Annotated in this window: 54 protein-coding genes (2 of these 54 running past the window's edge); 7 read left to right on the top strand and 47 right to left on the bottom strand. The window is 71.4% G+C overall.

Features of this window, described 5'->3' with window-relative positions:
• From AC2AXK_RS10500 to AC2AXK_RS10490, 3 genes are all read right to left on the bottom strand, one after another.
• Positions 1-68, bottom strand: the beginning of a protein-coding gene (locus AC2AXK_RS10500; protein WP_484345311.1) for a regulatory protein RecX. It extends 529 nt beyond the left edge of the window; the window shows 68 of its 597 coding nt (coding positions 1-68); the start codon lies at positions 66-68; its stop codon lies off the left edge, out of view.
• Positions 69-70: 2 nt separating this feature from the next.
• The gene (gene recA, locus AC2AXK_RS10495) at positions 71-1,183 is read right to left on the bottom strand and encodes a recombinase RecA (protein ID WP_484345310.1); all 1,113 of its coding nucleotides are present in this window, start codon (positions 1,181-1,183) and stop codon (positions 71-73) included.
• Positions 1,184-1,457: 274 nt separating this feature from the next.
• Positions 1,458-1,688 carry a DUF3046 domain-containing protein gene (locus tag AC2AXK_RS10490; protein WP_484345309.1) on the bottom strand — a complete coding sequence of 77 codons (231 nt, stop codon included), beginning with the start codon at positions 1,686-1,688 and terminating at the stop codon, positions 1,458-1,460.
• A gap of 53 nt (positions 1,689-1,741) precedes the next feature.
• Here AC2AXK_RS10490 and AC2AXK_RS10485 point away from each other — a divergent pair, with 53 nt between their 5' ends.
• Both AC2AXK_RS10485 and AC2AXK_RS10480 read left to right on the top strand, forming a co-directional pair.
• Entirely contained in the window at positions 1,742-6,694 is a 4,953-nt protein-coding gene (locus AC2AXK_RS10485; protein ID WP_484345308.1) for an ATP-dependent helicase, read from the top strand.
• Positions 6,687-7,502 carry a DNA-formamidopyrimidine glycosylase family protein gene (locus tag AC2AXK_RS10480; protein ID WP_484345307.1) on the top strand — a complete coding sequence of 272 codons (816 nt, stop codon included), beginning with the start codon at positions 6,687-6,689 and terminating at the stop codon, positions 7,500-7,502. Before AC2AXK_RS10485 ends, AC2AXK_RS10480 begins: the two co-directional genes overlap by 8 nt.
• A 49-nt stretch (positions 7,503-7,551) precedes the next feature.
• On the opposite strand, the gene AC2AXK_RS10475 is transcribed toward AC2AXK_RS10480, so the two are convergent.
• The 8 genes from AC2AXK_RS10475 to AC2AXK_RS10440 form a co-directional block, all read right to left on the bottom strand.
• Positions 7,552-7,884: a helix-turn-helix domain-containing protein gene (locus AC2AXK_RS10475; protein WP_484345306.1), complete on the bottom strand. Its 333-nt coding sequence runs from the start codon at positions 7,882-7,884 to the stop codon at positions 7,552-7,554.
• A 244-nt stretch (positions 7,885-8,128) separates the two neighbouring features.
• On the bottom strand, positions 8,129-8,608 hold the full coding sequence (locus tag AC2AXK_RS10470) for a CinA family protein (RefSeq protein ID WP_484345305.1): 480 nt from the start codon (positions 8,606-8,608) through the stop codon (positions 8,129-8,131).
• Positions 8,605-9,213, bottom strand: a complete 609-nt coding sequence (pgsA, locus tag AC2AXK_RS10465) for a CDP-diacylglycerol--glycerol-3-phosphate 3-phosphatidyltransferase (protein WP_484345304.1) — start codon at positions 9,211-9,213, stop codon at positions 8,605-8,607. Before pgsA ends, AC2AXK_RS10470 begins: the two co-directional genes overlap by 4 nt.
• Positions 9,214-9,271: 58 nt before the next feature.
• A complete protein-coding gene (locus AC2AXK_RS10460) occupies positions 9,272-11,851 on the bottom strand; it encodes a DNA translocase FtsK (RefSeq protein WP_484345415.1) in 2,580 nt (859 codons plus the stop codon).
• 395 nt (positions 11,852-12,246) lie between these two features.
• Positions 12,247-13,317 (bottom strand): hypothetical protein, encoded by a 1,071-nt coding sequence (locus tag AC2AXK_RS10455; RefSeq protein ID WP_484345303.1) that lies wholly within the window; start codon positions 13,315-13,317, stop codon positions 12,247-12,249.
• Positions 13,318-13,505: 188 nt separating this feature from the next.
• Complete coding sequence (gene dapA, locus AC2AXK_RS10450; protein WP_484345302.1) at positions 13,506-14,432, bottom strand: 4-hydroxy-tetrahydrodipicolinate synthase; 927 nt, start codon at positions 14,430-14,432, stop codon at positions 13,506-13,508.
• 85 nt (positions 14,433-14,517) lie between these two features.
• The gene (locus AC2AXK_RS10445) at positions 14,518-15,066 is read right to left on the bottom strand and encodes a dihydrofolate reductase (protein WP_484345301.1); all 549 of its coding nucleotides are present in this window, start codon (positions 15,064-15,066) and stop codon (positions 14,518-14,520) included.
• Positions 15,063-15,884, bottom strand: a complete 822-nt coding sequence (locus AC2AXK_RS10440; RefSeq protein WP_484345300.1) for a thymidylate synthase — start codon at positions 15,882-15,884, stop codon at positions 15,063-15,065. The genes AC2AXK_RS10445 and AC2AXK_RS10440 overlap by 4 nt, the downstream gene beginning before the upstream one ends.
• Before the next feature lie 89 nt (positions 15,885-15,973).
• On the opposite strand from AC2AXK_RS10440, the gene AC2AXK_RS10435 reads away from it, so the two are divergent.
• Positions 15,974-17,437 (top strand): NAD-dependent succinate-semialdehyde dehydrogenase, encoded by a 1,464-nt coding sequence (locus AC2AXK_RS10435; protein ID WP_484345299.1) that lies wholly within the window; start codon positions 15,974-15,976, stop codon positions 17,435-17,437.
• A gap of 63 nt (positions 17,438-17,500) precedes the next feature.
• Positions 17,501-18,010, top strand: coding sequence for an N-acetyltransferase family protein (locus AC2AXK_RS10430; protein ID WP_484345298.1), 510 nt, complete (start codon positions 17,501-17,503; stop codon positions 18,008-18,010).
• Here AC2AXK_RS10430 and AC2AXK_RS10425 read toward each other — a convergent pair.
• Both AC2AXK_RS10425 and dapB read right to left on the bottom strand, forming a co-directional pair.
• On the bottom strand, positions 18,007-18,483 hold the full coding sequence (locus AC2AXK_RS10425; protein ID WP_484345297.1) for a hypothetical protein: 477 nt from the start codon (positions 18,481-18,483) through the stop codon (positions 18,007-18,009). The two genes, AC2AXK_RS10430 and AC2AXK_RS10425, sit on opposite strands and share 4 nt — an antisense overlap.
• Complete coding sequence (gene dapB, locus AC2AXK_RS10420; protein ID WP_484345414.1) at positions 18,480-19,232, bottom strand: 4-hydroxy-tetrahydrodipicolinate reductase; 753 nt, start codon at positions 19,230-19,232, stop codon at positions 18,480-18,482. The genes AC2AXK_RS10425 and dapB overlap by 4 nt, the downstream gene beginning before the upstream one ends.
• A 210-nt stretch (positions 19,233-19,442) precedes the next feature.
• On the opposite strand from dapB, the gene AC2AXK_RS10415 reads away from it, so the two are divergent.
• Complete coding sequence (locus AC2AXK_RS10415; protein WP_484345296.1) at positions 19,443-20,354, top strand: hypothetical protein; 912 nt, start codon at positions 19,443-19,445, stop codon at positions 20,352-20,354.
• Here the strand turns inward: AC2AXK_RS10415 and AC2AXK_RS10410 are convergent.
• The 13 genes from AC2AXK_RS10410 to AC2AXK_RS10350 form a co-directional block, all read right to left on the bottom strand.
• Positions 20,351-20,950, bottom strand: coding sequence for a DUF4126 domain-containing protein (locus tag AC2AXK_RS10410; protein ID WP_484345295.1), 600 nt, complete (start codon positions 20,948-20,950; stop codon positions 20,351-20,353). The genes AC2AXK_RS10415 and AC2AXK_RS10410 overlap by 4 nt on opposite strands.
• Positions 20,951-20,957: 7 nt before the next feature.
• On the bottom strand, positions 20,958-22,283 hold the full coding sequence (locus AC2AXK_RS10405; RefSeq protein WP_484345294.1) for a M16 family metallopeptidase: 1,326 nt from the start codon (positions 22,281-22,283) through the stop codon (positions 20,958-20,960).
• 1 nt (position 22,284) lies between these two features.
• Positions 22,285-24,516 (bottom strand): polyribonucleotide nucleotidyltransferase, encoded by a 2,232-nt coding sequence (locus AC2AXK_RS10400; RefSeq protein WP_484345293.1) that lies wholly within the window; start codon positions 24,514-24,516, stop codon positions 22,285-22,287.
• Positions 24,517-24,732: 216 nt separating this feature from the next.
• Positions 24,733-25,002 (bottom strand): 30S ribosomal protein S15, encoded by a 270-nt coding sequence (gene rpsO / locus AC2AXK_RS10395; RefSeq protein ID WP_484345292.1) that lies wholly within the window; start codon positions 25,000-25,002, stop codon positions 24,733-24,735.
• A 90-nt stretch (positions 25,003-25,092) separates the two neighbouring features.
• Complete coding sequence (locus AC2AXK_RS10390; protein WP_484345291.1) at positions 25,093-26,634, bottom strand: DUF6297 family protein; 1,542 nt, start codon at positions 26,632-26,634, stop codon at positions 25,093-25,095.
• Positions 26,631-27,323 (bottom strand): ABC transporter ATP-binding protein, encoded by a 693-nt coding sequence (locus tag AC2AXK_RS10385; protein ID WP_484345290.1) that lies wholly within the window; start codon positions 27,321-27,323, stop codon positions 26,631-26,633. Before AC2AXK_RS10385 ends, AC2AXK_RS10390 begins: the two co-directional genes overlap by 4 nt.
• The gene (locus AC2AXK_RS10380; RefSeq protein ID WP_484345289.1) at positions 27,320-28,312 is read right to left on the bottom strand and encodes a bifunctional riboflavin kinase/FAD synthetase; all 993 of its coding nucleotides are present in this window, start codon (positions 28,310-28,312) and stop codon (positions 27,320-27,322) included. Before AC2AXK_RS10380 ends, AC2AXK_RS10385 begins: the two co-directional genes overlap by 4 nt.
• A 138-nt stretch (positions 28,313-28,450) precedes the next feature.
• Positions 28,451-29,416 (bottom strand): tRNA pseudouridine(55) synthase TruB, encoded by a 966-nt coding sequence (truB, locus tag AC2AXK_RS10375; RefSeq protein WP_484345288.1) that lies wholly within the window; start codon positions 29,414-29,416, stop codon positions 28,451-28,453.
• Positions 29,413-29,898, bottom strand: a complete 486-nt coding sequence (gene rbfA, locus AC2AXK_RS10370; RefSeq protein WP_484345287.1) for a 30S ribosome-binding factor RbfA — start codon at positions 29,896-29,898, stop codon at positions 29,413-29,415. Before rbfA ends, truB begins: the two co-directional genes overlap by 4 nt.
• A 113-nt stretch (positions 29,899-30,011) precedes the next feature.
• Positions 30,012-32,900: a translation initiation factor IF-2 gene (gene infB, locus AC2AXK_RS10365; RefSeq protein WP_484345286.1), complete on the bottom strand. Its 2,889-nt coding sequence runs from the start codon at positions 32,898-32,900 to the stop codon at positions 30,012-30,014.
• 56 nt (positions 32,901-32,956) lie between these two features.
• A complete protein-coding gene (locus AC2AXK_RS10360) occupies positions 32,957-33,514 on the bottom strand; it encodes a YlxR family protein (RefSeq protein WP_484345285.1) in 558 nt (185 codons plus the stop codon).
• Entirely contained in the window at positions 33,414-34,472 is a 1,059-nt protein-coding gene (gene nusA, locus AC2AXK_RS10355) for a transcription termination factor NusA (protein ID WP_484345284.1), read from the bottom strand. The genes AC2AXK_RS10360 and nusA overlap by 101 nt, the downstream gene beginning before the upstream one ends.
• A 1-nt stretch (position 34,473) precedes the next feature.
• Positions 34,474-34,995, bottom strand: a complete 522-nt coding sequence (locus AC2AXK_RS10350; protein WP_484345283.1) for a ribosome maturation factor RimP — start codon at positions 34,993-34,995, stop codon at positions 34,474-34,476.
• Between the two features lie 216 nt (positions 34,996-35,211).
• Here AC2AXK_RS10350 and AC2AXK_RS10345 point away from each other — a divergent pair, with 216 nt between their 5' ends.
• Entirely contained in the window at positions 35,212-36,345 is a 1,134-nt protein-coding gene (locus AC2AXK_RS10345; protein ID WP_484345282.1) for a DUF4439 domain-containing protein, read from the top strand.
• A gap of 10 nt (positions 36,346-36,355) precedes the next feature.
• Here AC2AXK_RS10345 and AC2AXK_RS10340 read toward each other — a convergent pair whose 3' ends face one another.
• From AC2AXK_RS10340 to rpsB, 12 genes are all read right to left on the bottom strand, one after another.
• Positions 36,356-38,131: a proline--tRNA ligase gene (locus AC2AXK_RS10340; RefSeq protein WP_484345281.1), complete on the bottom strand. Its 1,776-nt coding sequence runs from the start codon at positions 38,129-38,131 to the stop codon at positions 36,356-36,358.
• A gap of 52 nt (positions 38,132-38,183) precedes the next feature.
• Entirely contained in the window at positions 38,184-39,110 is a 927-nt protein-coding gene (locus AC2AXK_RS10335; RefSeq protein ID WP_484345280.1) for a GNAT family N-acetyltransferase, read from the bottom strand.
• 38 nt (positions 39,111-39,148) lie between these two features.
• The gene (gene ispG / locus AC2AXK_RS10330) at positions 39,149-40,309 is read right to left on the bottom strand and encodes a flavodoxin-dependent (E)-4-hydroxy-3-methylbut-2-enyl-diphosphate synthase (protein WP_484345279.1); all 1,161 of its coding nucleotides are present in this window, start codon (positions 40,307-40,309) and stop codon (positions 39,149-39,151) included.
• A gap of 73 nt (positions 40,310-40,382) precedes the next feature.
• Positions 40,383-41,699, bottom strand: coding sequence for a M50 family metallopeptidase (locus AC2AXK_RS10325; protein ID WP_484345278.1), 1,317 nt, complete (start codon positions 41,697-41,699; stop codon positions 40,383-40,385).
• A gap of 139 nt (positions 41,700-41,838) precedes the next feature.
• Positions 41,839-43,056 carry a 1-deoxy-D-xylulose-5-phosphate reductoisomerase gene (gene dxr, locus AC2AXK_RS10320; protein WP_484345277.1) on the bottom strand — a complete coding sequence of 406 codons (1,218 nt, stop codon included), beginning with the start codon at positions 43,054-43,056 and terminating at the stop codon, positions 41,839-41,841.
• Positions 43,046-43,597, bottom strand: a complete 552-nt coding sequence (locus AC2AXK_RS10315; protein ID WP_484345276.1) for a DivIVA domain-containing protein — start codon at positions 43,595-43,597, stop codon at positions 43,046-43,048. The genes dxr and AC2AXK_RS10315 overlap by 11 nt, the downstream gene beginning before the upstream one ends.
• Positions 43,594-44,718 carry a dual-specificity RNA methyltransferase RlmN gene (gene rlmN / locus AC2AXK_RS10310; protein WP_484345275.1) on the bottom strand — a complete coding sequence of 375 codons (1,125 nt, stop codon included), beginning with the start codon at positions 44,716-44,718 and terminating at the stop codon, positions 43,594-43,596. Before rlmN ends, AC2AXK_RS10315 begins: the two co-directional genes overlap by 4 nt.
• 34 nt (positions 44,719-44,752) lie before the next feature.
• Positions 44,753-45,607 (bottom strand): phosphatidate cytidylyltransferase, encoded by an 855-nt coding sequence (locus tag AC2AXK_RS10305; protein ID WP_484345274.1) that lies wholly within the window; start codon positions 45,605-45,607, stop codon positions 44,753-44,755.
• Complete coding sequence (frr, locus tag AC2AXK_RS10300; protein ID WP_484345273.1) at positions 45,607-46,164, bottom strand: ribosome recycling factor; 558 nt, start codon at positions 46,162-46,164, stop codon at positions 45,607-45,609. The genes AC2AXK_RS10305 and frr overlap by 1 nt, the downstream gene beginning before the upstream one ends.
• Positions 46,165-46,251: 87 nt before the next feature.
• Positions 46,252-46,998, bottom strand: coding sequence for a UMP kinase (gene pyrH, locus AC2AXK_RS10295; protein WP_484345413.1), 747 nt, complete (start codon positions 46,996-46,998; stop codon positions 46,252-46,254).
• A gap of 105 nt (positions 46,999-47,103) precedes the next feature.
• On the bottom strand, positions 47,104-47,943 hold the full coding sequence (gene tsf / locus AC2AXK_RS10290) for a translation elongation factor Ts (RefSeq protein ID WP_484345272.1): 840 nt from the start codon (positions 47,941-47,943) through the stop codon (positions 47,104-47,106).
• Between the two features lie 82 nt (positions 47,944-48,025).
• Positions 48,026-48,997, bottom strand: coding sequence for a 30S ribosomal protein S2 (rpsB, locus tag AC2AXK_RS10285; protein WP_484345271.1), 972 nt, complete (start codon positions 48,995-48,997; stop codon positions 48,026-48,028).
• Positions 48,998-49,351: 354 nt separating this feature from the next.
• On the opposite strand from rpsB, the gene AC2AXK_RS10280 reads away from it, so the two are divergent.
• Positions 49,352-49,984, top strand: a complete 633-nt coding sequence (locus tag AC2AXK_RS10280; protein WP_484345270.1) for a M23 family metallopeptidase — start codon at positions 49,352-49,354, stop codon at positions 49,982-49,984.
• Between the two features lie 7 nt (positions 49,985-49,991).
• Here the strand turns inward: AC2AXK_RS10280 and whiG are convergent, their stop codons facing one another.
• The 9 genes from whiG to rplS form a co-directional block, all read right to left on the bottom strand.
• Positions 49,992-50,900, bottom strand: a complete 909-nt coding sequence (gene whiG / locus AC2AXK_RS10275) for an RNA polymerase sigma factor WhiG (RefSeq protein ID WP_484345269.1) — start codon at positions 50,898-50,900, stop codon at positions 49,992-49,994.
• Positions 50,901-50,917: 17 nt separating this feature from the next.
• Positions 50,918-51,850: a tyrosine recombinase XerC gene (locus AC2AXK_RS10270; RefSeq protein ID WP_484345268.1), complete on the bottom strand. Its 933-nt coding sequence runs from the start codon at positions 51,848-51,850 to the stop codon at positions 50,918-50,920.
• A 171-nt stretch (positions 51,851-52,021) separates the two neighbouring features.
• The gene (gene dprA, locus AC2AXK_RS10265) at positions 52,022-53,233 is read right to left on the bottom strand and encodes a DNA-processing protein DprA (RefSeq protein ID WP_484345267.1); all 1,212 of its coding nucleotides are present in this window, start codon (positions 53,231-53,233) and stop codon (positions 52,022-52,024) included.
• Entirely contained in the window at positions 53,230-54,768 is a 1,539-nt protein-coding gene (locus AC2AXK_RS10260; protein ID WP_484345266.1) for a YifB family Mg chelatase-like AAA ATPase, read from the bottom strand. Before AC2AXK_RS10260 ends, dprA begins: the two co-directional genes overlap by 4 nt.
• The gene (locus AC2AXK_RS10255; protein WP_484345265.1) at positions 54,768-55,130 is read right to left on the bottom strand and encodes a YraN family protein; all 363 of its coding nucleotides are present in this window, start codon (positions 55,128-55,130) and stop codon (positions 54,768-54,770) included. The genes AC2AXK_RS10260 and AC2AXK_RS10255 overlap by 1 nt, the downstream gene beginning before the upstream one ends.
• 169 nt (positions 55,131-55,299) lie before the next feature.
• Positions 55,300-55,599 carry a DUF2469 domain-containing protein gene (locus tag AC2AXK_RS10250; RefSeq protein ID WP_484345264.1) on the bottom strand — a complete coding sequence of 100 codons (300 nt, stop codon included), beginning with the start codon at positions 55,597-55,599 and terminating at the stop codon, positions 55,300-55,302.
• Positions 55,600-55,606: 7 nt separating this feature from the next.
• A complete protein-coding gene (locus tag AC2AXK_RS10245) occupies positions 55,607-56,347 on the bottom strand; it encodes a ribonuclease HII (protein ID WP_484345263.1) in 741 nt (246 codons plus the stop codon).
• Positions 56,344-57,051: a signal peptidase I gene (gene lepB, locus AC2AXK_RS10240; protein ID WP_484345262.1), complete on the bottom strand. Its 708-nt coding sequence runs from the start codon at positions 57,049-57,051 to the stop codon at positions 56,344-56,346. The genes AC2AXK_RS10245 and lepB overlap by 4 nt, the downstream gene beginning before the upstream one ends.
• Positions 57,052-57,193: 142 nt before the next feature.
• On the bottom strand, positions 57,194-57,259 hold the 3' end of the coding sequence (rplS, locus tag AC2AXK_RS10235; protein WP_484345261.1) for a 50S ribosomal protein L19. It continues 294 nt past the right edge of the window; the window shows 66 of its 360 coding nt (coding positions 295-360); its start codon lies beyond the right edge, outside the window; the stop codon is at positions 57,194-57,196.

Below are 57,259 nucleotides of genomic sequence, written 5' to 3'. Positions count from 1 at the left end.
GGAGTGAGCGGGGCGAGGAGCGGGCCGTCGTCGCGTGGCCGGTCTCGTCGGGCCTCCGACGGGACCACGCTCAGAAGTCGGCCTTCTTCGCCTTGCCTGCCGCAGACGAGACCTTTGCTGTCTCGGCCTTGCCGGCGGCCGGCTTCGCAGGAGCGGTGGGCGGCGTGTCGGCCGGGGCATCGAGCTGTGCTCCCACCCCGAGCTTCTCCTTGATGCGCTTCTCGAGCTCGTTCGCGAGATCCGGGTTGTCCCTGAGGAAACCGCGCGAGTTCTCCTTGCCCTGCCCCAGCTGGTCACCGTCGTAGGTGAACCACGAGCCAGACTTCCGGACGAACCCGTGCTCCACACCCATGTCGATGAGGCCGCCCTCCCGAGAGATGCCGACGCCGTAGAGGATGTCGAACTCCGCCTGCTTGAAGGGCGGAGCCATCTTGTTCTTCACGACCTTGACACGCGTCCGGTTGCCGACAGGCTCGGTGCCCTCCTTGAGGGTCTCGATGCGGCGGATGTCGAGACGGATCGAGGCGTAGAACTTCAACGCCTTGCCTCCGGTCGTCGTCTCCGGCGTGCCGAAGAAGACGCCGATCTTCTCGCGGAGCTGGTTGATGAAGATCGCGGTCGTTCCCGACTGGCTCAACGCACCGGTGATCTTGCGCAGCGCCTGGGACATGAGGCGCGCCTGCAGACCGACGTGGCTGTCCCCCATCTCCCCCTCGATCTCCGCCTTGGGCACGAGGGCTGCGACGGAGTCGATGACGATGACGTCGACCGCGCCGGAACGGATGAGCATGTCCGTGATCTCCAGCGCCTGCTCACCCGTGTCCGGCTGGGACACGAGGAGCGCGTCCGTGTCGACCCCGAGCTTCTTCGCGTAGTCGGGGTCCAGGGCGTGCTCGGCGTCGATGAACGCGGCGATCCCCCCGGCGCGCTGCGCGTTGGCCACGGCGTGGAGCGCGAGGGTGGTCTTACCGCTGGACTCCGGGCCGTAGATCTCGACGACCCGGCCGCGCGGGAGGCCGCCGATCCCGAGCGCGACGTCCAGCGCGATCGACCCGGTGGGGATCACCTCGACGGGCGCGCGCCCCTCGTCCCCCAGCCGCATGACGGATCCCTTGCCGAAGTTGCGGTCGATCTGTGCGAGCGCCGCCTCGAGGGCCTTCTCGCGGTCTGCTGGTGCGGCCATGTGTGCCACCTCTGTCTCGGGGAGCGACGTGCGCTCACGGTGCTGCTCGGTTGTCGTCGGCGACGCTACGTGCACCTACCGACACCCGGCAGGGACCTCGCGGCTCCTGTGGACGACGAACCTCGTGCACAACGTGCTTCCCAGCATATCCGAACACACGTTCGATCGACAGCGCGGTACCGGCGAGTCGCTCGCCACGCGGTCGGCACGCTCCGCGGTGCAAGAGCTCACCGGGCGACGGGCCAGCGGTGCTAGGAGCCAGTGGTGCGACGAGCTAGCGGGGCGGCGCCTGGCGGTGGAGGTCCGTGCCCCACCGTCCACTGTCGGGCACGTCCATCGCGTCGCACAGCGCGTGCCACACGACGCGCGGCTCCACGCCGTCCTCCACGGCCTGCGCGGCCGTGCGGTCGTCGAGCACGCTGAGGACCTGGTCCGCGGCCAGCGTCCGCCCGTAGGCCGGGCCGAAGACCTCGTCCACCAGCTGCCAGAACTCTCGATATCGCACAGCACCAGGGTGCCACGCAGGCACGTGTCGGTCGCACCGGACACAATGGCCCGATGGTCTCCCCCCCTGCCGGGCTCAGCCGCTTCGGCCCCGCGACCCGGGCATGGTTCACAGGTGCCTTCGAACAGCCGACGACCGCACAGGACGGCGCCTGGGAGGCTGTCGCTGCTGACAAGCACGCTCTCGTCGTCGCCCCCACCGGTTCGGGCAAGACGCTGGCCGCGTTCCTCTGGGCGCTCGACTCGCTCCTCGACCCGGACGCGCCCGAGCCCGACCGCGACCTCCGGTGCCGTGTGCTGTACGTCTCCCCGCTCAAGGCTCTCGCCGCGGACGTCGAGCGCAACCTGCGGTCGCCGTTGACCGGCATCCGCCAGGCCGCCGCGCGCCTCGGCACACCGGTGCGGGCGGTGACCGTCGGAACGCGCACGGGTGACACGCCTGCGAGCGAGCGCAGGCGCTTCGCGACGCACCCGCCAGACATCCTCATCACGACGCCGGAGTCGCTCTTCCTCATCCTCACCTCAGCCGCCCGGGCAGGGCTCCGGGGGGTCGAGACCGTGATCGTCGACGAGATCCACGCGGTCGCCGGCACCAAGCGCGGTGCGCACCTCGCCGTGTCCCTCGAACGCCTCGACGCCCTCACCCGGTCCCCGGTGCAACGGGTCGGCCTGTCCGCGACCGTCTCCCCGGTCGACGTCGTGTCCGGGTTTCTCGCCGGAGGCCGGTCGGAGACGGACGGCGGCCGCGCCGTCCAGGTCGTGCAGCCTCCGGCGACCAAGCGGATCGACGTCGACGTCGTCGTCCCGGTTCCCGACCTTGCCGACCTGCGGGCCGTTCCTCACGTCGCGGCGCCGCCCGGTCCTGCGTCCGCCGAGGGCGACCTCAGCGGTGCCGCGGCGGGCCCGTCCCGCCGCCCGTCGGTCTGGCCCCACATCGAGGAGCGTGTCGTCGACCTCGTGGCCGCGCACCGCTCGACGCTCGTCTTCACCAACTCGCGCCGTGGTGCCGAACGTCTCACCTCCCGGATGAACGAGGTGTGGGCGGAGCGCCACGGCACCGACGTCCCGGACCAGGGGGAGCGGCACACCGCTGAGATCCAGGCGCAGTCCGGAGCCGCCGCGGGGGTGCCCCCGCTGCTCGCCCGGGCGCACCACGGCTCGATGAGCCGCGCCGAGCGCACCGAGACGGAGACGGCACTCAAGGACGGGCGGCTCCCGGCGGTCGTCGCGACGTCCTCGCTCGAGCTCGGCATCGACATGGGAGCCATCGACCTCGTCGTGCAGATCGGCAGCCCCCCGTCGGTGGCCAGCGGTCTCCAGCGGATCGGACGCGCAGGGCACCAGGTGGGCGCGACGTCGCACGGGGTGGTCTTCCCGATGCACCGCGGAGACCTCGTTCCCTCCGCGGTGATCGCCGAGCGGATGCGCGACGGCCGCATCGAGGACCTCCGACCGCTGCGCAACCCGCTCGACGTCCTCGCTCAGCAGATCGTCGCGATGGTGGCGGTCGAGGACTGGGCGGTCGACGACCTCGCGGAGGTGCTGCGTCGAGCGGACCCCTACCGGACCCTCGGGAGAGGCGCGCTGCACGCCGTTCTCGACATGCTCGCCGGCAGGTACCCCAGCGAAGACTTCGGGGAGCTCCGTGCACGGATCGTCTGGGACCGGGTCACCGACCGTGTCTCGGCCAGGCCCGGTGCACTGAGGTTGGCCGTCACGAGCGGCGGCACGATCCCTGACCGGGGCCTGTACGGCGTCTTCCTCGCCTCGGGCACGACCGACGACGGCACCGCAGAGACTCCCGTCCAACGCGGCGGCAAGCGTGTCGGCGAGCTCGACGAGGAGATGGTCTACGAGTCCCGTGTGGGTGACACCTTCACGCTCGGGTCGAGCACCTGGCGGATCGAGGACATCACGCACGACCGCGTCCTCGTGACGCCGGCGCCCGGGGTGCCTGGGCGCCTGCCGTTCTGGAAGGGCGACTCCCCCGGCCGGCCGGCCGAGCTCGGTCGTGCCATCGGGCGATGGGTCCGCGCCGCAGGTGCTGCGGTCGCCGAGAGCGATGCGCGCACGTCCGGCGGCGCGCCCGTGGGAGTCGAGACCACGCCGTGGGTCGGACTGGACGCGTGGGCCACGGACAACCTCCGGAGCTACATCCGCGAGCAGACGGCCGCCACAGGAGCCCTCCCGGACGACCGGACGATCGTCGTGGAGCGCTTCCGGGACGAGCTCGGGGACTGGCGTGTGGTGATCCATTCCCCGCTGGGTGCCAAGGTGCACGCTCCCTGGGCGCTCATCCTCGCTGGCCGCGTGCTCGCCCGCTACGGCATCGACGCTGCAGCCATGCACTCCGACGACGGTATCGTCCTGCGGCTGCCGGACGTCGACGACCTGTCGGCCGTGGCAGCCTGGGGTGCCGCGGCGAGCGGCACTCCGGACGAGCCGGACGCGACGATGGATCTCGCCGACCTCCTCATCGATCCCGACGAGGTCGCCGGCCTCGTCCAGGCCGCGCTCGGACAGTCCGCGCTGTTCGGTGCGCGCTTCCGCGAGGCAGCGGCCCGCGCGCTGCTGCTCCCGCGCAGACGCCCCGACCGGCGTCAACCGCTGTGGCAGCAACGCCAACGGTCCGCCCAGCTCCTCAGCGTGGCCGCGGACTACCCCGAGTTCCCCATCGTCCTGGAGGCGGTGCGCGAGTGCCTCCAGGACGACTTCGACGTGACCGCGCTCGCCGCGCTCATGCGTGAGGTCGAGGCGGGCCAGGTCCGTGTCGTCGAGGTGTCCACCACCTCACCGTCACCGTTCGCCCAGTCCCTCCTCTTCGGCTACACGGCGCAGTTCATCTACGACGGCGACGCACCGCTCGCGGAACGTCGTGCTGCAGCGCTGACACTGGACCCCGACCTCCTGGCGGAGATCCTCGGTCTCGAGGGCAGCTCGGAGCTGGCCGACCTCCTCGACCCCGACGCGATCGTCCGCACCGAGCGCGAGCTCGCCGGGCTCACCGACGATCGCCAGGTGCGCCACGCGGACGACGTGTGGGAGCTGCTGCGACGGATGGGCCCGCTGTCGACGGACGAGATCGTGCGCCGGACGCGCACCACCGGCCGCGAGGACGTCCCGGGATGGCTCGCGGAGCTCCAGCGCTCCCGGCGCGTCATCCCGGTACGCCTCGCGGGTGTCGACCGGGACAGCGGCGAACGCTGGGCGGCGATCGAGGACGCGGGGCGGCTGCGCGACGCCCTGGGGGTCGCGCTGCCCGTCGGCGTGCCTGAGACCTTCACGGAGCCGGTGGCGGACCCCCTCGGCGATCTCCTGCGCCGCTTCGCTCGCACCCACGGCCCGTTCACCGCGCACGACGCTGCGCAGCACTACGGCCTGGGCGTCGCCGTCGTCACCGAGGTGCTCCTGCGGCAGGCAGCGACCGGGGTGCTGGCGCGAGGCCGCCTGCGGCCAGAGGTGCTCGGCGGGACAGGTGCGGACTTCTGCGACAGCGAGGTGCTGCGCACACTGCGACGTCGGTCGCTCGCAGCGCTCCGTGCGGAGGTCGAACCCGTCCCGCAGGACACGCTCGGAGCGTTCCTCGCCCGGTGGCAGTCGGTCGGGAGCCTGAGAGGCGTGGACGGGCTCTACCGCGCGGTGGAGCAGATGGCTGGCGCGAGCGTTCCAGCCTCCGCCCTCGAGTCCCAGATCCTGCCCGCTCGCGTGACCGACTACTCCCCGGCGATGCTCGACGAGCTGACGACGGCAGGCGAGATCCTCTGGTGCGGCCACCACCGACTGCCCGGGAGCCGTGGCTCGCAGGACGCGGTGATCAGCCTGCACCTGACAGAGTCGGCTCCGCTGACCCTCCCGCCGCTCGCCCCGCAGGACGACTGCGACACGGACCTGCACCGTGCGGTGCTGGCACATCTCAGCGGCTCGGGTGGCTTCTTCCTGTCACAGGTCGCCGACGCCGCGGGAGCGCCCGTCCCCGCGACGCTCGACGTGCTGTGGGATCTCGTCTGGGCAGGCCTGGTGACGAACGACGGCCTCGGTCCGCTGCGCGCCCGTCTCGGACAGCGATCGGCTCCGCGGGCACGCGCCACCGCCGGGCCCCGGTCGGCGAGCAGACGCCCGCGGTTCCGGCTCGGCAGCGCGCCGCTCGTCGGAACAGCGGGAGCGGGCCCCGCAGGCGGACCCGCCGCCCGGGCAGCAGAAGGCGTGGGCGGCGGACGGTGGTCGGCCCTGCCCACGCGGGACGCCGATCCGACACGTCGCGCGCACGCCCTGGCGACGACGCTCCTCGACCGGCACGGCGTCCTCACGCGTGCTGTGAGCGCCGCAGAGAACGTCACGGGCGAGTACGGCGCCATCTACCGCGTGCTCGCTGCGCTCGAGACCGGGGGGCAGGTCCGCCGCGGCTACTTCGTCGAGCACCTCGGCGGCTCGCAGTTCGCGCTGCCGGGCGCGGTCGACCAGCTGCGGACGATCGAGGCCGACCGCACGCGGGCCGCGGAGCGCGGATCGCCACCCCACGCCCTCGTGCTCGCGGCGACAGACCCCGCGAACCCGTACGGCGCAGCGCTCGGATGGCCGGCCAGTGCCTCGATGCCCGACGGCGGTGGTGCTCCGCAGAGCCTCTCCGGAACCGTCGACCCTCCGTCCGCGCAGGTACCGACCACCCCGGCGGCACCGGCACCCACCACGACCGGGGCGCACCGGCCCGGCCGGAAGGCAGGCGCACACGTCGTGCTCGCCGACGGCCGGCTCGTCCTGTACCTCGAGCGCGGCGGACGGAGCCTGCTGACCTTCGACAGCGCGCCCGACGTCCTGGCCGCCGCCACCGCCGCCCTCGCCGGGATGCTGCGCGGCAGCCGTGCCGGCCGGGTGCAGATCCAACGGATCGACGGCCGAGACGCACTCGTCGGCGCCTCTGGTGTCGGTCGACCCGCGGTGCTCACCGCGCTGCTCGCGGCAGGGTTCACCGCGACGCCCTCAGGCCTGCGGGTGGGTCCCGGTGCCTGAGGGAGACACCGTCCTGCTCACCGCGCGCAGGCTCGATGCTGCGCTCTCGGGACGGCGTCTGACCCGTGCCCAGCTCCAGTGGCCGCGCGTCCCCGTCAACGACCTCGTCGGGGCGCGCGTCCTCGCGACCCGCGCCTACGGCAAGCACATCCTCACGACGTTCGACGACGGCCGGACCCTCCATACGCACCTGCGCATGGACGGGAGCTGGCGGGTCGCCCGGACGGGCAGTCGCGAGGCGGGCGGGCGGAGCGACGACGTCCGTGCCGTGCTCGCCCACGAGACCTGGACATGCATCGGGACGCGGCTGGGAATGCTCGACCTCGTGCCGACGAGCCAGGAGCACGCGCTCATCGGACACCTCGGCCCGGACATCCTCTCGGACGAGTTCGACGCGCAGCTCCCCGGCGTCCTCGCACGCGTGGCGGACGAGCCTGCCCTCGCTGCAACGGCCATCGGAGAGCTCCTGCTCGACCAGCGCGTGCTCGCGGGCATCGGTACCCTCTTCGCGGCCGAGGGACTCTTCGCGCTCCGCCTCTGGCCGTGGTCACCTGCGGGGGACGTCGACCTGGAGCAGCTTGTCCTGACGATCAGAGCCAATCTCCGTCGGGGCGTGCTGCGCCCCGTCGGTGGGCGCCGGGTCCATGTCCACGCCCGCGACGGCCAGCCGTGCCACCGGTGCGGAACTACGCTGCTCCGGGGCACGGTGCGTCAGCCGCCCACGGAGCGGCCGATGTTCTACTGCCCCGTGTGCCAGACGCCGCCCCGCGCGCGACGGGACCTACCGCGCGACGGGGCATACCACTGAGCCCCGAGCCATGAGGGCCCGGGGCTCAGCGGTCACGATCAGGCTCGCGTCAGCCGACCGGCTGGAGATCGCGCCGCGGCCCGCGTTCGGGGTGCGGCCGACCGAGTGCAGCGAGGTCGGCCGGGACCGTGTCGGGGATGAGCAGACCCTCCGCCACGGCGATCCGGTCACTCACCTCCCTGAGAATGAGCGACATCGGGACGTCCAGGGCCTCGCAGATCGAGCCAAGAAGCTCCGACGACGCCTCCTTCTGTCCGCGTTCGACCTCACTGAGGTAGCCGAGCGACACGCGCGCGGCCGAGGACACCTCACGGAGCGTGCGCCCCTGCCGCTGACGAGCATCCCGCAGCACGTCCCCGATCTCTCGGCGTAGTACAACCATGTGGCGACCTCCTCCCGTGTGCCGTGCTTCGTGTAACGTTTGTGCCGTTCGCCCAGGACCGTGCGGTGCGCTGGACGATTCGGACGTGTTCCCACCGTACCCTGCCGGTCCCGCAGAACGCCGTGCGGGACGGGCGGGCGCAGCAAACCTTGACCGGTTCTTCATCTCCACCGGCCCATCACTCGCCTGCATCATCATCACACCCTGTGCAACGCGACCACATGTCGCATTGTTCCCGGGGTGATCAGGACGGCGAGGCCGGGAGCACGTCGAGCACGAGGGCGAGAGCAAGGTCGACCGCCGCGGCCCTGACATCGGTCCGGTCGCCCTCGAGCAGCGCACGCACGACGCGAGACGTCTCAGCGCTCGCCACAGCCACGTAGACCGTCCCGGGCTCGTGGCCGTCCTGCGGTCCCGGTCCGGCCACGCCTGTGGTGGCCAGTCCGACCGTCGCACCGAGCCGGGCGCGCACACCGTGCGCCATCTGCAGCGCGACGTCCGGGTCGACCGGCCCCCGGCGCTCCAGCAGCCGGGGTGAGACCCCGAGCAGCGACGCCTTGAGGTCGGTCGCGTACGCGACGACTCCCCCGCGGAGAACGCGGGAGGCGCCCGGGACACCGACGAGCTCGGCGGCAAGGAGGCCGCCCGTCAACGACTCAGCGACCGCGACCGTCCATCCCTGCGCCTCGAGCCGGGACAGCGCCCGCTCGGCGTGCTCGTTCACCGGGCGAGACGGTCCGGCGCGCCGGCATAAGGTGCGCGCGCGCCCCGGCTCACGCGCCACCCCTTGACCGCGTAGTCGATCCCGGTCACGACGGTCACGGCAAGAGCGGCACCGATGAGCGCGGCCGCGAGCCAGGTGACGACGACGGGCAGGTGGTCGAGCGGCAGCAGGTACACCCCCAGCGCGACGGACTGCAGCACCGTCTTGAGCTTGCCACCGCGAGACGCTGGCATCACCGCGTGCCGCAGGACGAGGAAGCGCATCACCGTGATCCCGAGCTCCCGAGCGAGGATGACGATCGTCACCCACCACCAGAGATCACCGATCCAGGACAGGAGGACGAGCGCGGTTCCGATGAGCACCTTGTCCGCGATCGGGTCGAGGATCTTGCCGAGGTTCGTCACGAGGTCGCGCTTGCGGGCGAGGTACCCGTCGAGCCGGTCGGTGGCTGCGGCGAGGACGAAGATCGCAACGGCGGTCAGCCGCCACGTCACGGTGTGCCCACCCTCGGCCAGCAGAGCCCAGGCGAACACGGGGACCATGGCGATGCGGGCCATCGTGATGGCGTTGGCAATGTTCCACGGCGAGGCGGTCTGCGAGGTCACCACTCCAGCGTAGTGGCGGACCGGGACGGTTCCGGCGACGGGCTGGCCGGTCGCACGGTCAGCGGACAGGACCTGTCCAGCCGTCGTCCTCGGTGTCGGCGCCGTCGTGGTAGTCGACCGCTTCCGGAGGGAGCCCTGCACTCATGTCGTCGTAGGGGTCGCCACCGTCACCCGCAGGCTCCTGCGGGGCACCCCGCAGGAGCGCGAGCGTCCCCGCCAGGTCGTCCGGCTGGACCATGACCTCCCGAGCCTTGGAGCCCTCGGAGGGGCCCACGATCTCTCGCGACTCCAGCAGGTCCATGAGGCGCCCGGCCTTCGCGAAACCCACCCGGAGCTTGCGCTGCAGCATGGATGTGGACCCGAACTGCGTGGTGACGACGAGCTCAGCAGCCTGCAGCAGAAGGTCGAGGTCGTCGCCGATGTCCTCGTCCACCTGCTTCTTCGTGGCGACCTGGGCCACGTCCTGACGATAGACGGGCTTGAGCTGTGCCTTGACGTGCTCGACGACCGCGTGCACCTCGCTCTCCCCCACCCAGGCGCCCTGCACACGGATGGGCTTCGATGCACCCATCGGGAGGAAGAGTGCATCTCCCTGGCCGACGAGCTTCTCCGCACCCGGCTGGTCGAGCACGACCCGTGAGTCCGCGAGCGACGACGTCGCGAAAGCGAGCCGGGACGGGACGTTCGCCTTGATGAGCCCGGTCACGACGTCGACGCTCGGTCGCTGCGTCGCGAGGACCAGGTGGATGCCGGCGGCTCGCGCCAGCTGCGTGATCCGCTGGATCGAGGCCTCGACGTCCCGCGGAGCGACCATCATGAGGTCCGCGAGCTCATCGACCACGACGAGAAGGTACGGATACGGAGCGATCTTGCGCTCGGACCCCGGCAGGGGCTTGACCTTCCCCGCGCGTACCGCGGCGTTGAAGTCGTCGATGTGCTTGAACCCGAACAGGGCAAGGTCGTCGTACCGCGCGTCCATCTCCCGGACGACCCACTCGAGGGCCTCGGCGGCCTTCTTCGGGCTCGTGATGATCGGCGTGATGAGGTGCGGGATCCCCTCGTAGAGGGTGAGCTCCACGCGCTTGGGGTCGACGAGCACCATCCGCACCTCGTCAGGCGTGGCACGCATGAGGATCGAGGTGATCATCGAGTTGACGAAGCTCGACTTGCCGGCGCCCGTCGCGCCCGCAACGAGGATGTGCGGCATCTTGGCGAGGTTCGCCACGACGTACCCGCCCTCGACGTCCTTGCCGACGCCGATGATCATCGGGTGATCGCTGCGCCGTGCGACACCTGAGCGCAGGACGTCACCAAGGACCACGGTCTCGCGGTCGGTGTTGGGGATCTCGATCCCGATGGCGGACTTTCCCGGGATGGGCGAGAGGATGCGGACGTCGGCGCTCGCCACCGCATAGGCGATGTTCCTGCTCAGCGCGGTGACGCGCTCGACCTTGAGACCCGGTCCGACCTCGACCTCGTAGCGCGTGACGGTCGGGCCGCGTGTGAATCCCGTGACCTTCGCCGCGATCCCGAACTGCTCGAACACCCCCGTGAGCGCCTCGACGACGCGGTCGTTCGCTGCGGAGCGCACCTTGTGCGGTGCACCTTTGACGAGCATGTCCTCGTCGGGCAGGAGGTAGACGGAGTCACCATCGAGCATCGGCTGCTCGCCCCGTGGTACCGGGGTGGGTGGGGGTGGGGGGAGGTCGCGGGGCGCGGGCGCGGCGCCGAGCGGCACCGTCTCAGGCTCGGGCGGGCCAGCAGCCGGGAGGATCTGCGTTCCGGCGGTGGGCGCGCGGTCCCCGAGGACCGCGGTCTCCGCCGCGTCGTCGCCGCCCTCGTGCAGCTCACGCTCGAGGGCCGCGGCGCGTTCGAACGCCTCGTCGCCCACGTAGCCACCCTCGAGACGAGCGGCCTCGGCCGCGACCTCGGCCTGCACAGCCCGCTCCCGACGAGAGATCCGGCGGGACCGCGGAGCCTTCACCGGTGTCTCGTCGTCGGTCCCGTCGTGCCGACGGACGCCCTCAGCGAGCCGCAGGTCCTGCTCGTCGTCGGTCGCGTCCTCCAGCGGCTCGTGCCCGGTGAGTCGCGCATAGACGGAGTGCAGGCGGTCCGGGATGGCATGGACGGGAGTCTTCGTCACGACGAGAACGCCGAAGAAGGCGAGCAGCAGCAGGAGCGGCACCGCGACCCACCCGCTCAGCCCGGTGGCCAACGGGTGGCCGACGAGGTATCCGAGGATCCCGCCCGCACTGCGGAGACCTTCATAGCCTTCGGCCGGCACCGGCCGACCGCCGCTGATGTGCAGGATTCCGCAGACGGCCAGGATGATCGCGGACAGCCCGATGCTCACCCGTGAGTTCGCACGCTGCCGGTCCGGGTGCCGCATGAGCCGCACTGCGACGGCCAGCAGCACGAGCGGCAGCACCACTGCGACGCTGCCGAAGGTGCCTGCCGCGACGACGTGCACCGCCTCGGCCGCGGCGCCCTGCACGCCCCACCACTCCCGGGCAGCGACGACGAGGGCAGCTGCGAGCAGGAGGAACGCGACACCGTCCCGGCGGTGGGCGGGGTCCAGCTCGCGTGCGTCGCGACCCACGCGCCGTGCGGTGCCGCCGACGACGTGCGCCACGCCCATCCACGCACCCCGTACTGCCCGCACCGGCAGGGGGGCCGAGCGTCCCGGGCCGGGTGCGGGCGCCTTCGAGGCCCGGGGCGGGGCGGCCTTCCCACGTCCCGCGGATCGCGGACGTGACGTCGAGGTCGCACGGGTTGCCATGGTGCCAATCTAGTCCGCTCCGACGGGCATCTCGCGGATTCACCGTCGTGTGTTCGCCCGCACGGGGTGCTCGCGCCCCCATGGCACGGGCAGGGACGTCTCGCGTGGGCGCCCGCGAGGCACCGCGCGGTGGGCATCGCGCGGTGGGCATCGAGGCCGCAGACGCAGGAAGGCCGGCAGCGACGCTGCCGGCCTTCCTTCGTGCTGCACCCGGGTGCGACCTGACGGACCAGGTCCGTCAGGAGGTGCTCAGGTCACTGCGTGGCGAAGTACGCCTCGTACTCGCCGTCGTAGTCCTCCCAGGCCGAGACGCGCCAGACGCCACCCGACACCTGGTCGCTCGGAACCGTGACGCAGATGTTCCCGGAGGCGGAAGCATCCGTGTAGAGCTCCTGGTAGCGATCCACCTCGTTCGGCAGGGTCGCGTAGCCGCAGGGGTCGTCGTACGTCGATCCGTTGGCGCCGACGTACACCCAGTCGAGGTCCGACAGCGAGGACCGGTCGTCGCCGGTGTAGGTGACGTTCACCGGAGCCATGACGTAGGTCTCGCCGTCGAGGGGCGCGTAGCTGTCGACCATGTACTCGCTCATCCCGGTGGAGATCTCGGCCCAGGCGTCGAGGTTGGCAGCGCTCATCGAGACGGTCCAGTCCATGACCGTCGCGACCTCGTCCACGGCGAGCGGGTCGCTCCGCGTGCCGTTGGAGCCGCTCGCGGTGTCGTCCGTCTCCTCGTCGGTCGGCTCGTCGGTCGGCTCGTCCTCGTCGGTCGGCTCGTCCGTCGGCTCGTCCTCTTCGATCGGCTCGTCCGTCGGCTTCTCCGACTTCTCGGTCTTGGTCGTCGGCTCCTTCTCGGGCTCGTCGTCGCCTCCGAACACGCCGGTGGCGAAGAGGATGCCGAGGATCGCGAGGAGCGCGACGACGCCGATGATCACGGGGATGAGCCAGCCCTTGTTGCCCTTGGGGGCACCGTCACCGGGCTGCCCGGGCTGCTGCCATCCACCGGCGCCGCCGGGGCCGCCGAACCCGGGTCCACCGGGGCCCGCGGGGGGCGGTCCGCCGAACGAACCGGGCTGGAAGGTCGCCGTCTTCGAGGGGTCGTTCGAGTTCACGCCACCCTGCGCCGAGAACACCTCGGTCGGCGCGTTGTCGGAGCCGGCGAAGCGCGAGACGTCCGGCGCGCCGGCACCCGGTGCACCCTCGTCGATCCACAGCTGCCAGCCGGGGGGCGCCGGCGGCCAGGACGGGTCCGGGTTCCATCCGGGAGGCGGGGTCCACCCCTCGGGGGCTGGCGGCCATCCGGGCGGTGGGTTGAAGCGAGCAGCCATGACGGCCCCTTCCGATCGCAGTGAGCACAGGTGCATGCACGCATCTGCGGGCGCTTCTCCGCCCCACAGATGCGTGAAGTCGTCGCTCAGGCTACACGGGAGCTACTCGCCGGCGTCGCTTTCTCAGGGCCCCACAGTGGGCACAAGTCCCCATCTCGTAGGCGAATGGTCGGTAACGCGAAGAAACTTCACCTCATCGCACGCGAGAGCACGCTCAGCCCGCCCCCGTCGATGGCCTCCCGCACCCGCGCGGCCTGCTCGGCGGTGGCCGGAACCTGGGGCAGGCGGAGCGTCTGCTCCGGCAGCAGGCCGAGGCCCGCGAGCACCGACTTGACCATGACGACCCCGTGCCCCTCCCCCATGATCGCGTCGATCACCGGGACGAGGTCGCTGAAGGCCGCGGCCGCGTCGCCGGTGCGGCCCTCGCGGAAGGCGGCGCCCACCCGCGCGAGCTCGGGTCCGGCGACATGTCCGATCACGGAGACGACTCCGGCGGCGCCATGAGCGAGGAACGCGAGGTAGAGCGCGTCATCGCCGCTGTACCAGGCGAGGTCCGTGCGCCGCATGTTCTGGACCGCCCCGTAGACGTCCCCGGTGGCGTCCTTGACGGCGACGATCTTCTCGTGGGCGGCGAGCCGGACGTAGGTGTCAGGGGCGAGTCGGACCGCGGAGCGCCCCGGGATGTCATAGATCATGACGGGGAGATCGGTAGCGTCCGCGATGGCGGTCGTGTGCCGGACGATGCCGTCCTGCGAGGGCCGCGAGTAGTACGGCGTGACGACGAGCAGACCGTCGGCTCCAGCCTCAGCCGCCTGCTCCGCCATCCGTACCGAGTGCTCGGTGTCGTTGGACCCGGCGCCCGCGACGACGGTCGCGCGGTCGCCCACGGCGTCGACGACCGCCCGCACGAGGTCCGCCTTCTCGGGAGCGTGCGTGGTCGGCGACTCCCCCGTCGTGCCGTTGAGGACGAGGCCGTCATGATCGGCCTCGTCGACGAGGTACCGCGCCAGCGACACCGCGGCGTCGAGGTCGACCGCGCCGCTGGCGGTGAACGGGGTGACCATGGCCGTGAGCAGCGTGCCGAACGGCTGGGCGGGCGAAGAGGGAAGCACCATGGGTGCAAAAGTACCGCGCCCGGAGCGGTACCGGTTCCGGTGCCCACACCCAGCAGGTCACCTGCGCCGCCCCGGCGCAGGACCGTCACGACCGACGATATGCCTCGATGCGGAACCGGAGGCCGCTCGACGACGGGGTCCACCCGGCGGCCGGGATCGAGCACACGGCCGTCCACTGCGCGGACAACGCCGGAGCGTGGGTGTCGGCGTCCACCACCGTGTCGACGTACGTGACCACCGCGAGCCGCGCGCGGTCCAGTGCCTCGGACCACACCCGGCTCCCGCCGATGACCCACACGGGCCGGTCTGCGTGCAGGGCGAGCGCCGCCGGCAGGTCCGTCGCCACGGTCGCTCCGGGTGCGTCGTACCCGGGCGCTCTGGAGAGCACGACGTTCTCGCGTCCCGGCAACGGCCGGAACCGCCCCGGCAACGACTCCCAGGTCGCCCGTCCCATGACGACCGCCGCCCCGGACGTCAGACGGCGGAAGTGCGCCTGGTCCTCGGGCACCCGCCACGGGATCTGACCGTCCGCACCCACGCCGGCGTGCCGGTCCTGCGCCCAGACCACACCGACCTCGCCGGGACGCAGCACCATGTGCTCGCACCCCGCCGGGTGCGACCCATCGGCGTTCATACGGCGATCGGTGCGGTGATCGTCGGGTGGTGCTCGTACCCGTCCACCGCGACGTCCTCGAAGTCGTAGGAGAACAGCGAGGAGGCTCGCCGCAGGCGCAGCCGCGGGAAGGCGAACGGGACGCGGCCCAGCTGCTCGCGGACCTGCTCCTCGTGGTTGTCATAGATGTGGCAGTCCCCGCCGGTCCACACGAAGTCCCCCACCTCGAGGCCCGCCTGCTGGGCGACCATGTGCGTGAGGAGCGCGTAGCTCGCGATGTTGAACGGCACCCCGAGGAAGAGGTCGGCCGAGCGCTGGTAGAGCTGGCAGGAGAGCTTGCCGTCCGCCACGTAGAACTGGAAGAACGCGTGGCACGGCATGAGGGCCATGCGGTCGAGCTCGGCGACGTTCCAGGCGGAGACGATCATCCGGCGGGAGTCCGGGTTGCTCTGCAGGGTGTCCAGCACCCGGGAGAGCTGGTCGATGTGCTCGCCGTCGGGTGTGGGCCACGACCGCCACTGCACCCCGTACACCGGCCCGAGGTCGCCGTCCTCGTCCGCCCACTCGTTCCAGATCCGGATGCCGTTCTCCTGCAGCCATCGCACGTTCGACTCCCCGCGCAGGAACCACAGGAGCTCACCGACGATCGACCGCAGGTGCACGCGCTTCGTCGTCACGAGCGGGAAGCCGCGTGAGAGGTCGAACCGCATCTGGTGGCCGAACACGCTCCGCGTCCCCGTCCCCGTGCGGTCCGACTTGCGCGTCCCTGTCGTGAGGACGAGCTCGAGGAGGTCCTCGTACTGATGATCGACGGGGGCGGCAGGGGGTGCAGTGGTCACCCGGACATCCTAGGACGCTCCCCGGGCCCGCGGACCCGACCCGCCCCGCTGCTCGCGCCACGGCGGGCCTCGGCTCGGATACTGGGAGCATGACGCACGCAGACCAGGCACATCTCGCAGACCTCCCGCGGGCCATCCTCGTCGACGGCTCGTGGACGCCTGCCGAGCACGGGCGCACGTTCGTCGTCGTCGACCCGGCGACGGAGGAGCCCCTGGCCGAGGTGGCCGACGCTGACCCGCACGACGGAGCGCGGGCGCTCGATGCGGCAGCAGGTGCGGCCCGCGCGTGGCGCGGGACGTCCCCCCGACAGCGGTCGGAGGTCCTGCGGGCAGTGTTCGACACGCTCGTCGCGCGGATGGACACCGTGGCCGCGCTCATCACTGCTGAGTGCGGCAAGCCGCTCGCGGAGGCTCGCGCCGAAGTCACCTACGGGGCGCAGTTCCTCCTGTGGTACTCCGAGCAGGCGGTGCGCGCCCCGGGATCGGTCCGCGCCGCGGCGGCGGGCGGGAGGCAGGTCGTGCACAGGCGCCCGGTCGGCCCTGCCCTGCTCATCACACCCTGGAACTTCCCGCTCGCGATGGCCACCCGCAAGATCGCACCGGCCCTCGCCGCCGGTTGCACCGTGGTCCTCAAGCCCGCCGCGCAGACGCCGCTGACGACCCTGTACCTGGCCGAGCTCGTGCGCGCCGAGCTCGTCGCTCGGGGCCTGCCCGCGGGCGTGCTCAACGTCGTGCCGACCTCGTCGGCTGCCGCACTCACGCGCCCCCTGCTCGCGGACCCACGGCTGCGCAAGCTGTCCTTCACCGGATCCACCCGCGTCGGGACCGAGCTCCTCCGGGGCGCCGCCGGGGGTGTGCTGCGCACCTCGATGGAGCTCGGCGGGAACGCGCCGTTCCTCGTCTTCGCCGACGCCGACCTCGATGCCGCCGTCTCGGGCGCGATGGCCGCGAAGATGCGCAACGCCGGGCAGACGTGCGTCGCCGCGAACCGGTTCCTCGTGCACCGGTCTGCCGCTGCGGACTTCACCGCGCGGCTCTGCGCTGCCTTCGACGAGCTGGTGGTGGGCGCCGGCACGCAACCGGGGGTGACGGTCGGCCCCCTCATCGATCGTCGCGCGGTCGACGCGGTCGAGCGCGTCGTGCAGGCGGCCGTCGACGACGGCGCGCACGTTCACGTCGGCGCCCCGCCGCCGGCTGGCCCGGGCTTCTTCACGGCGCCCGTCGTGCTCACCGACGTCCTCCCGGACGCGGTCGTCGTGCGTGAGGAGACGTTCGGGCCGGTCGCGCCGATCCTCACCTTCCACGACGACGACGAAGCCATCGCCCTCGCCAACGGCACCGAGCACGGGCTCGTGGCCTACGCCTACACCCGTGACCTCGAGCGAGCACTCATGCTCTCCGCCGAGCTCGAGGCGGGGATGATCGGGATCAACCGGGGACTCGTCTCGGACGCGAGCGCGCCGTTCGGAGGGCTCAAGCGGTCGGGCCTGGGTCGGGAGGGCGGGGAGGCGGGCATGGAGGAGTACCTCGAGACGGTCTACGTCGCTCTCTGACCGTTCCCTCCCGGTGGCCCCGGTGGCCGAGGTTCTCGGGTGCTGCGCCGGTAGGGTCGACACATGGCTCTCTTCAGCGAATCCGCCGACGTCTCGGTGCGCCCCGCGGTCCCCGGCGACGAGGTGGCCCTCGGTGACATCCAGCTCACCGCCTGGCGGACGTCGCACGGTGAGGTGCTCGGCACCCCCACTCTCGACGCCCTCGACCTGGATCGCATGCGGCAGCAGTGGGGTGCGGCCATCACTGCACCTCCCGGGCCCGGCTTCGCGGTGCTCGTCGCCTGCGAGCGTGCGGACGTCGTCGGGTTCGCCGCGGTGAGCCCGGGCCAGCTCGTCGCGCTCGAGGTGCGCCCGCAGGCACGACGGGCGGGGCACGGGTCACGGCTGCTCTCCGCCGCGGTCGACCGGTTGCGCAGCGACGGCGCCACGTCGGTCGCCACATGGGTGCTCGACGGCGACCTCGGGCGTGAGCAGTTCCTGGCCGGCGCGGGCCTCGGTCCGGACGGTCGGGTGAGGACGCTCGCGACCGGTGTCCGCGACGTGCGCGAGGCCCGGTGGTCCGCGGCGATCTAGGGCTGTCCGCGGCGGTCGGCCCGGTAGAGGGAGGCCGCCCTGCGCAGGCAGGCGCGCGCCTGCTTGCGGTCGCGTGCCGCGTCGTAGGCGAAGGCGAGGTTGTACCAGGCCGCCCAGCTCTCCGGCGCGTCCTCGACGGCTGCCCGGGCGCCCGGGAACGCCGCGTCCGCGGCCTCACGGTCGATGCGACCGCCCGGGGAGCGTGGAAGGTCGTCCACCGGCAGCTCCCCACGCGCCGCGAGCGCGTCGGCCATCCGCTGCACGGTCCTGGCCAGCTGCCACTCCCGGACGAACAGCCCGACGGCGAGCACGGGGAACACCAACGCTGCGACTCCCATGCCGACCGCAGCGGTCTCGCCGGTCCCGATGAGTGCACGGGCGTACCCGACGATCTGCCAGCAGAAGACGAGCAGGACGAGGACGAGCGCAACGAGCCCGACGATGCTCAGCGCCCGCCGGCGGCCGACGCTCACGAGAGGTCGAGCACATTCTCGAGGCCGACGGTCAACCCCGGTCTCGAGACGACCTCGCGCACGGCGAGGAGGACGCCGGGCATGAAGGACACGCGATCGAAGGAGTCCTGACGGATGGTCAGCTGCTCCCCGGGGTTGCCGAAGAGGATCTCCTCGTGGGCGACGAGGCCGCGGAGCCGCACGGCGTGCACCCGCACCCCGTCGACGTCGGCGCCCCGCGCCTCGAAGCCGGTCTGCGTGGCGTCGGGGCTCTCGGCGATACCGACCTCGCGCCGGGCCGCGGCGATCGCTGCGGCCGTGTGCCGCGCGGTGCCGCTCGGCGCGTCGACCTTCTCCGGGTGGTGCAGCTCGATGACCTCGGCCGACTCGAAGTACCTCGCAGCGCGGGCGGCGAACGTCATCGCGAGCACCGCGCTGAGCCCGAAGTTCGGGGCGATGAGCACACCGAGACCCGCCCGCGCGGTCGCCGGTTCCGCGAGGTGCGCGGCGACGCGCGCACGGCTCGCGTCGTCCCACCCGGTCGTCCCGACGACAGCGTGGATCCCCGCGTCGAGGAGAGCATGGACGTTGGACTCCGTCACGCCGGGGACGGTGAAGTCCACGGCGACGTCAGCGCCGCTGGTCGCGACGACCGAGAAGTCGTCGCCCGCGTCGTACCGTGCCACGAGCTCGAGATCCGGCGCGGCGTCCACCGCGGCGCAGACCGTCCTGCCCATCCGACCAGCCGCCCCGAGGACAGCGACCCGCAGCCGTCGGGCCTGCGGGCCGGCCGCAGATGCGGAGCCGGCGGCAGCGTCGGGGGCAGAGGCGGGGTCGGGGGCGGGGTCGGGGGCACAGGCGGCTGGGATCACCGGCCGATCTTATCCGGTGCCCCGCGACGGACCTGCACCTCGCCGGTGCGCTCCGGCACGCACGACGAGAGACTCAAGATCAGCGCCAGCACTGCCGATACGCCGCACATGGCACGGAGGAGGGCACGGCGACGGACGAGCATCCTTGCGGCGAGCTCGGTGGTCGCCTCCGCCGTGGCAACCGTGTGCTACACCTCCCTCGCGTACCGTGACTCCTTCTCCGAGCACCTCGGGCAGGCCGACCCGTGGAGCGCGCGGGATCTCCTCACCCCGTTCCTGGGAGACGTCCTCGCTCTCAGCCTGCTGGCGAGCGCAGCAGCGCTCGGTGCACTGCACCGTGGGACGCGCTGGTGGGCGTTCCCGGTCGGCGTCAGCGGACTTCTCGCCCTCTGGTGCGTACTCGTCTGGGGTGCTCTCGTCGCAGGGCCGGCCGACGCGTGGACACCTTTCTGGCTGGGCTGGCCCGGCCTCGTGGGACCTGGTCCCGCGGGGCTCGGGGGCACCACCTCGGTCCTCGTCATCCTCGGTGGGCCCGCTGTCCTCCTGCTCGCGCTGTGGTCAGGTCCCACCGCCGTCGCTCTGGACAGCCATCGCCGCCCGGCGCCGGAGAGGAGCACCCCGCCGCCCGAGGTCCACGTCGTCCCCTCGGGCGTCGGGACCGACCTCGCCCGCGCTGGCTCTGCTGTCGCGCTCGTCGCGGTCGTGAGCCTCGTCGGCCTCGTCGGTCTCTCGACGGTCGGAGGGCTCGGACTCGTCATGGGGTGGTACGACGTCGACTGGTACGGGCTGCAGTCGGGCACGTTCGCCGTCGCCCTGCTGGCGGTGGCGGTCGCCTGGACCTGTGCCGACGGACCGCGCCAGGCGGCCGTCCTCGTCGGTGCGGGCGTAATGGTCCTGGTCGTCACCGCCGTGATCACGGCCGAGCCGCCATCGGTACCCGTTCTTGCGGGCGCTGCCGTCGCGGTCGCCGCGTCGCGTCACAGGCTCGGCGCGTCCGGGGCACGCCTCGTCGCGCGTTAGCCGACCGCGGCGCCCGGTGGTCGGGAGCGGGCTCGCTGCCGCCAGAACCGGACCGCCACGACCACGCCGAGCACGAGCACGAGGACCGCGATCACGGGTGCGAGGACGGCCAGCACCGTGAGGCCGACAGAGGCCCCGTCCTCCGCCACGCTCACGACGGCACCCCCGATCCCGAGGGTGAGGACGTTGACGACGGGACGGATGCTCGACTTCAGCAGGTGCACGCCGAGGGCGATGAGCAGTCCTACGACCACCGGGACCCAGCGCTCGGTGGCGAGCACGTCCGCGGCGTCGTCCACGGCGAACGTGCGCGACGACGAGCCGGCGCCGAAGACCACTCCCCCGGCACCCGGCCGCACCACGGTCTGCACGACGTCGTTGACGGAGTCGACAGCGGGGATCTTGTCTGCCACGACCTCGACGACGAGGAGCACCGCGAGCCCGCTGAGCAGCCAGCCGTCCGTGAGCCATGCCCAGGCATCAGGCAGGGCGACGAACGAGGTGAACCGCGCCAGGAGCCCCACGAGGATGAGCGGGATGTAGGCGTTGAGGCCCGCCGCACCCGCCAGGCCGATCCCCGTGACGAATCCCAGCACCCGATCCTCAGTCCTCGAACGGCCCCACGCGCACGATCGACCGGGCGCGTGACGCGAGGTCCTTCGCGAGCGACTGGACCTCGTCGGCCGTCACGGCGCGGATCCGCTCCAGCGTCTCGGCGATGCCGAGCAGCTCACCGTGCACGAGGTCGGCCTTGCCGAGCCGACTCATGCGGGACCCTGTGTCCTCGAGGCCGAGGACGAGCCCACCGGACAGCTGGCCGATGCTCCGGCTGAGCTCTGCCGCCGTGATCCCGGAATCGGCGAGCCGCTCGAGCTCGGTGCCGAGGAGAGCGGTCACCTCGTCGATCTTCGCGGGCGCGCATCCGGCGTAGAGCCCGAACGTGCCCGTACCCCCATGACCTGACGCGAAGGAGTAGGTGGAGTACGCGAGACCGCGCTTCTCACGGATCTCCTGGAAGAGACGGGAGGACATGCCGCCGCCGAGGACGGCACTGAGCACCGAGAGGATGAACCGGCGCTCGTCCGTCGCCGAGAGGCCCGTCGACCCAACGATGACGTTCGCCTGCTCGACGCTGCGGCGGATGGTCCGTTCGACCGGGACCGTCCCTAGCCCGAGCAGGTCGCTCGCGTCGCGGCGCTCTCGGGGAACGGCCCCGTCCGCGAGGTTCCAGCCCCCGGCCACGAGCGCCTCGGACACCTGCGCGCACAGCACGTCGTGGTCCACGCCGCCCGCGGCGGAGACGACGAGCGTCTCGGGACGGTAGTGCCACTGGTAGTGCTCCCACACGGCCTCACGCGGCACCGCACGGATGGCCTCGGGCGTCCCGCCGATGGGACGTCCGAGCGCGTGCCCAGCGAGGACCGCGGACGCGAACTCCTCGTGGACGACGTCCGACGGGTCGTCGTCGTTCATGGCGAGCTCTTCGAGGATGACCCCGCGTTCGGTCTCGAGCTCGTCCTCGTCGATCCGCGCCGAGGTGATCATGTCGGTGATGACGTCGACCGCCATGGGCAGGTCGGAGTCGAGCACACGGGCGTAGTAGACCGTGTGCTCCTTCCCGGTGCCCGCGTTCGCCTCGCCACCGACGGCGTCGAAGGCCTCGGCGATGTCCATCGCCGACCGACGCTGGGTGCCCTTGAACAGCAGGTGCTCGAGGAAGTGCGTCGAGCCGTGGTGACCGCTCGTCTCGTCCCGCGAGCCGACACCCACCCACGCGCCGACGGTCGCGGACCGCAGGCCAGGCATGTGCTCGGTGAGCACCCGAACCCCGCCGGGCAGGACGGAACGACGGATCGTCGCACCGTCCTGCCCGGCAGTCAGCTCGTTCTCCGGCGCACCGGAGGGGTGGAGCGGAAGGTTCCAGGGCACGTCAGGCGTCAGCCTGCTCGGTGCTGGTCCCCTCGCCCGAGGCGTCCGCGGTCTCCTCGACGACGGCGTGCAGCGAGAGCTTCCCACGGGGGTCGACCTCACCGATCTCGACCTGGACCTTCTGGCCGATCGACAGGACGTCCTCGACGTTCTCGACACGCTTGCCACCGACGAGCTTGCGGATCTGGCTGATGTGCAGCAGTCCGTCCTTGCCCGGGGAGAGGGAGATGAACGCACCGAAGGACGTCGTCTTGACGACCGTTCCCACGAAGCGCTCACCGATCTCGGGGACGTGCGGGTTGGCGATCGCGTTGATCGCCGCGCGCGCGGCCTCGGCGGACGGGCCGTCGACCGCACCGATGTAGACGGTGCCGTCGTCCTCGATGGAGATGTCCGCGCCGGTCTCCTCCTGGATCTGGTTGATCATCTTGCCCTTCGGGCCGATGACCTCACCGATCTTGTCGATCGGGACCTGCACCGCGATGACGCGCGGGGCGTGCGGTGACATCTCGTCGGGCACGTCGATGGCCTCGTTGAGGACGTCGAGGATCGCGAAGCGGGCGTCACGCGCCTGCGTGAGCGCGCCACCGAGCACCGAGGCGGGGATGCCGTCGAGCTTGGTGTCGAGCTGGATCGCGGTGATGAACTCGCGCGTACCGGCAACCTTGAAGTCCATGTCACCGAAGGCGTCCTCAGCTCCGAGGATGTCGGTCAGGGCCGCGTAGCGCGGCTTCCCGTCGACGGTGTCGGAGATGAGTCCCATCGCGATGCCCGCGACCGGGGCGCGCAGCGGCACACCGGCGTTGAGGAGCGAGAGGGTCGAGGCGCAGACAGAGCCCATCGACGTCGAGCCGTTGGACCCGAGCGCCTCGGAGACCTGGCGGATCGCGTAGGGGAACTCCTCGCGGGACGGCAGGACGGGCATGAGAGCCCGCTCCGCCAGTGCGCCGTGGCCGATCTCGCGACGCTTGGGGCTGCCCACGCGGCCGGTCTCACCGGTCGAGTACGGCGGGAAGTTGTAGTTGTGCATGTACCGCTTGCGCGTCTCCGGGCCGAGCGAGTCGATCTGCTGCTCCATGCGGAGCATGTTGAGCGTCGTGACGCCCATGATCTGGGTCTCGCCACGCTCGAAGATCGCGGAGCCGTGGACGCGCGGGAGAACCTCGACCTCGGCGGAGAGGGTGCGGATGTCCGCGAGCCCGCGGCCGTCCATGCGGACGCCGTCGGTGAGCACGCGCTGACGCACGAGCTTCTTCGTCACGGCGCGGACCGCGGCCGACAGCTCCTTCTCGCGGCCGTCGAAGCCGTCCTGCAGCCGGCCGATCGCAGCGGCCTTGATCTCGTCGAGACGAGCCTCGCGTGCCTGCTTGTCGGCGATCGTCAGCGCCTGGGCGAGGTCGTTGGAGACCTCCGCCTCGATGGCGGCGTAGGCGTCGTCCTGGTAGTCGAGGAAGAGCGGGAACTCCTGGACAGGCTTCGCGGCCTTCGCCGCGAGCTCCGCCTGGGCCTCGCAGAGCGCCTTGAGGAACGGCTTGGCCGCCTCGAGACCCTCGGCGACGACCTCTTCGGTCGGGGCTGCGACGCCCTCGTTCTTGATGAGGTTCCACGCGTTGTCCGTCGCCTCGGCCTCGACCATCATGATCGCGACGTCGTCGCCCACGACACGGCCGGAGACGACCATGTCGAAGACGGCCCGCTCCTTGTCGGAGTACTTCGGGAACGCGACCCACTGGCCATCGACCAGCGCGATGCGCACAGCACCGATCGGGCCGGAGAAGGGCAGGCCGGAGAGCTGCGTCGACAGCGACGCGGCGTTGATCGCGAGGGTGTCGTAGGCGTCGTCCGGGTGGATGGCGAGGACGGTCACGACGACCTGGACCTCGTTGCGCAGACCCTTGACGAACGTGGGGCGCAGCGGACGGTCGATGAGGCGGCACGCGAGGATCGCCTCGGTGCTGGGACGTCCCTCGCGGCGGAAGAACGAGCCGGGGATGCGTCCCGCGGCGTACATCCGCTCCTCGACGTCCACCGTCAGCGGGAAGAAGTCGAACTGGTCCTTGGGGTGCTTGCCGACCGTCGTGGCCGACAGCAGCATGGTCTCGCCGTCGAGGTAGGCGACGGCCGATCCGGCGGCCTGGCGCGCGAGGCGCCCGGTCTCGAAGCGGACGGTGCGGGTGCCGAAGCGCCCGTTGTCGATCACTGCTTCGGTGAATTCAATCTCGGGACCCTCCACGGGTGCCCTCCGTTTCTCAAAGGGTCCGCGTCCATCACCTGACGGTCTTCGATCGAGGTCCACGGACTGGTGCAGCGTCTGCGCTGCTTCCGTGAGCCACTACCGAGGACCGGACGAGGGCGACGAGCGGACCGGTGCTGTGCTGGGTTGTGCAGGACGTTCAGTGAGACTGAACCAGCCCGGACCCACGAGGGATCCGGGCTGGTAGGAGCATCCTCAGCGACGAAGGCCGAGGCGCTCGATGAGGCTGCGGTAGCGGTTGATGTCGACCTTCTGCAGGTAACCCAGGAGGCGACGGCGCTTACCGACGAGGAGGAGCAGACCACGACGGCTGTGGTGGTCGTGCTTGTGCTCCTTGAGGTGCTCGGTCAGGTCCTTGATGCGCTGCGTGAGCATCGCGATCTGGACCTCGGGTGAACCAGTGTCGCCCTCGGTGGTGGCGTACTCGGTCATGATCTGCTGCTTCGTGGCAGTGTCGAGGGGCACGGCTCTCCTTGTGTCAGTCGTTGCGCGGCGCTCCGGGGCATGTCCACCCGAGCTCTCTGTGTCCGCGGCCGTTCAGACGGCGGTGTAAGTCTAGCAGGGTTCCGCGGGCGTCCCGGGTCCGCTCGTCGGCTCCCCCACGCTGCTGACGATCGCCAGCGCTACGGCGGACGCGCCGGTCTGCAGGGCGACGACCGTCCAGGACGACGCGCCGTTCACGAGTGCGACCCCGAGCGGGATACCGCAGAGCATGGCGACGTCAGGGCCACGCGTGATGAGCGACAACGCACCGGTCGGGACCGCGCCTGCCGGGGTCGCCAGCAGCGGACCGGACCAGTCCGGGGCCACCCGGTAGGCGCTGCGCACCGCCGCGGCGCCGAACGTGGGTGCCGCGGCGGCGATCAGAAGGATCCATCGGGGGTCCGTGAGCACCGGCGTGAGGCCCACAGCGAGACAGGCTGCCGCGCACAACCCCGGGAGAATGATGCGGGAGAGGCGTGTGCGTCGCGCTGAGAGCGGCAGGAGGCCGTCGAGCGCGGGGACCATGTCCGCGACGCGCGCACCCTCGGCACCGGCGCTGGCAGCGGAGAGCGCCACCAGCAGGACGATCCCGACGAGCGCGAGACCACCGTCGATCGCCGGGACCTGCTGCGCGAGGAGGATGACGGCGCCGAGCCCGAGCGCCCGCGCCGCCGCGCGGGGACGACGGCTCAGGAGGACGAGATCGGCGACGAGCAGGGCCGACACAGGTCCCCGGACGGTCGTCAGGCGACGACTGCGGAACGTCGTGCGTTCTCCGACGGCGTCCGACAGCACCCGTGCCATGCTCTGGACGTCGAGCGAGAGGAAGGCCACCGAGACCTGCTCGGTCACCGCGCTGCGAGCGCGGAGCACGGCACTGCCGACGAGGTCCAGGCGTCGCCACCAGGGGACGAGCAGCGCGAGCGAGCACACGAGTGCTGCGCCGACGAGGAGCGGCTCGACGGTCAACGGGACCGAGGGCGCGTCGCCCGAGAGCATGAGGACGACGCCGGTGACGGGCAGGACCCCCAGAGCGACGTCACTGCAGCGCGCCAGATGCTCGACCGACCGGGCCGCTGGCTGAGCGAGCCCGGCGAGGGCGACGACGACCGCACCGCTCGTCGCCCCGAGGAGCGCGGCAGTGAGGACGTCCGCCACGCCCGTCATCCGATCGACGACGACGAACGCTGCTGCACCGCCGACCGTCCACGTCGCGGTCACCCGCCCGAAGCTCGCGGCGAGCAGCCCGTGGCGATCGACCGGCATGGCCAGCCACCAGGATGCGCCCGCGGACGACACACCCACGGGTCCCGTGCGCACCGCGCCACCGAGAGCGGCCGCGACGAGCGCGAGCATCCCGATGAGGCCTACGGTCTCCGCCGGCAGGTTGCCGTGCGTCGCTGTGTCCGTCGTCAGGGTCCCCCGCACCACGTCGGCGATGCCGATCACGAGGCCGATGGAGATCGCTATCGACACCACCGCGTAGCTGATGCTGATGAGCAGCTCACCCGGTCCGGCATCGGCACGGGCGGAGGCCGCCCGCGCCGTCAGCTGGCGGACCTCGCGTCCGGTGAGCTGCTCCTGCGGGTCGTGCGTCGGGCGCTGCAACGTCATGCGCCGCCCTCGAGCGCCTCGAGCGCTGCCGAGTTGCCGAGCCGTCGACACACGTCGTCCGCGACGTGCAGGGCCTCGGCACCGGTCGCTCCGAGGAGCGTCGGGTCGTGCGTCGCGAAGATCACGGCGACTCCCGCGGACGCCTCCTCGACGAGCATCTGAGCGAGGGTGCCACGCATCCGGACGTCGAGACGTTGCTCCGGTTCGTCGAGCACCAGCAGCTGACGCGGCCTGACGAACCCGGCTGCCAGGAGCAGCCGTCGCCGCTGACCCGACGAGAGTGTCTGGGGGACCACGTCCCGCTGCTCAGCGATACCGAACTGGTCCAGCAGGTCATCGACGAGCGCACCCGCCGCGGGCACGCCATGACCACGAGCAGTGAGCACGAGATGCTCTCGCACGGTGAGCCCTGGGAAGTACGCGTCCGCGTCGAGCACGCCAGCAACCGCCGCCCGGAACTCGCGCTCGCGCTCGTCCACGGGACGACCGAGCACCTCGACGTCCCCACCGAGCGGCTCGAGCGTGCCGAGGAACGATCTCAGGACGGTCGACTTGCCGCTGCCGTTGGGTCCGATCACGGCGACGAGCTCCCCCGGCGCGACCTCGAGGTCGACGGGCGCACAGACGCGGGTCGACCCGTACCCCACGAGCAACCCCCGGGCGCGCAACGCCAGGTCCACCGGCGTCACGCGGGGGATCTCCCGGAGGGATCGGTGGCGGTGGCCACACCGAGCACCTCGCGTGCCTGCGCGACGTCGATGTGCATCTGCGCGACGAGCGGCTCGAGCCCGTCGAACCGCAGTGTCGGGCGCAACCGCTCGACGAACTCGAGGACGATCTCCTCGCCGTACAGGTCGAGGTCGGTCCGGTCCAGCACATACGCCTCGACCCGGCGCTCGACGCCGTCGAACGTCGGGTTGGTGCCGATGGAGATCGCCACCGGCAGCACCCCGTCGTCTGCGCCGGCTGCGAGGACGGCGGGCCGACGCATCCACCCGGCATAGACACCGTCCCCCGGGACCATGCCCACGGCGTCCTGGCTGAGGTTCGCCGTCGGGAAGCCCAGCTCGCGGCCCCGGGCATCCCCGTGCACGACGACGCCCCGCAGGGAGTGGTCGCGTCCGAGGATCTCCGCCGCTGCGCGCACGTCACCCGACGCAAGGAGACCGCGGACGGCCGTCGACGACCATCGCGCGTCCCCGGCACGGCCGAGGTCCTCGATGACCTCGACATCGAAGCCGTAGACGTCTCCGAGCTCCCGCATCGTCTCGAGAGACCCTGAGTTGTCGACACCGAACCGCACGTCGCGTCCGACGACGACCGTGGTGGCGTGGAGCGCCTCGACGAGGTGCCGGACGACGAACTCCTCCGGCGTCTGACGCGCGAGCTCGAGCGTGTACTCGAGGACGAGGACGGCGTCGAGACCCGTCTGCGCCAGCAGCTCGAGCCTGTCCGCGATCCCGGACAGGAGCGGGGGCGCCTCGTCAGGACGGTGCACCTGCGCGGGGTGCGGGTCGAACGTCACCGCCACCGCGCAGGCGCCCGTGGCGCGCGCTCGCTCGACGATCGTCGACAGCACGAGGGCATGCCCTCGGTGCACGCCGTCGAAGTTCCCGAGGGTCACGACCGAGGGGCCGTAGCCTTCCGGCACCTCGCCCAGACCACTCCAGTGCTGCACACCTACTCCTACCGAACGATGTCGCGGCCGCTCGCCGCAGGGTCAAGACTGCCACGGGGCGTCCGGGCAGAGAGAATCAGGACGGCTGCCCCGCGGACTCCCGTACGACGCCCGGGTCCCGGGGCGCGGGCTCGCGGCTCACGCCGGGGCGAACACGAGCACAGGGCGCGCGTCCTTCCCGGTCTCCCGGACGAGCGCGATGAGCTCGCCACCGGGCGCGACCGCTGCGACGAGCGCGCCCTCTGGCCCGCCACCGGTGACGAGACGCTTGCCGTGGCCGAGGTCACGCACCTCGTCCTCCGTCACCTGCCGGACGTCGAATCTCGCGCGTGCGGCGTCGACCAGCGGCATGACCGAGAGCCTGCCGTCCGCGTCGACCTGCTCGGCCATCTGGTCGAGCGTCGCGGCATGGTCGAGGAGGTATCCACCGACCCGCGTGCGGCGCAGCATCGTCAGGTGGCCTCCGCACCCGAGGGCGTCGCCGAGATCGCGAGCGAGCGCCCGGACATAGGTACCCGACGAGCACACCACGGTCACGTCGAGATCGAGCACCACCGTGCCCGCATCGTCGTCCGCGTGGCGCTCGTGGACAGCGTCGATGTCGAACCGGGAGACCGTGACGGAACGCGCCGCGAGCTCCACGGTCTCCCCCGCGCGTACGCGCGCATATGCCCGTCGCCCGTCGACCTTGATCGCACTGACGGCGCTGGGGACCTGCTGGATCGACCCGGTGAGCGCGGCCACGGACCGGACGAGCGCGTCGCGGTCCACGCCCTGCGCACCTCGAGCGACGACGACCTCGCCCTCGGCGTCGTCGGTCGTCGTGCTCTGACCGAGGCGGATCGTCGCGCGGTACTCCTTGTCCTCGCCGACGACATAGGTGAGGAGCTTCGTCGCACGGCCGATGCCCAGCACGAGGACACCCGTCGCCATGGGGTCGAGCGTCCCCGCGTGCCCGACCTTGCGCGTCGCGGCGAGCCGGCGCACGCGCCCGACGACGTCGTGGCTCGTCCACCCCTGGGGCTTGTCGACGATGACGAATCCGTCGGGCGCGGTGGGACGGTCACAGTCCGGCCGCGGGCCTGCTGCGTCAGGCCGGGTCACCGCTCGTTGTCACCGCTGTCAGCGGTCTCGCGGCTCTCGACGTCCGTCTCGTCGTCCGTGTCAACGACGGGCTTGCGGTACGGGTCCTCGTCGCCGGCATAGCGGGCGTTGGCCCGGAGCTCGGCGAGCTCCTTGTCCCGGCGCGCGGCGTCGAGCAGTGCGGCATCGAAGCTCGCGGCGTTCTCCGGGACCGAGTCGAGGAAGAACTCGATCGTCGGCGTGAGGCGGATCCCGGTCTGCTTGCCGACCTCGGACCGGATGACGCCGCGGGCGCTGGCGAGCGCGGCCGCGGTACCGGCCCGGGCTTCCTCGTCGCCGAGCACCGTGTAGAACACCGACGCGTTCTGCAGGTCTCCCGTCACGCGGACGTCCGTCACGGTGACGAAGCCCAGACGCGGGTCCTTGATCTTCGTGTCGAGCATCTGCGCGACGATGACCTGGATGCGCTCAGCGAGCTTGCGGGCCCTCGGGTGGTCGACCATGTCAGTTCCTTCCTGGACCTGGTGGAGGTGTGGGAGAGCCCGCGGGGCGGGGAGGAGACTCCTCTCCTCCCCGCCCCGCGGGCTCGTGGCGGGCGCCCCGCCACGGGTGGTGCTCAGGAGCGCGGCTTCTCGCGCATCTCGAACGTCTCGATCACGTCGTCGACCCGCAGGTCGTTGAACGACCCGAGACCGATACCGCACTCGTAGCCCTCACGGACCTCGGTCGCGTCGTCCTTGAACCGCTTGAGCGACTCGACGGTGAGGTTGTCCTGCACGACGGCACCGCCACGCAGCACACGAGCCTTCGTGTTGCGACGGATCGTGCCGGACCGCACGAGGCAACCCGCGATGTTCCCGAACTTCGAGGAGCGGAAGATCTCGCGGACCTCCGCGGTGCCCAGCTGGGCCTCCTCGTACTCGGGCTTGAGCATGCCCTTGAGCGCAGCCTCGACGTCGTCGATCGCCTGGTAGATGACGGAGTAGAACTTGATGTCCACTCCCTCGCGGTCAGCCAGCTCGGCCACCCGCTCACCCGTCTTGACGTTGAACCCGATGATCACGGCGTTGTCCACCGTGGCGAGGTTGACGTCGTTCTGCGTGATCGCGCCGACGCCGCGGTGGATGACGCGCAGCTCGACCTCGTCGCCGACGTCGATCTTGAGCAGCGCGTCCTCGAGTGCCTCGACAGCACCGGACACGTCGCCCTTGAGGACGAGGTTGAGGGTCTCGACCTTGCCCTGCTGAAGGGCCTGGGTGAAGTCCTCGAGGCTGATGCGCTTGCGGCGCTTGGCCAGGAGGGCAGCACGCTCGGCCGCCTCACGCTTCTCGGCGATCTGGCGAGCAGTGCGGTCGTCGGGCGCCACGAGGAACGTGTCCCCGGCACGCGGCACCGATGTCAGACCGAGCACCATGACCGGGCGGGCCGGCGTCGCCGCCTCGACGGGCACACCGTGCTCGTCGAACATCGCACGGACACGTCCGTACGCCGTACCGGCCACGATCGAGTCACCGACGTGCAGGGTCCCGGACTGGACGAGGACGGTCGCTACCGCACCGCGCCCCTTGTCGAGGTTCGCCTCGATGGCGACACCGCGAGCGTCCTTGTTCGGGTTGGCCCGCAGGTCGAGCGAGGCGTCAGCCGTGAGGAGCACCGCACCGAGCAGCTCGTCGATGTTCAGCCCCTGGCGTGCAGAGACGTTGACGAACATCGTGTCGCCGCCGTACTCCTCCGCGACGAGGTTGTACTCCGTGAGCTGCTGGCGCACCTTGTCGGGGTTCGCGCCTTCCTTGTCGATCTTGTTCACCGCCACGACGATCGGCACGTTGGCCGCCTGTGCGTGGTTGAGCGCCTCGATCGTCTGGGGCATGACGCCGTCGTCCGCAGCGACCACGAGGATCGCGATGTCGGTGACCTGGGCACCACGAGCACGCATTGCCGTGAAGGCCTCGTGACCCGGGGTGTCGATGAAGGTCAGCGCACGGTCGACGCCCTCGTGCTCGTGGTGCACCTGGTAGGCACCGATGTGCTGCGTGATGCCACCGGCCTCCCCGGAGACGACGTCAGTCTGGCGGATCGCGTCGAGCAGGCGGGTCTTTCCGTGGTCGACGTGACCCATGACGGTGACGACGGGCGGACGTGCCTCGAGCTCCTCGTCGCCCTCCTCGGCCAGCTCGGCCTCGAGGTCGATGTCGAAGCCACCGAGCAGCTCGCGGTCTTCCTCCTCGGCCGACACCATCTCGATGACGTAGCCGAGCTCCGCGGCCAGCGTGCCGAACGTGTCCTCGTCGAGGGACTGGGTCGCGGTCGCCATCTCACCGAGGTGGAACAGCACGGTGACCAGGCTCGCGGGGTTCGCGTCGATCTTGTCGGCGAGGTCGTTGAGCGACGAGCCGTGGCGCAGCCGCACGACGGTGCTGCCGTTCCCGCGGGGCACCTGGACGCCACCGAGCGACGGCGCCTGCATCTGCTCGAACTCCTGGCGCTTCGCGCGCTTCGACTTCCGTCCACGGACGGGACGGCCGCCTGCGCGACCGAACGCGCCCTGCGTGCTTCCACGACCCGCGCCACCCGGACGGCCACCACCGCCGGGACGACCAGCGAAACCGCCGCCCGTCCCCGGCGCACCGCCACCACCGGGAGCACCGCCACCGGGACGGCCGGCGAAGCCGCCGCGTGCGCCGCCACCACCGCCTCCTGGGCGTCCGGCGCCCGCAGGCGCTCGGTCACCCGGACGAGGAGCAGCACTCCGACCGGGCATCATGCCCGGGTTGGGGCGCGGACCGCCGGGACGCGGAGCAGCGGGGCGAGGCCCGCCGGGCCGCTCGGACGTGTTGCCCTGAGCCGCCGCGGGGTTGACGTTCTCCGTGCGCTCGGGACGCTGTCCCGGTCGCGGCATCCCCTGGCTCGTGGCGAAGGGGTTGTTCCCGGGACGCGGCGCGCCGGAGCGCGGCATCCCCTGGCTCGTGGCGAACGGGTTGTTCCCGGGACGCGGCGCGCCCGTGCGCGGTGCGCCGGACCCCTGACCGGGGGCCTTGGGGGCGCGCTGAGCGTCCGCAGCAGGCGGAGCCTTGGGGGTCGGCGCGCTCGGCCGGGGGCCAGCGGGCGCCGGTGCGGCGGGTGTGGGGGTTGCCTCAGGTTCTGCGGAGGCAGCGGGCGCTGCTGCGGGAGCAGCTTGCGCTGGCGCGTCCGCGGTCGGCTGCGTGGGAGCCGGCTCTGCGGGGGGCGCCGGCGCGGGAGACGCCTGCGCGGGGACCTGCTCGGCGGGCGCCGTCTCGGCGGGCTGCGCGGACCGCGGCGCGGCAGGCTTGCGCGCAGCCGGCTTCGCGGGCGCACTCTCTGCCGCCGGGGCCGGGAACGCGTCCCGGAGCTTGCGAACCACGGGGGGCTCGATGGTTGATGATGCTGACCTGACGAACTCACCGAGCTCGGTCAGCTTGGTCATGATGGTCTTGCTTTCCACCCCGAGCTCTTTTGCGAGCTCGTAGACGCGGACCTTAGCCACAACTCTCCTGTCTTGGTCCACCCAAGGCAGGGAGGACCGTCGTTAGTACTGGGAACTCATCGCTGAGTACTCATCGGGCGCCCATCGGCTTCGAACCCGCTTCCTTGTCGACGTGTCGTGCTGACGCGGGGCACGGACCCCAACGCTTCCTTCATCTGATCCGGATCGACGACCACTGCCGAGCGCAGCGCACGCGGAAACGCCTTGCGACGTACCGCGAGCTCTGCACAGACGGTCCGGGGATGGAGCCAGGCTCCACGCCCCGGGAGGGAGCGATCCAGGTCCGCCAGCAGGACGAGCGGCGAGCCGTCGTCCCCCGAAGACCGGTCTATCACGAACCGGACCAGAGATTCCTGGCAATCACGACCTCGACACCCCACGCATGTCCGCACCGGTCCGACACGCCCCTCGCAGACAGCGGAGGCATCGTTGGACGACAGGGGAACAGGCGCAGACTCTCGCAGTCGCGACCCAGACTCCACTACTCTACCGCGCCCGCCCACAGATCGGGACCTATTCCGCTCCGGGAGATGTCGCGGAGTCGTCGTCGGGCGCGCCACCGTCCGACCTGATGTCGATCCGCCATCCGGTGAGCTTGGCGGCCAGACGGGCATTCTGGCCCTCCTTGCCGATCGCCAGCGAGAGCTGGAAGTCCGGGACGACCACACGAGCCGCCCGGGCATCCGGGTCCACGATCGTGACGGAGCTGACGTTCGCGGGTGACAGAGCGCTGGCCACGAACCGCGCCGGGTCGTCGCTGAAGTCGACGATGTCGATCTTCTCGCCGTGCAGCTCCGCCATCACGGCACGGACGCGCTGGCCCATCGGGCCGATGCAGGCACCCTTGGCGTTGAGACCCGACACCCGGGCACGGACAGCCATCTTCGTGCGGTGCCCTGCCTCGCGAGCGATCGCCATGATCTCGACGGACCCGTCGGCGACCTCGGGCACCTCGAGCTCGAAGAGCTTCCGGACGAGGTTCGGGTGGGTACGGCTCAAGGTGATCGACGGCCCCTTCATCCCACGGGACACGTCGAGCACGTACGCGCGCAGGCGCTCACCATGGACGTACCGCTCCGTCGGCACCTGCTCGTGCGCTCCGAGCACCGCCTCGGTGCCCCCGATGTCCACGAGGACGTTGCGCGGGTCGTGGCCCTGCTGGATGACGCCGGCGATGACCTCGCCCTCCTTCCCACGGAACTGCCCGAGGATCTGGTCGTCCTCGGCGTCCCGCAGGCGCTGCAGGATGACCTGGCGTGCCGTCGAGGTGGCGATCCGCCCGAAGTTGCTCGGCGTGTCGTCGAACTCCGGCCCGAACGAACGCACCACCGGCGCCGGGGCCTCCTCGCCGTCAGCCGCGGGCAGCGCCTCGCCCTCCGTCTCGATCTCCTCGCGGGCCCACACGGTCACGTGGCCGGAACGCCGGTCCACCTCGACGCGTGCCGTCCGGTGCGCGTCCGGCGTGCGCTGGTACGCGAGCGCAAGGGCCTGCTCGATGGCGGAGACGAGCACGTCGAGACTGATGTCCTTCTCGCGCTCGAGCATCCGCAGGACGGTCATGTCGATGTCCATGTCAGGCCTCTTCGTCTGTGTCGTCGGGCGAGAGCGGGACGAACGCGTCCTCGTCGAGCTCTGCGGCACGCTTGAGCTCGACCTCGACGCGACCGCTCCGGATCGCGCCAGCATCGATCCGGCGCCCGCCCGGGTCCAGCACGACCGTCTGCCCGTCGACCTCGACGATGCGGCCGGTGACCGTCGACCGGTCCTCGAGGTCCAGCGTGACGAGCCGGGTGCGGGCGCGCTTGAGGTGCCGCAGCTCGGTCAGCGGCCGGCTGGTCCCTGGCGTGGACACCTCGAGGGTGTAGACGCCGGGCACCGTGCCCCGCTCGTCGAGCGTGTCCGAGATGACGCGGGACACCTCGGCCACCCGGTCGAGACCCAGCGACCCTGTCTCGTCCTCGGGGAGGTCGAGCGTGATCCGGACGACGGTCTTCGAACCGGCCGGCGCGACCTTCACGTCCTCGAGGAACAGCCCGGCGTCCTCGACGGCCGGGCGCACCGCACTCGCCACCTGGTCCGCGGTGATTGCTGCCATCACTTCACTCCTGTCGGGTCCACAGCCCACCGGGCATGGATGAGACCGGTGTGCAGTTGTTTCTGCACGCAGTCTACCGAGTGCAGAGCCGTCGGCCGTCCCCTCGCCTCGTCGAGCCGTCCTGCGCCCCGCGAGGGATCCGTGCCCACCCCGGGGCGTCTCGGGTGGACCGCGTCGGACCCACGGGAACCGCGCCACGTGGCATCATCGGGGACGATGAACCTTCCCCGCGTGCCCGCCCGGTCTGCTGCCGCGCCCACAGGTCCCGGCGCCAGCACCCGCCGCCGCGTGCTCGCGGCGGGGATGAGCGCCCTCGTCGCGCTCCTCGGCGTCTCGGGGTGCGGTCTGCGGCTCGAGACCCCGGCGCCGTCCGCCCTCGTGCTCGACGCCGACGAGGTCTCCCGCCAGGCGATGGTCGCGGACGTCGTCGCGGTCCGGGACGCCGCGACCCAGGCGCGACTCCCGCTCGCCGCCGAGGACCCCTCCGCCGGCGCGCTCGACCAGGTCCTGCTGCTCGCGGACCAGCACCTGACGGTTCTCGGCGGCGCGTCCGACGTCGCGGACGGCGCAGGAGCCGATCCCGCAGACAGCGCGCTTCCCGCGGACGGTCACACGTCGCTCGAGCCCGGCACCGTGACCAACGACACCGGCGACGTCGACCCGTCCGGCACCTCCACGCCTCCCCCGCAGGACGCCCCGTCCGAGCCCGCTGACGCCGCCGCGGTCGTGGGCCTCCTCACCCAGTCGTCGGCCCGCGCCCGCGGGTCCCTCGCGACACCGCTCGACGGGGGCCTCGCCCGCCTGTACGCGTCGATCGCCGCGTCCCAGCTCGAGAGCGCGCGGGACCTCGCGGCATCGACAGGCGTCGAGTTCATGGTGCCCGAGACGTTCACGACGCAGGAGCCGGCGACCCTCCCGCTCGACGTCGGGCTCGAGGAGCTCGCCGTGCTCGTCCGGAGCGAAGACTCCGCGGGCTACGCCCACGAGGTCGTCGCCGCCTGGTCGTCCGACGCCGTGCGGGGGCTCGCCATCACCCGCGCCAGCACGCACCGGGACCGTGGCCAGGCGTGGGCCACGCTGGCCTCACTCGACGGGACCACGCGCGATCCCCGGCGGGCCGCGTACCAGCTACCCGTGACCGCCGTGTCCACCCCCGACGGTGCCGCCGCCCTCGCGCGGTCGGTCGAAGACACCCTCACGACGACCTACGCGACTCTCGTCGGGCGGGTCGATGCCGCGAACCGGGCCCCCATGCTCGACCTCCTCGTCGACAGCTACGCCGCAGCGCGGGCATGGGGATCGCCCGTCCTCGCGTTCCCCGGCCTGCCTGAGCAGGCCCCGCAGGGGTAACGCGCTATCGTCAGAGCGACTCGACGAGCTCGGCGATCCGATCGACGGCCGACTCCACCGCTACCTGCTCAGCCTGGCCTCCGACGCGGGGACGGACCTCGACCACTCCGTCCGCGAGCCCACGCCCCACGACGACGACGAGCGGCACGCCCAGCAGCTCCGCATCCGCGAACTTCACGCCGGGCGAGACCTTCGGACGGTCGTCGAACAGGACCTCGACGCCCCGCGCGGACAGCGTCCCGGCGATCGACTCTGCTGTCTCGAAGACAGCAGGGTCCTTGCCCGTCGCCACGACGTGCACGTGGGCCGGCGCGACCTGGACCGGCCACGCCAGACCCTTCTCGTCGTGGTGCGCCTCGGCGATGGCGGCGAGCGCCCGGGTCACCCCGACACCGTAGGAGCCCATCGTCACGGTCACCTGCTTGCCGTTGACGTCGAGCACCTTGAGACCCAGGGTCTCCGCGTACTTGCGGCCGAGCTGGAAGATGTGGCCGATCTCGATCCCGCGCGCGAGCTCGAGCGGGCCCGAACCGTCCGGCGCGGGGTCTCCTGCCCGCACGGCAGCGGCCTCGATCGTCGCGTCCGCGCGGAAGTCGCGCCCCGCGACGAGGTCGAACACGTGCTGGTCGCGGACGTCTGCGCCCGAGATCCACCGGGTGCCCGGAACGACCCGGGGGTCGAGGAAGTACCGCACCGCGGTCTCGTCCCCCGTGGTCGTGCGCCCGAGGGCACGAGGACCGATGTATCCCTTGACGAGCTCGGGGTGCTTCGCGAAGTCGGCGTCGCCGGCGGGCTCGACCTCCGCCGGAGCGAGCGCCGCCTCGACGCGGCGGAGGTCGATCTCCCGGTCGCCGGGAAGACCGACGACGACGACCTCGCGGCTGCCGTCCGGGTGGGTCAGTGCGAGCACGACGTTCTTGAGGGTGTCCGCCGCCGTCCACGCCACCCCGTCGGCGCGCGGGTGCCGCACGTTGGCCAGCTCGACCAGGCTCTCGATCGTGGCCGTCCCGGGAGTGTCCTCGACGTGCGCAGGTGGCGCGTCGCTCGCGTCGACCGACTCCGGGACCGGGGTGACGACCGCCTCGACGTTCGCGGCGTAGCCACCGGGTGAGCGGACGAAGGTGTCCTCCCCGATGGGCATCGGGGTGAGGAACTCCTCGCTGCGCGAGCCCCCCATGGCGCCCGAGGTCGCGGCGACGATGACGTACTCGAGACCCAGGCGCGTGAAGATGCGCTCATAGGCGTCACGCTGGGCCTGGTACGAGACCGCCAGTCCGGCGTCGTCGAGGTCGAAGGAGTACGCGTCCTTCATGATGAACTCGCGGCCACGCATGAGACCCGCGCGTGGGCGCGCCTCGTCGCGGTACTTGGTCTGCACCTGGAACAGCGTCACCGGGAGGTCCTTGTACGAGGAGTACAGGTCCTTCACCAGGAGGGTGAACATCTCCTCGTGGGTCGGCGCGAGCAGGTACTCGGCGTCCTTGCGGTCACGCAGACGGAAGAGGTTGGGGCCGTACTCGGTCCACCGGTTCGTCGCCTCGTAGGGCTCACGAGGCAGGAGCGCGGGGAAGTGCACCTCCTGGGCACCAGCACGCTCCATCTCCTCGCGGACGACAGCCTCGACCTTCGCGAGCACCCGCAGCCCCAACGGGAGCCAGGTGTAGATCCCTGGCGCGGCCCGGCGGATGTATCCGGCACGGACGAGCAGGCGGTGGCTGGCGACCTCGGCGTCCGCCGGGTCCTCCCGGAGGGTGCGCAGGAACAGCGTGGAGAGGCGTAGAAGCATGGCACGAGCGTAGTCGTTCTGGACGCTCGCCCGTGACCCGCAGGAGCACAGGTCAGAACAGGACCGTCGCGAAGGTGCCCACCTGCTCGAACCCCACCCGCCGGTACGCCGCCAGCGCGCGATCGTTGTAGTCGTTGACGTACAGGGAGACCACCGGTGCGATGTCGCGCCGCGTGGTCGCGACGACAGCAGCCATGCCCGACTCGGAGTAGCCCTGACCCCGGTGGTGCGGCGCGACCCACACGCCCTGGACCTGCGCCACGCCGCGGCTCGCTGCCCCGATCTCCGCCTTGAAGACGACCTCCGGGGCACGGTCGAGGCCCCGCACGCCGTCCGCGTCGATGCTCCTGCCGTCCGTCGTCTCGACACGGACGAAGGATCGGCGTCCGGTGATGAGCGAACGGACACGGTCCTCGTACGCGCTCGCGGAGTACTCCATGGGTGAGTATCCGACCTCCTCCTGGAACATCCGCACACAGGCGGGCAGGAGCACCGGATAGTCCGTCATCTCGGAGTACCGCACGCGGTCGTCGGGGACGACGAGAGGGTCGGTGGTGATCATCATCGACGGCTGGTTCGCGCGGACCTCGCGTGCCGCGGGCCAGATCGGCTCGAGCCGCCGCCACAGCCCCAGCGCAGCGTCGGCAGCACCGACGATCGACGAGCACCTGCGTCCCTGCACCATCGCCTGCCGGGCGAAGGCGTCGAGCGCCTCAGGTTCCGCACCCGGCACGACGGGGACGAGGTTCGCCCCGGACCAGCAGACCGCCTCGATCGGTCCGTCCGCGGGAAAACCCCACACCTGGCCGCCGGACCGGGCGATGGACTGCTCGGCCGCCGCCTCGATCCGGGTGGTCGCGAGGACCGAGGCCACCGGATCGACGGCGCAGACCTCGAGCGCACGGCCGAGACCAGCCTCCGTGAGCATCCGCACCCCGGACGCGCCGCTGGCCGTTCCCGCCCCCTTCATGCCCGCCATGTCACCGCGGGTGGCTCGACGCGCACGAGAGGTGCGCCTCAGCTGACGGAGACGACTGCGCCGCCCCCGGGGCCGTCGACGGGCTCCATGGTCGCGGCGATCCGCATCGCCTCGTCGATGAGGGTCTCCACGATGAGGTGCTCGGGCACCGTCCTGACCACCTCGCCCTTGACGAAGATCTGGCCCTTGCCGTTCCCCGAGGCGACACCGAGGTCCGCCTCCCGCGCCTCACCCGGGCCGTTGACGACACAGCCCATGACAGCGACGCGCAGCGGCACCTCGAGGCCCTCCAGACCGGCAGTCACCTGCTCGGCGAGCGTGTAGACGTCGACCTGGGCACGCCCGCACGACGGGCACGAGACGATCTCGAGCTTGCGGGGACGCAGGTTGAGGGACTGCAGGATCTGGATCCCGACCTTGACCTCCTCCACCGGGGGTGCGGAGAGCGAGACGCGGATCGTGTCGCCGATGCCCTTCGACAGGAGCGCACCGAATGCCGTCGCCGACTTGATCGTCCCCTGGAACGCCGGGCCGGCCTCCGTGACGCCGAGGTGCAGCGGCCAGTCACCGCGCTCCGAGAGAAGCTCGTAGGCGCGCACCATGATCACGGGGTCGTTGTGCTTGACGGAGATCTTGAAGTCGTGGAAGTCGTGCTCCTCGAACAGGGACGCCTCCCACACGGCCGACTCGACGAGAGCCTCAGGGGTCGCCTTGCCGTACTTCGCGAGCAGGCGCGGGTCCAGCGAACCGGCGTTGACACCGATCCGGATGGAGACGTTCGCGTCGCGCGCAGCGTCAGCGATCTGTTTGACCTGGTCGTCGAACTTCCGGATGTTGCCGGGGTTCACGCGCACGGCCGCGCATCCCGCGTCGATCGCCGCATAGACGTACTTCGGCTGGAAGTGGATGTCCGCGATGACGGGGATCTGCGACTTCTTGGCGATGGCCGGCAGCGCGAGAGCATCGTCAGAGCTCGGAACGGCGACGCGCACGATGTCGCACCCGGCGGCGGTGAGGGCGGCGATCTGCTGGAGGGTCCCGTTGATGTCGGTCGTCGGGGTGGTCGTCATCGACTGGACGCTCACCGGTGCGTCGCCGCCGACGTCCACCTTGCCGACCTTGATCTTTCGGGTCGGGCGCCGAGGGGCGAGGACAGGGACCGGGGCCTGGGGCATGCCGAGACTGATAGGAACACTCACCCGACCAGTATCCACCTCCGGCGGTCCGGCTGCCGCCGTAGGCCCGCCGACCGGACCGACGTCCCTCGAACCTTCACAGGATCCGGATCGGCTTGACGATGTCCGCGTACATGAGCAGAGCCCCCATGGCTCCGAGGACGAGGAACACCCCGTAGGCGACGGGCATCATCCGGGCGGTGTCGGCCGGCGCTGGACGAGGCTGCCCCCGCAGGCGCGCGACCTGCCGACGCCCGCCCTCGTACAGGGCCCCCACGACGTGGCCGCCGTCGAGCGGGAGCAGCGGGACGAGGTTGAACGCGAAGAGCGCGAGGTTGAGGCCCGCGACCATCATGAGCAGGTCGGCCGTCATGAGCGCGGGGCCGTACCCGTCGACGTCGGCGGAGGTGATCTCACCCGCGAACCGCCCGATACCCACGACCCCCACGACGGACGTCTCGTCGCGCTCCGCGTCCCCGAACGCCGCCTCCGCGATGTCCACCATCCGCTCCGGGAGGGTGGCGATGACCTGGACGGTCATCGCGAGCCGCTCCCCCACCATCCCGGGGACGACGGTGATCGGCTGGGGCTGCAGCTCGTCCGTCGGACCGACGCCGAGGAACCCCACCTCCTCGGTGCGAGGCGTCCCGTCCGCGGTCTCGACGGGCTGGCCCTCCTCGTCGAGGACGAGGCGCTCGGCCACGACCGGGGTGACCGTCATCGTGAGGATCTCGCCGTCCCGCTCGACAGCGACCTCCGTGCTGCGTCCCCCGGAGGCGGTGATGAGGTCCACGAGCTCGTCCCACGACGAGACGTCCTGACCCCCGAAGGCGACGATCGTGTCACCGGGCTCGATGCCCGCCGCCGCGGCGGGGGCGGGCACGTCGGACGCGGTGCACTCCGCGTCCGCCGGCGCGTCCGCGGGCAGCACGCACTCCGAGACGCGGGCGACGGTCGTCGACGGCTCCATCGCCCCGAACCCCACGACGACGGCCGAGAAGAGCACGACGGCGATGACAAGGTTCATGAACGGCCCGCCGAGCATGACGACGAGCTTCTTGGGCGCCGAGAGGTTGTAGAACGCCCGCCCCTCCTCGCCGGGGTGGATCTCCTCCGCGCTCGCGTCACGCGCCGACTGGATGAGGCGCGCGATGCGCCCGGTCTTCCGCGCGCGTCGAGGGTCGCCCGGGGGGTACATCCCCACGAGCCGGACGTAGCCACCGAGCGGGATCGCCTTGATCCCGTACTCGGTCTCACCACGGGTACGGGAGAACACCGTGGGGCCGAATCCGACCATGTACTGACTCACCCGCACGCCGAACCGCTTTGCCGGGACCATGTGACCCAGCTCGTGGAGCCCGATCGAGACGAGGACGGCGACGACCATGACGAGGACGCCGGCGAGGTAGGCCATCTGATCTCCTGTGCACGCGGCCGGAGCCGCAGTGGCTCCGGGGATGAGGCAGGGGCCGGCGGCGGTGCCCCTGTCGATGGATCATGATGCCGCCGCCCCCTGAAGATTTCCAGAGAGGCGGCGGGGGATCTTTGCTCCCTCAGGAGGCAGCGAGGACCTCGCAGGTCCTCCTGCGTGCCCACCGCTCGGCCTCGAGCACTGCCTCGAGCGTGAGCTCGCCGTCATCGCCGTGATGCTCGCCGAGCACACGTTCGACGGTGTCCACGATGTCGAGGAATCCCGTCCGTCCGTCGAGGAAGGCGCTCACGCACTCCTCGTTCGCGGCGTTGTACACGGCGGGGTGCGTCGCCGACGCGACCACGGCCTCGCGCGCCAGCCGGACCGCGGGAAACACGGACTCGTCGAGCGGCTCGAACGTCCAGGCAGCTGGCTGCGTCCACGCGCAGGGCGACGCGACGTCGGCCAGCCGCTCCGGCCAGCTCAGGCCGAGCGCGATGGGCAACCGCATGTCCGGCGGCGACGCCTGGGCGATCGTCGAACCATCGACGAACTCGACCATCGAGTGCACCACGGACTGCGGGTGCACGACGACGACGATGTCCTCGACCGGGACGTCGAAGAGCAGGTGCGCCTCGATGAGCTCCAGACCCTTGTTCATGAGCGACGCGGAGTTCACCGTGACCACCGGCCCCATGGACCACGTGGGATGAGCGAGGGCCTCGCGCGGGCCCACCGCCGCGAGCCGGTCCCGCGACCACCCGCGGAACGGCCCGCCCGATGCCGTGAGGACGAGCCGGCGGACCTCGCCACGCGAGCCCGAGCGCAAGCACTGGGCGATCGCCGAGTGCTCCGAGTCGACCGGCACGACCTGGCCGGGGCGGCCCTGCGCCTGCGCGACGAGCGAGCCGCCGACGACGAGCGACTCCTTGTTCGCCAGCGCCAGCGTCGAGCCGGCGCGGAGCGCAGCCAGGGTCGGGCCCAGCCCGACGGAGCCGGTGATGCCGTTGAGGACGACGTCGGCACCCGTTCCCGCAATGACGGTTGCCGCGTCCGGCCCGGCCACCACCTCGACGCTCCCCGCCGCGCGCCCCACCGCACGCAGTCGCGCATCGAGGGCCGCGCGGACGGCCGGCACCGCACCAGGCTGCGCGACGGCGACGACCGGGACGTCGAACGCGACGGCCTGCTCGGCGAGGAGCAGCGGATCACCGCCACCCGAGCCGAGCGCCGTGATCGAGAACTGGTCGCGGTGCCGGTCGACGACGTCGAGAGCCTGGGTGCCGATCGACCCTGTCGACCCGAGCACGACAAGGGAACGGTGACCGCCAGCACCGGCCACGCCGGTGCTACTCGACACCGAGGAGGACCTCGACGGCGCGCGCGAGGAAGGCATCGACCGGAGCCTCGGCATACCCCTTCGATCCCCGCCGTGGACGGAACACCGCCCGGCGGATCTCGGCCGCTGACACGGCCTCGGTCTGGTCGAAGTACGCGACGAGCCGGTCGCAGAGCTCGTCGACCTCGTCCTTGTCGTACCCCGGTCCCCCGCGCGGCGCGTCCGCGAAACGTTCCCCGTCAGGACGGCGCAGGCGGCCGTAGAGGCTCCGCGCTCTCTCCGCGAGGTCGGTCATCCAGGCACCCTGACCCTGCGCGAGGACGAACTCCTGGCGCTGCCGGGCGACGAAGGCAGCCTCGAGCCGGTCGAGTGCCGCATCGACCTCGCTGGTGACATAACCGCCCCGGACGAGCGCGAAGGTCCTCGTCTGGATGTCCCGGCTCGTCAGCTCCTCGCTGCCCGTCCCCTCGTACGCCTCCCGCGCCTCGTCGAAGAAGTCGTCGACCTCGTCCTGGTCGTACCCCTTGCGTAGGCGGGAGACGGTCGAGAAGACCTTCGTCATGCTTCTTCCTCCGCTGCGAGCTGCCCGCAGGCACCGTCGATGTCGCTCCCCCGGGTGTCCCGGATCGTCGTCGGGATGCCGTGGCCGCGCAGGCGCGCGACGAACTCATCCTCCACGGCCGGGTCGCTCGCCGTCCAGATCGACCCGGGCGTGGGGTTGAGCGGGATCGGGTTGACGTGCACCCAGCCCTGGCCCCGCGCCGTGAGCTTCTCCCCGAGCAGGTCGGCGCGCCACGCATGGTCGTTCATGTCGCGGATGAGCGCATACTCGATGCTCACGCGCCGACCGGTGACCTCGAAGTACCGACGGGCCGAGTCGAGCACCTCGTCGACGGACCACCGGGTGTTGATCGGCACGAGCTCGCTGCGCAGCTCGTCGTCCGGGGCGTGCAGCGAGAGCGCGAGCGTCACCGGGATGCCCTCCTTGGCGAGCTTGTCCATCGCCGGGACGAGACCCACCGTGGAGACGGTGATGTTGCGCGCGGACATCCCGAACCCGTCGGGCGTGGGCGCCACCGCCTGACGGACCGTCGCCATGACCGCCTTGTAGTTCGCCATCGGCTCACCCATGCCCATGAAGACGAGGTTGTTGAGCCGGGTCGGCCCACCAGGCAGCTGCCCGTCCGCGAGAGCCTTCGCGGCGGACCGCACCTGTTCGACGATCTCCGCGGTCGAGAGGTTACGGGTGAGTCCCAGCTGTCCCGTCGCACAGAACGGGCACGCCATCCCGCACCCCGCCTGGCTCGAGACGCACAGCGTCGAACGGTTGGGGTAACGCATGAGCACCGACTCGACCTTCACGCCGTCGAACAGGTGCCAGAGAGTCTTCACCGTGGAGCCCCCGTCCGCCTGCATGACACGCGCGGGGGTGAGCAGCGGGGGCAGGAGCCCGGCGGCGAGGGCGTCACGCGACGCCTGCGGGAGGTCGGTCATCGCTGCCGGGTCCGCGGTGAGGTGCGTGAAGTAGTGCGTCGCCAGCTGCTTCGCCCGGAACGGCTTCTCGCCGAGGTCGACGACGGCCTGGACGCGCTCCTCGGGTGTCATGTCCGCGAGGTGGCGCGGCGGCTTGCCCCGGCGGGGGGCCGCCATCGTGAGGGTCAGCGGCGTCGAAGGTGCAGCCATGGTGAGAGGTCCAGTCACGTGCGGTAGGGCGGCGTCAGACCGGCAGGTCAGGCGCCACGGAGAACAGCAGATATACGAAGGGAGCGGTGAGCAGCATCGAGTCGAGGCGATCGAGGACGCCCCCGTGCCCCGGCAGCAACGATCCCATGTCCTTCAATTCTAGGTCTCGCTTGATGAGCGACTCCGCGAGGTCTCCGAGCGTCGCCGTGAGCGGCGCGAGGAAACCGAGCGTCAGACCGATGACCGGGTTGACGTCGAGCACGAGGATCGACCCGACGAGACCCACTGCGAGGGCGAGGACGAACGACCCGGCCAGACCCTCCCAGCTCTTCTTCGGGCTCACCGAGGGCGCCAACGGATGGCGTCCGAACAGCACGCCGGCGACATATCCGCCGACGTCGTTCGACACGGCAAGGAGGATGAAGATGAGCACCTGCTCGCGGCCGTCCTCGGCCCGGAGCATGAGCATGACGAAGCCGCCCATGAGAGGCAGGTACGAGGCGGCGAAGACGCCCGCCGCTGCATCACGGACGGCTCCGATCCCCCCACCGTCGACGATCCGCCACACGACGAGCCCGGCCACCGTGAGGACGAACGAGACCATGAGCGCCTCGGCGCCCGCCTGGTACGTCGAGACGAGCATCCCGACGGTGCCCACCACGAGCGGCACGAACGGGATGTGGACGTTGCGCCGCTGAAAGGCCTTGGTCAGCTCCCACAGCGCCGCCGTGATCGCCACGAACGCCAGGAGGATGAAGCCCTCCTTGCGGAAGTACAGAGACCCGCCGACGACGGCGAGGAGGGCGACGCCCACCCCGGTCGCAGCGGGGAGGTTGCGCCCCGCGCGCGGGGCGCCCGGAGTGGGCAGGGACACCGACGAGTCGACCATCAGACTTCGAGGAGCTCGGCTTCCTTGCGGGCGAGAAGACCGTCCACCGCATCGACGTGCCGCTTCGTGATCGCCTCGAGCTCCTTCTCCGCGCGGGCGCCCTCGTCCTCGCCGGCGTCGCCGTCCTTGACGAGGCGGTCGAGCGCCTCCTTGGCCTTGCGCCGGATGCTGCGGACGGACACGCGCGCGTCCTCGGCCTTGGTCTTGGCGAGCTTGACGTACTCCTTGCGCCGGTCCTCGGTGAGCACCGGCAGGACGATGCGGATGACGTTGCCGTCGTTGCTGGGGTTGACGCCCAGGTCGGAGTCCCGCAGGGCCCGCTCGATGGCTCCGAGCACCGTCTTGTCGAACGGGGAGACGAGGATGGTCCGCGCCTCGGGCGTCGTGAACGACGCCAGCTGCTGGAGCGGCGTGGGGGCGCCGTAGTACTCGACGACGATCCGCGAGAACATCGACGCGTTCGCACGACCTGTGCGGATCGTCGCGAAGTCCGTCTTCGCGACCTCGATCGCCTTGTCCATCTTTTCCTCGGCCTCGAGGAGGGTCTCGTCGATCACCCGTGCTCCTTCATCGCTTGCGGATGCCACACGGTCCGCGTGGCTCGTACGTCGGACGACGCCCCGGCAGACCGGGACGCGTCCTGCTCACCCTGATGTGACGAGCGTTCCGATCTTCTCACCGACGAGCGCCCGGGTGACGTTCCCGGGGGTGTCCATGCCGAACACGCGCATGTGCACGTCGTTGTCCCGGCACAGGCTCAGTGCGGTCGCGTCCATGACGGCGAGGTCCCGGATGAGCGCGTCGGTGTAGGTCAGCTCGTCGAACCGCTCAGCGGTCGGGTCCGTCCGGGGGTCGGCGCTGTACACCCCGTCGACGCCGTTCTTTCCCATGAGCACCTCGTCGCAGTGCGTCTCGAGCGCTCGCTGTGCCGAGACCGTGTCTGTCGAGAAGTAGGGCAGGCCGGCGCCAGCACCGAAGATCACGACGCGGCCCTTCTCCAGATGGCGGATCGCACGGAGCGGGATGTACGGCTCCGCGACCTGACCCATGGCGATCGCCGTCTGGACACGCGTGCTCACGCCGGCCTGCTCGAGGAAGTCCTGCAGGGCGAGGCAGTTCATCACCGTCCCCAGCATCCCCATGTAGTCGGCCCGCGCCCGGTCGAGTCCCTGCTGGGAGAGCTCGGCGCCGCGGAAGAAGTTGCCACCGCCCACGACGATCGCGACCTCGACGCCCGCGCCGACCGCCTCGGCGATCTCCGCCGCGACGCGCCGGACCACGTCCGACGCGAGACCGATCTGGCCACCGCCGAAGGCCTCGCCGGAAAGCTTGAGGAGCACCCGCCGCGCACGCGTACCACGCGCTCCACGGGGCTGAGCGCCGTCGCTCATGAGGTTCTGGGTCACTGTCCTACCATCCCACCGTTGTCGTGCCAGCCCTACGTGTACGGAAAGCCCGGCCCGCAGCACCTGCGGACCGGGCGACCATGTGGTGTGTCAGGCTCCGACGCGGAACCGCACGAAGCCGGTGACGGAACCGCCGACCTCGGAGGCGGTCTGAGCGACCGTCTTCTTCGGGTCCTTCGCCAGGGGCTGGTCGAGGAGGACGACCTCCTTGAAGAACCCGCCGAGGCGTCCTTCGATGATCTTCGGCAGCGCCGCCTCGGGCTTGCCCTCGTTGCGCGAGGTCTCCTCGGCGATGCGGCGCTCGTTGGCGACCGTCTCGGCCGGGACATCGTCCCGCGTCAGGTAGGACGGGGAGAGCGCGGCGATGTGCTGCGCGATGTCCTTGGCGACAGCGGCGCCTGCCTCGTCGGTGGCCACGAGGACACCGATCGACGGCGGAAGGTCCTTGCTCGTGCGGTGCAGGTAGCTGCTGACCTTCGGGCCACGCACACGCTCGACGCGACGCAGGACGATCTTCTCGCCCAGCGTTGCTGCGGTGTTGTCGATGAGGCTCTGCAGCGTCTCGCCGTCCACCTCGGCAGCCAGTGCGGACTCGACGTCCGTGGCACCGCTCGCGACGACGGCCTCGAGCACGCGGGCGCCGAGGTTGACGAAGTTCTCGCTCTTCGCGACGAAGTCGGTCTCGGAGTTCAGCTCGATGATCGTGCCGACCTCGCTGTCGCCGTCCGTCGCCACGGACAGGGCCACGAGACCCTCCGACGTCGAACGGCCCTCGCGCTTGCTCACGCCCTTGAGGCCCTTGACGCGGATGATCTCGAGCGCCTTCTCGGCGTTGCCGTCAGCCTCGTCGAGCGCCTTCTTGACGTCGAGCATGCCGGCACCGGTGCGCTCACGCAGCGCCTTGATGTCTGCGGCGGTGTAGTTCGCCATGTGTGTACGTCCTTTGCAGAAGAATCGATGGAGAGAGACGTGGTGGCCGGCTCCTGCGAGCCGACCACCACGTGCACCCTGCTTACTTGGACTCGGCCTCGGGGGCCGTCGCCTCGGCGGCGACGGGCGCCTCCGTCTCGGCCGCAGCGGCCTCGGGCGCTGCAGCCTCAGGCGCAGCAGCCTCGTCGGACGCCTCCACCTCGGTGGCGACCTCGGCGACCGCGTCGGGCGTTGCCGCGGCCTCGACAGCCGCGACCGGCGCGGGCTCGACGGCTGCAGGCGCCTCAGCACCGGCGAGGAGCTCGCGCTCCCACTCGGCGAGCGGCTCGGACTCAGAGCCCGCCGTAGCGCCGGACTTGCCGGCGTGGCGCTGGATGAGGCCCTCGGCGACGGCGTCCGCGACGACCCGCGTGAGGAGCGCGACGGCGCGGATCGCGTCGTCGTTGCCCGGGATCTTGTAGTCGACGACGTCGGGGTCGCAGTTGGTGTCGAGGATCGCGACGATCGGGATGTTCAGCTTGCGTGCCTCGTCGACCGCGAGGTGCTCCTTGTTCGTGTCGACGATCCAGATGGCGGAGGGGATCTTCGCCATGTCACGGATACCGCCGAGCGTGCGGGCGAGCTTGTCGCGCTCGCGACGCATGATGAGGAGCTCCTTCTTCGTGAAGGCGCTTCCTGCGACGTCGTCGAAGTCGATCTGCTCGAGCTCCTTGAGGCGCTGCAGACGCTTGTTGACGGTCTGGAAGTTGGTGAGCATCCCACCGAGCCAGCGGTGGTTGACGTACGGCATGCCGACCCGGGCGGCCTGCTCGGCGACCGGCTCCTGCGCCTGCTTCTTCGTGCCGACGAAGAGGACGGAACCGCCGTGGGCGACCGTCTCCTTGACGAACTCGTACGCAGTGTCGATGTACGTCAGCGACTGCTGGAGGTCGACGATGTAGATGCCGTTGCGCTCGGTGAAGATGAAGCGCTTCATCTTCGGGTTCCAGCGGCGGGTCTGGTGTCCGAAGTGGACACCGCTCTCGAGGAGCTGGCGCATGGTCACGACGGCCATGGCACTTCCTTTCGGTGCGGGTCGGGACGATGCCCCGGCTCCGCGCGCATGTTGGCGGTCCGGTGGACCGCATCTCGGTTGTCGACGCGCCCCGGTCGGAGCCCGTCCCTAGCACCACGGATGGCCACGCCGGGACGAACCCGGACCGTAGTGGCTGCGCCGGACGGCACGGAGGCCGTCGTCTGGTGCGTGAAGTCGACCAGCTGTCGTGCCGCTCATGCGAGATGAGGGCAGCACTGACGTACTGATCGCGTAGGTGAGTCTACCCGACGCCTGCACTGTGGACCGCCGTGCGCGTCCACATCCCCACTGCGCCCCGGTGCGGGGGACGACTCGCGGCAGGACGCTCACCTCATGCACCTCGACACCCGGCGCGCCGTGCCGCGGCGAACCCGTCCCTCAGCACTGCTCCTCGTGCTCGCGCTCGCGCTCGCGCAGGTCGCCACGAGCGGTGCGCCCGCCGGAGCAGCACGAGCCCGGGACGACCCCGCCACGGCCACGGGGCCGGCTCCGGCGTGGGACGAACCGCTCTACGCGCTCCCGATCGCCACCGGCGGCGGGAACGAACCCCCGGCACGCGCTGCTCTCCTGGCCTCAGGGCTGCTCCTGCGGGACTTCCACGCGCCCGAGGTCCGCTGGGCGGCCGGTCACCGGGGGGTGGATCTCGCGCACAGCCTGGACGGGGAGGTGCTCGCGCCCGCGGACGGCACGGTGACGTTCTCCGGGGTGGTCGTGGATCGTCCGCTCGTCGTCATCGCCCACCCGGACGGTCTGCGCTCGACGCTCGAGCCCGTCGTCTCGGGCCTCGTCCCCGGCGACGTCGTGGCGCGGGGCGAGGCCGTCGGCACGCTCGCCGATGCGAGCGGGAACCACTGCGCACCCGGAGCATGCCTGCACTGGGGCGTGCGCCGAGGCGACGACTATGTCGACCCCCTCGCACTGCTCGGTGTGCTGGAACCGATCATCCTGCTCCCCGACGCGCGGTGAGACGCGGTCAGGAGGTCTCGCTCGTCGTCAGCCGCGAGCGCAGCCGGAGCATCGCCGCCGTGTGCATCTGCGAGACCCTGGACTCGGTCACCCCGAGCACCCGCCCGATCTCCGCGAGCGTCATGCCCTCGTAGTAGTAGAGGACGACCATGATCTTCTCGCGCTCCCCGAGCTGGTCCATCGCCTGGGAGAGCAGGAACTTCGTCTCTTTGCTCTCGAACGTCCCTGCGGGGTCGTTCGACCGGGAGCGCTGGACGGTATCGAGGGCGCTGACCTGCTCCACGCGGTCGCCCGTCCCCACGACTTCGTCGAGCGCCACGAGGGCGACGGAGGCGACCTGGCTCTGGATCGCGTGCAGCTCGGTGGTCGCGATGCCGAGACGTGCGGCGAGCTCGTCGGGGCTGGGCGCACGGTGCAGCTCGTACTCGAGCTCGGCGTGCGCCTGGTCCACGGCCCGGGCCTTGCTCCGCACCGACCGCGGCACCCAGTCCGCGGCACGGAGCTCGTCGAGGATCGCGCCGCGGACACGCGTGTTCGCATATGTCTCGAACTTGATGTCCCGCGCCGGTTCGAACTTCTCGATCGCGTCGATGAGGCCGAACATCCCGTAGGAGACGAGGTCCGCGTGCTCGACCGAGCTCGGCAGCCGCATACCTACCCGCGACGCCACCGATGCGACGAGCGGCGCGTAGTGGAGGATGAGCTGCTCCCGCACCGCCGCCGTGGGCGACTGCTTGTACCGCGCCCAGACCTCGATGAGCTCGGCGGCGACCGCAGCACCGTCAGGGCTCTCGACGACCACCGGGGGCTCCGCCTGCGGCGTCTGGTCCAAGCGCGCGTGCAGCAACCCCGAACGCGCGGGCCGCCTGATCACGACGGTGGCAGCGGCGGTCGGTGCTGGGCTCGCTGTGGGCATGAGGGTCTCGTGGTCTTTCATGCTCGTGGGTGCGCCAACCGATAGGACGACTGCAGTCGCTCGGCGGACACGTGGGTGTAGCGCTGGGTCGTGGCGAGGGTGGCGTGCCCGAGGACCTCCTGGACGGTGCGCAGGTCGGAACCGCCCTCGAGGAGATGGGTCGCCGCGCTGTGGCGCAGGTCGTGGGGTGCGACGTCGTCGACCCCTGCGAGGGCCGACAGGCGGTGGACCGACTCGCGGACCTGACGTTGCCCCCACCGCTGGCCCCGTTGGCCGATGAAGAGCGCGTCCGTGGGCACCTTCCCGACGAGCGCCGGGCGCCCCGTCGAGAGCCACTGGTCGAGCGCGCCGGCGGCGGGAACACCGAACGGGACCATCCGCTCCTTGCTGCCCTTGCCCATGACTCGCACGGTGCGCTGCTCGAAGTCGACGTCAGCGATGTTCAGCTCGACGATCTCTCCGACCCGTGCCCCCGTGGCGTACAGCAGCTCGACGCAGGCCCAGATCCGCAGGTCTCCCGGTTGACCGCTGGCGGCGATGTCCCGCGCTGCGTCCATGAGCGTCGCAGCAGAGTTCACGGCGAGGACCGTGGGGAGGCTCCGGTGCAGGCGCGGGCTCGCGAGGCGCGCGGAGGGGTCCTCCGAGATGCGGGAGGTCCGCACGGCCCAGTCGAAGAACGTCCGGACGGCCGCGCCGCGTCGGGCCACGGTCGAGCGGGAGAGCTGGCGGGCGGACATCTCGGCGAGCCATCCCCGCAGCAGCGTGAGATCGACCTCCTCGAGCGAGGGGACTCCGCGGGCGACGGCGAAGGCGAGGAGCTGCTCGAGATCCGAGGTGTAGGCCCTGACCGTGTGCGCCGACAACCCGCGCTGGGCGGTCAGGTGCGAAGCAAAAGCCACAAGGACCTCGGGCTGCGTGCGGGTCCCGGGATCCCCCGTCGGCGAGTGCATGCCCTTACGGTGACGGGTGCCGGTCGAGGTTTCAAGGGTCCTTCGCGGCACCCGGGGAGCGGCTCGCCCGAATTCGTTCAGTTTGCAGCACAATCCTGGCGCCGAAGCGGACGGTAACAGGCAAAGTTCACCCATAGCACGGTTGTGCACATCTTGCTACCTGCAGCCTCGTCACGCTGCCGGAGCTCTGCGCCAGCCTCCGCTCTCTCGCACGGCGAGACCCGCCAGCTCGAGCCGCCCCAGGGCATCCATCCCCTCGGCGGGCGACACACCGGCAGCGCGCACGATCGCCCCGACGGGCGCGCCGCGTCGTACGGGGAGCGCATCGAAGACACGGCGACCGGCATCGTCGAGTCCGTCGTGAGCACGACGCGCGGCGGCGTCCCGCGCGTCCTCCCCCGCCCGCGCTCCCGCGCCGTCCGTCCCGAGCCCGCCAGCAAGCTCGAGCACCTCGTCCACGTCCGTCACGCACACGGCACGTCCCTCCCGCAGGAGCCGATGGCACCCGGCAGACGCCATGGAGGTCACCGGGCCGGGCACCGCACCGACCGGTCGCAGGAGCTCGAACGCCAGTCCCGCTGTGGCGAGCGACCCCGACCGCCATGCCGCCTCCACGACGACGGTGGCTGCCGCGGCCGCCGCGATGAGCCGGTTCCTCTTGAGAAACCGCACCCTGCTCGGCACCGACCCTGGCGGGACCTCGCTCACGACCGCTCCCCCGCGCTCGACGACAGCGCGCAGCAGGTCGGCGTTGCCCGCCGGGTACAGACGGTCGACACCGCCAGCCAGGAACGCCACCGTCGGGCCACCCACCGCGAGAGACGCACGATGGACCGCTGCGTCGATCCCGTAGGCGCCGCCCGAGACGGTCGTCACGCCCCGCGCCGCCAGCCCCGCGCTCATCTCGCCCGCGACGCGGTCGCCGTAGTCGGTGCTCGCTCGCGCGCCCACGACAGCCACCGCGCGGGCCAGGAGCCGTGCTGGATCGCCTGTGCCACGCACCCACAGGCACGGCGGGGCCGCGTCACCGAGCGCGTCGAGCTGGTGCGGCCAGGACGAGCTCCCGGGAACGACGAGACGTCCGCCGAGACGGTCCAGCACCCTCAGCTCGCGGTGCGGGTCGAGGCCGACCGTCCGCGGCAACCAGCGCGCGACCGCTCGGGCCATCCGCTGCCGCGCACGCTGGTCTCCCACACCGAGGTGGTCGGCAAGCCGCGCCACCCCGTGCGCGGGGTCCGAGGGGTCGACCGTGTGGAGCCAGGCGAGAGCCGGAATGGCCCCGACGGTCCGCAGGAGGGCACCTGCGACCTCGTCCCCGGGCTCCACGATCCTGCTCCATGCGGCGCGGGCCTCGAGCTCCTCGCTCGGTGGCCTCGTGGTCATGACCCCTGCCCACGGGTCCGCAGCGCGAGTGCGTGGCCGATGTTCTGACGAGCGGGAGCGTCCCGCCCCGCGAGGTCGGCCAAGGTCCACGCCACCCTGAGCACCCGATCGACGCCACGGAGGCTGAGCGCCCCGCGGTCGAGCGCTGCGTCAAGGTCGGCGAGCAGGCGCCGGTCGGGGCCCAGCCTGTCCCGGAGCCACGTCCCGGGCACCTCGCTGTTGGTTCCCCAGCGCGTCCCCGCCAGTCGCGCGCGGGCGGCCGCGCGTGCGGCGTGGACCCGTGCGGCCACCGTCGCGGTGCTCTCACCGCGGACGTCGCTCGCGACGTCGAGCCGCGTGACCGGGTGCACCTCGACCTGCAGGTCCACGCGATCGAGCAGCGGCCCGGAGAGGCGGGCGAAGTAGCGCCGCCGCGCGATCGGGCTGCACGTGCAGTCGAGGCCCTTGCCGATCGCCAGACCGCACGGGCACGGGTTCGCGGCGAGCAGCAGCTGGAAGCGCGCCGGATATCGGGCACTGCCTGCGGCCCGCTGGATGACGAGCTCACCCTGCTCGAGCGGTTGACGCAGGGTCTGCAGCACCCGCGGCGAGAACTCCGGGGCCTCGTCCATGAACAGCACCCCCCGGTGCGCCCGCGAGGCAGCACCGGGCCGCGGAAGGCCTGACCCTCCCCCGACGATCGCGGCCGGCGTGGCGGTGTGGTGCGGGTTCTCGAACGGTGGCCTCGCGAGCAGGCCTCGCGCCGGGTCGAACGTGCCGGCGACCGAGTGCACCGAGGTCACCTCGATCGCGTCCGCCTCCGTGAGGTCCGGGAGCAGGCCGGGCAGCCGCGCGGCGAGCATCGTCTTGCCCGTGCCGGGTGGCCCGACCATGAGCAGGTGGTGCCCGCCCGCGGCGGCGACCTCGAGCGCCGACCGTGCCGCGACCTGCCCGATGACGTCGCGCAGGTCGGGGACGGCAGCAGGCGGGGTCGGGACCACCTGCCGCCGTGCCTGCAGGGACGCGTCGGACGGGACCGGCACGTCCGCGCCGTACGCGTGCGCGAGCTCGGCGAGCGTCCCGACGCCGAGCACCTCCACCCCCGGTACGAGACGGGCTTCGGCCACGTCGGCGAGCGGGACGACGACCCGGCGCACCCCGGCCTTCACCGCAGCGACGACCGCCGGCAGCACGCCCCGGACCGAGTGCACCCGGCCGTCCAGCCCGAGCTCGCCCAGGTGCACGGCCCCCACCGGACGCGCCGGGTCCACGAGGCGGGCACCGGCGAGCATCGAGATGGCGATGGCGAGGTCGAACCCCGACCCTGCCTTCGGGAGCGCGGCCGGGGAGAGATTCACGGTGACCTTGCGCTGGGGCAGCACGAGGCCTGCCGAGGAGATCGCTGCCCGCACCCGGTCCCGCGACTCGGCCAGCGCGGCGTCCGGGAGACCGACGAGCGTGAAGCCCGGGACAGAGGCTGCCAGGTGCGCCTCGACGTCGACGACGTGCCCCTCGAGGCCGACAAGACAGACCGACAGGGCTCGCCCGAGCGACATCAGGACACCCCCCGCAGGTGTTCGACCGTGGCCGCACCGGACCGCGGCAGGACGACGGCGACGACGTCGATCCGCACCGAGGCAGCTCCCACGGCGTGCTCGCTGAGCCACTGCCCGGCCAGCCGACGCAACCGGGCGAGCTTCGCGGGCGTGACCGCCTCTGCCGGGTGGCCGAACCCCGTCCCACGGCGTGTCTTGACCTCGACGACGACAACCTCCGGGCCCTGCCGCGCGACGATGTCCAGCTCACCGCGGGTGCCGCGCCAGTTGCGGTCGAGCACCTCGTACCCCGCGTCGACGAGAAACCGCTCCGCGACCCTCTCTCCATGCTGGCCGACTGCGGCCCGTACGTTCGACGTCATGTCCCACCTCCGCCACGACTGTGCGACGCAGGAACGCGGACCGTCCCGGCCGCGACGGCACCCGGTGGACGCGGGCGGGGCGGGCCGTTCTGTGGAGGACATGCTGCCGCAGGGCAACGACTGGCTGGCCCAGCTCTTCAGTGACGGGGCACGAGAGACGCCACGCAGGTCAGAGGTCGAGCTCCGCCTGGACGAGCTCCTCGACATTGACGTCCTTGAACGTCACGACACGGACCGACTTGACGAAGCGCTTGGAGCGATAGACGTCCCAGACCCACGCGTCGGTGAGGCTCACCTCGAAGTACACCTCGCCCGCCGCGGACCGCACCTGGAGGTCGACCTTGTTGGCGAGGTAGAACCGTCGCTCGGTCTCGACGACGTACGCGAAGAGCCCGACGACGTCGCGGTACTCACGGTAGAGCGCGAGCTCCATGTCGGTCTCGTAGTTCTCCAGGTCTTCTGCGCTCACCCGACCATCATGGACCATCGGCGGCGACGAGGTCCGCCCGGTCCATCCCGGGCAGCCGCCAGCTCACCCGGTGCGCCGGGCTGGGACCGTGCACCGCGAGCGCATCGACGTGCCTGCTCGAGCCGTACCCCTTGTTGGAGTCCCACCCGTACACCGGGTGCAGCTCTGCAAGCCGCACCATGTGCGCGTCCCGGTCGCACTTGGCCACGACGCTCGCCGCCGCGACGGACGCGCAGCTGAGGTCGGCCTTGACCCGGGTGAGCACCCGTGGCTCGACATACCCCGGCGGGCAGCTCACCGGGGCAGCCAGCAGGTCGAGGAGGTCGGCCTGCGGCTCGGTGAGCCAGTCGTGGGACCCGTCGAGCAGAACGGTATCGACGACGGGCACGGTCCGCGAAAGCTCCACGAGGGCGCGTTGGCCTGCCAGACGGAGGGCGCGGATGATGCCGAGCTCGTCGATCTCCGCGGGCGTGGCGGAGCCCACGGCAGAGCCGAGCGCCCACCTCGTGATGAGGGGCACGTACTGGGCCCGGGCGCGTGGCGTGAGGACCTTGGAGTCCGTGAGGCCCTGGGGGCACCGCCCGGTCGCTGCTCCGACCGCGCAGACGCCGACGGTGACGGGGCCGGCGAGCGCACCGCGCCCGACCTCGTCCATGCCGACGACGACCCGGGCGCCCTCCGCGAGCAGGACGCGCTCGTGGGTGAGGTCCGCCGAGCGGCGCAGCGGGACGCGAGGGCGGCTCGTCACGGTTCCGGGACGTCCGCGAAGGTCTCACCGGGGTTGCGCAGCCATCCCCACCGGTCGGGGGGCCACACGGTGACGAAGGCCGTGCCGACGACGTTGTCGACGGGGACGAAACCACCACCGGGGCTTGCGGCGTTGTAGCGGGAGTCCGTCGAGTGGGCCCGGTTGTCCCCCATCACCCAGAGGAAGCCGTCGGGGACGGTCTCGTCGAACTCCACGACCGAGGGGTCCGAGCCTGGCTTGAGGTAGGGCTCGTCGATCGGCTCACCGTTCACGGACACGCGCCCCTCGGCGTCGCAGCACACGACGTGGTCACCCCCGAGCGCGATGACACGCTTCACGAGGTGCTCGCCCGCATCCTGCGGAAGGAGCCCGATGAAGGTGAGGGCGTCCGTGACGCCCTGCTGCAGGGGTGTGCGCTCCGGCTGGACCGTGCCGCTGAGCCACGTCCCCGGATCCTTGAAGACGACGATGTCGCCGCGGTGGATGTCGAACACCCCCGGCACCATCTTCGACACGAGGATGCGGTCGCCCTCGAGGAGGGTGTCCTCCATCGAGCCGCTGGGGATGTAGAACGCCTGGACGAAGAAGGACTTGATGATCCAGGACAGCACCAGAGCACTGCCGAGGATGATCACCGTCTCCTTGAGGACCGACCCGCGTCGGGAACGGGGGCGCTTGTCGGTGTCGTCGGCGTCGCGTGTCACCCGCCTACTGTGCCACCTCGACCAGTGTTCACCCGAATGCGCTGCGAGAACGACGACGGGCGGCCACCCCGGAGGGTGACCGCCCGTCGTCGCGGAGCAGTGGTGCCGGCCCGACCGCGAGGTCAGCGCCCGGCAGCGCCGATCACTTCGCGGGAGCGAAGTCCCGCTTCTCCTTGATCTTCGCCTTCTTGCCGCGCAGCTTGCGCAG

The organism is Sanguibacter sp. Z6_81 (assembly GCF_057180625.1).
Note: the sequence above shows the minus strand (reverse complement) of the source record. Positions and strands in the feature narration are given on the sequence as shown.

What these genes read in the sequence shown, in the direction of transcription:
- AC2AXK_RS10340 (WP_484345281.1), bottom strand. Translation starts at nt 38,131, where the DNA reads ATGCTTCTACGCCTCTCCACGCTGTTCCTGCGCACCCTCCGGGAGGAC.
- nusA (WP_484345284.1), bottom strand. Translation starts at nt 34,472, where the DNA reads ATGGACATCGACATGACCGTCCTGCGGATGCTCGAGCGCGAGAAGGAC.
- AC2AXK_RS10305 (WP_484345274.1), bottom strand. Translation starts at nt 45,607, where the DNA reads ATGGTCGACTCGTCGGTGTCCCTGCCCACTCCGGGCGCCCCGCGCGCG.
- AC2AXK_RS10445 (WP_484345301.1), bottom strand. Translation starts at nt 15,066, where the DNA reads ATGAACGCCGATGGGTCGCACCCGGCGGGGTGCGAGCACATGGTGCTG.
- AC2AXK_RS10460 (WP_484345415.1), bottom strand. Translation starts at nt 11,851, where the DNA reads ATGGGCGTGGCGCACGTCGTCGGCGGCACCGCACGGCGCGTGGGTCGC.
- AC2AXK_RS10335 (WP_484345280.1), bottom strand. Translation starts at nt 39,110, where the DNA reads ATGGCGGGCATGAAGGGGGCGGGAACGGCCAGCGGCGCGTCCGGGGTG.
- AC2AXK_RS10325 (WP_484345278.1), bottom strand. Translation starts at nt 41,699, where the DNA reads ATGGCCTACCTCGCCGGCGTCCTCGTCATGGTCGTCGCCGTCCTCGTC.
- rpsB (WP_484345271.1), bottom strand. Translation starts at nt 48,997, where the DNA reads ATGGCCGTCGTGACCATGCGCCAGCTCCTCGAGAGCGGTGTCCACTTC.
- AC2AXK_RS10430 (WP_484345298.1), top strand. Translation starts at nt 17,501, where the DNA reads ATGGCTCTCTTCAGCGAATCCGCCGACGTCTCGGTGCGCCCCGCGGTC.
- AC2AXK_RS10435 (WP_484345299.1), top strand. Translation starts at nt 15,974, where the DNA reads ATGACGCACGCAGACCAGGCACATCTCGCAGACCTCCCGCGGGCCATC.
- AC2AXK_RS10390 (WP_484345291.1), bottom strand. Translation starts at nt 26,634, where the DNA reads ATGACGTTGCAGCGCCCGACGCACGACCCGCAGGAGCAGCTCACCGGA.
- AC2AXK_RS10360 (WP_484345285.1), bottom strand. Translation starts at nt 33,514, where the DNA reads ATGCCCGTCTGGCCGCCAAGCTCACCGGATGGCGGATCGACATCAGGT.
- rlmN (WP_484345275.1), bottom strand. Translation starts at nt 44,718, where the DNA reads ATGGCTGCACCTTCGACGCCGCTGACCCTCACGATGGCGGCCCCCCGC.
- AC2AXK_RS10260 (WP_484345266.1), bottom strand. Translation starts at nt 54,768, where the DNA reads ATGTCGCTCGGGCGAGCCCTGTCGGTCTGTCTTGTCGGCCTCGAGGGG.
- tsf (WP_484345272.1), bottom strand. Translation starts at nt 47,943, where the DNA reads ATGGCGAACTACACCGCCGCAGACATCAAGGCGCTGCGTGAGCGCACC.
- AC2AXK_RS10255 (WP_484345265.1), bottom strand. Translation starts at nt 55,130, where the DNA reads ATGACGTCGAACGTACGGGCCGCAGTCGGCCAGCATGGAGAGAGGGTC.
- AC2AXK_RS10345 (WP_484345282.1), top strand. Translation starts at nt 35,212, where the DNA reads ATGAACCTTCCCCGCGTGCCCGCCCGGTCTGCTGCCGCGCCCACAGGT.
- AC2AXK_RS10315 (WP_484345276.1), bottom strand. Translation starts at nt 43,597, where the DNA reads ATGACGAAGGTCTTCTCGACCGTCTCCCGCCTACGCAAGGGGTACGAC.
- rbfA (WP_484345287.1), bottom strand. Translation starts at nt 29,898, where the DNA reads ATGGTCGACCACCCGAGGGCCCGCAAGCTCGCTGAGCGCATCCAGGTC.
- dapA (WP_484345302.1), bottom strand. Translation starts at nt 14,432, where the DNA reads ATGGTGCTTCCCTCTTCGCCCGCCCAGCCGTTCGGCACGCTGCTCACG.
- AC2AXK_RS10455 (WP_484345303.1), bottom strand. Translation starts at nt 13,317, where the DNA reads ATGGCTGCTCGCTTCAACCCACCGCCCGGATGGCCGCCAGCCCCCGAG.
- AC2AXK_RS10475 (WP_484345306.1), bottom strand. Translation starts at nt 7,884, where the DNA reads ATGGTTGTACTACGCCGAGAGATCGGGGACGTGCTGCGGGATGCTCGT.
- AC2AXK_RS10485 (WP_484345308.1), top strand. Translation starts at nt 1,742, where the DNA reads ATGGTCTCCCCCCCTGCCGGGCTCAGCCGCTTCGGCCCCGCGACCCGG.
- recA (WP_484345310.1), bottom strand. Translation starts at nt 1,183, where the DNA reads ATGGCCGCACCAGCAGACCGCGAGAAGGCCCTCGAGGCGGCGCTCGCA.
- AC2AXK_RS10415 (WP_484345296.1), top strand. Translation starts at nt 19,443, where the DNA reads ATGGCACGGAGGAGGGCACGGCGACGGACGAGCATCCTTGCGGCGAGC.
- AC2AXK_RS10270 (WP_484345268.1), bottom strand. Translation starts at nt 51,850, where the DNA reads ATGCACTCGCCGACGGGGGATCCCGGGACCCGCACGCAGCCCGAGGTC.
- dprA (WP_484345267.1), bottom strand. Translation starts at nt 53,233, where the DNA reads ATGACCACGAGGCCACCGAGCGAGGAGCTCGAGGCCCGCGCCGCATGG.
- pyrH (WP_484345413.1), bottom strand. Translation starts at nt 46,998, where the DNA reads ATGAGCGACGGCGCTCAGCCCCGTGGAGCGCGTGGTACGCGTGCGCGG.
- AC2AXK_RS10280 (WP_484345270.1), top strand. Translation starts at nt 49,352, where the DNA reads ATGCACCTCGACACCCGGCGCGCCGTGCCGCGGCGAACCCGTCCCTCA.
- whiG (WP_484345269.1), bottom strand. Translation starts at nt 50,900, where the DNA reads ATGCCCACAGCGAGCCCAGCACCGACCGCCGCTGCCACCGTCGTGATC.
- AC2AXK_RS10350 (WP_484345283.1), bottom strand. Translation starts at nt 34,995, where the DNA reads ATGGCAGCAATCACCGCGGACCAGGTGGCGAGTGCGGTGCGCCCGGCC.